At 64.7% G+C, this 57,347-nt stretch carries 49 protein-coding genes (2 of these 49 cut by a window edge); 17 read left to right on the forward strand and 32 right to left on the reverse strand.

From position 1 onward, the window contains the following. The 4 genes from IAE40_RS12715 to IAE40_RS12730 form a co-directional block, all read left to right on the forward strand. Positions 1-1,103: the end of an MdtB/MuxB family multidrug efflux RND transporter permease subunit gene (locus IAE40_RS12715; RefSeq protein ID WP_200603277.1), read on the forward strand. The gene continues 1,996 nt to the left of window position 1, outside the view; 1,103 of the gene's 3,099 nt are visible here — the last part of the coding sequence; its start codon lies off the left edge, out of view; its stop codon occupies positions 1,101-1,103. Next, positions 1,100-4,210, forward strand: coding sequence for a multidrug efflux RND transporter permease subunit (locus IAE40_RS12720; RefSeq protein ID WP_200603278.1), 3,111 nt, complete (start codon positions 1,100-1,102; stop codon positions 4,208-4,210). Before IAE40_RS12715 ends, IAE40_RS12720 begins: the two co-directional genes overlap by 4 nt. After that, on the forward strand, positions 4,207-5,700 hold the full coding sequence (locus IAE40_RS12725) for an efflux transporter outer membrane subunit (RefSeq protein WP_197891101.1): 1,494 nt from the start codon (positions 4,207-4,209) through the stop codon (positions 5,698-5,700). The genes IAE40_RS12720 and IAE40_RS12725 overlap by 4 nt, the downstream gene beginning before the upstream one ends. A 175-nt stretch (positions 5,701-5,875) precedes the next feature. Beyond that, a complete protein-coding gene (locus IAE40_RS12730; RefSeq protein ID WP_200603279.1) occupies positions 5,876-7,948 on the forward strand; it encodes a putative bifunctional diguanylate cyclase/phosphodiesterase in 2,073 nt (690 codons plus the stop codon). Here IAE40_RS12730 and IAE40_RS12735 read toward each other — a convergent pair. After that, positions 7,945-8,205, reverse strand: coding sequence for a DUF1652 domain-containing protein (locus tag IAE40_RS12735; protein WP_054890810.1), 261 nt, complete (start codon positions 8,203-8,205; stop codon positions 7,945-7,947). The two genes, IAE40_RS12730 and IAE40_RS12735, sit on opposite strands and share 4 nt — an antisense overlap. A 233-nt stretch (positions 8,206-8,438) precedes the next feature. Then, positions 8,439-9,086, reverse strand: a complete 648-nt coding sequence (locus tag IAE40_RS12740; protein WP_153773789.1) for a DUF1345 domain-containing protein — start codon at positions 9,084-9,086, stop codon at positions 8,439-8,441. 167 nt (positions 9,087-9,253) lie between these two features. On the opposite strand from IAE40_RS12740, the gene IAE40_RS12745 reads away from it, so the two are divergent. Next, positions 9,254-10,168 (forward strand): site-specific integrase, encoded by a 915-nt coding sequence (locus IAE40_RS12745; protein ID WP_200603280.1) that lies wholly within the window; start codon positions 9,254-9,256, stop codon positions 10,166-10,168. Between the two features lie 70 nt (positions 10,169-10,238). Here the strand turns inward: IAE40_RS12745 and IAE40_RS12750 are convergent, their stop codons facing one another. The 3 genes from IAE40_RS12750 to IAE40_RS12760 all read right to left on the reverse strand — a co-directional run bounded on the left by IAE40_RS12750 (position 10,239) and on the right by IAE40_RS12760 (position 12,272). Next, positions 10,239-10,826: a hypothetical protein gene (locus IAE40_RS12750; protein ID WP_054890807.1), complete on the reverse strand. Its 588-nt coding sequence runs from the start codon at positions 10,824-10,826 to the stop codon at positions 10,239-10,241. An 89-nt stretch (positions 10,827-10,915) separates the two neighbouring features. Then, positions 10,916-11,302 (reverse strand): VOC family protein, encoded by a 387-nt coding sequence (locus IAE40_RS12755; protein ID WP_063545077.1) that lies wholly within the window; start codon positions 11,300-11,302, stop codon positions 10,916-10,918. A gap of 109 nt (positions 11,303-11,411) precedes the next feature. Beyond that, on the reverse strand, positions 11,412-12,272 hold the full coding sequence (locus IAE40_RS12760; protein WP_054890805.1) for a CAP domain-containing protein: 861 nt from the start codon (positions 12,270-12,272) through the stop codon (positions 11,412-11,414). 256 nt (positions 12,273-12,528) lie between these two features. On the opposite strand from IAE40_RS12760, the gene IAE40_RS12765 reads away from it, so the two are divergent. Then, positions 12,529-14,697, forward strand: coding sequence for a TonB-dependent receptor (locus IAE40_RS12765; RefSeq protein WP_200603281.1), 2,169 nt, complete (start codon positions 12,529-12,531; stop codon positions 14,695-14,697). Between the two features lie 15 nt (positions 14,698-14,712). On the opposite strand, the gene IAE40_RS12770 is transcribed toward IAE40_RS12765, so the two are convergent. From IAE40_RS12770 to IAE40_RS12795, 6 genes are all read right to left on the reverse strand, one after another. Next, positions 14,713-15,324, reverse strand: coding sequence for a cell wall hydrolase (locus IAE40_RS12770; RefSeq protein WP_153773786.1), 612 nt, complete (start codon positions 15,322-15,324; stop codon positions 14,713-14,715). Between the two features lie 48 nt (positions 15,325-15,372). Further along, the gene (locus IAE40_RS12775) at positions 15,373-16,329 is read right to left on the reverse strand and encodes an AEC family transporter (RefSeq protein ID WP_200603282.1); all 957 of its coding nucleotides are present in this window, start codon (positions 16,327-16,329) and stop codon (positions 15,373-15,375) included. Between the two features lie 117 nt (positions 16,330-16,446). Beyond that, positions 16,447-17,310: a LysR family transcriptional regulator gene (locus tag IAE40_RS12780; RefSeq protein WP_153773784.1), complete on the reverse strand. Its 864-nt coding sequence runs from the start codon at positions 17,308-17,310 to the stop codon at positions 16,447-16,449. Between the two features lie 73 nt (positions 17,311-17,383). Beyond that, positions 17,384-18,691, reverse strand: a complete 1,308-nt coding sequence (locus IAE40_RS12785; RefSeq protein WP_200603283.1) for a substrate-binding domain-containing protein — start codon at positions 18,689-18,691, stop codon at positions 17,384-17,386. Between the two features lie 84 nt (positions 18,692-18,775). After that, the gene (locus tag IAE40_RS12790; RefSeq protein WP_063545072.1) at positions 18,776-19,378 is read right to left on the reverse strand and encodes a cupin domain-containing protein; all 603 of its coding nucleotides are present in this window, start codon (positions 19,376-19,378) and stop codon (positions 18,776-18,778) included. Positions 19,379-19,419: 41 nt separating this feature from the next. Further along, positions 19,420-21,372, reverse strand: coding sequence for an oxidoreductase (locus tag IAE40_RS12795; protein WP_200603284.1), 1,953 nt, complete (start codon positions 21,370-21,372; stop codon positions 19,420-19,422). Positions 21,373-21,513: 141 nt separating this feature from the next. On the opposite strand from IAE40_RS12795, the gene IAE40_RS12800 reads away from it, so the two are divergent. Continuing rightward, positions 21,514-22,281: a class II aldolase/adducin family protein gene (locus IAE40_RS12800; protein ID WP_267912187.1), complete on the forward strand. Its 768-nt coding sequence runs from the start codon at positions 21,514-21,516 to the stop codon at positions 22,279-22,281. A 60-nt stretch (positions 22,282-22,341) separates the two neighbouring features. On the opposite strand, the gene IAE40_RS12805 is transcribed toward IAE40_RS12800, so the two are convergent. The 6 genes from IAE40_RS12805 to ribBA form a co-directional block, all read right to left on the reverse strand. After that, positions 22,342-23,739 (reverse strand): purine-cytosine permease family protein, encoded by a 1,398-nt coding sequence (locus tag IAE40_RS12805; protein ID WP_151924795.1) that lies wholly within the window; start codon positions 23,737-23,739, stop codon positions 22,342-22,344. A gap of 401 nt (positions 23,740-24,140) precedes the next feature. After that, positions 24,141-25,289 carry an ABC transporter ATP-binding protein gene (locus IAE40_RS12810; RefSeq protein WP_197891109.1) on the reverse strand — a complete coding sequence of 383 codons (1,149 nt, stop codon included), beginning with the start codon at positions 25,287-25,289 and terminating at the stop codon, positions 24,141-24,143. 18 nt (positions 25,290-25,307) lie between these two features. Then, complete coding sequence (locus tag IAE40_RS12815; protein ID WP_153773780.1) at positions 25,308-26,117, reverse strand: ABC transporter permease; 810 nt, start codon at positions 26,115-26,117, stop codon at positions 25,308-25,310. A gap of 6 nt (positions 26,118-26,123) precedes the next feature. Further along, the gene (locus IAE40_RS12820; RefSeq protein WP_054890793.1) at positions 26,124-27,041 is read right to left on the reverse strand and encodes an ABC transporter permease; all 918 of its coding nucleotides are present in this window, start codon (positions 27,039-27,041) and stop codon (positions 26,124-26,126) included. Beyond that, positions 27,038-28,063, reverse strand: coding sequence for an ABC transporter substrate-binding protein (locus IAE40_RS12825; RefSeq protein WP_063545067.1), 1,026 nt, complete (start codon positions 28,061-28,063; stop codon positions 27,038-27,040). The genes IAE40_RS12820 and IAE40_RS12825 overlap by 4 nt, the downstream gene beginning before the upstream one ends. 210 nt (positions 28,064-28,273) lie before the next feature. Then, entirely contained in the window at positions 28,274-29,386 is a 1,113-nt protein-coding gene (gene ribBA / locus IAE40_RS12830; RefSeq protein ID WP_200603286.1) for a bifunctional 3,4-dihydroxy-2-butanone-4-phosphate synthase/GTP cyclohydrolase II, read from the reverse strand. Positions 29,387-29,463: 77 nt separating this feature from the next. Here ribBA and IAE40_RS12835 point away from each other — a divergent pair, with 77 nt between their 5' ends. Next, positions 29,464-29,757, forward strand: coding sequence for a DUF1330 domain-containing protein (locus tag IAE40_RS12835; protein WP_063545065.1), 294 nt, complete (start codon positions 29,464-29,466; stop codon positions 29,755-29,757). A gap of 76 nt (positions 29,758-29,833) precedes the next feature. Here IAE40_RS12835 and IAE40_RS12840 read toward each other — a convergent pair whose 3' ends face one another. The 3 genes from IAE40_RS12840 to IAE40_RS12850 all read right to left on the reverse strand — a co-directional run bounded on the left by IAE40_RS12840 (position 29,834) and on the right by IAE40_RS12850 (position 33,560). Then, complete coding sequence (locus IAE40_RS12840) at positions 29,834-31,246, reverse strand: purine-cytosine permease family protein (protein ID WP_054890789.1); 1,413 nt, start codon at positions 31,244-31,246, stop codon at positions 29,834-29,836. A gap of 342 nt (positions 31,247-31,588) precedes the next feature. Beyond that, positions 31,589-32,755, reverse strand: coding sequence for an MFS transporter (locus IAE40_RS12845; protein WP_153773779.1), 1,167 nt, complete (start codon positions 32,753-32,755; stop codon positions 31,589-31,591). Continuing rightward, positions 32,748-33,560, reverse strand: a complete 813-nt coding sequence (locus IAE40_RS12850; RefSeq protein ID WP_054890787.1) for an alpha/beta fold hydrolase — start codon at positions 33,558-33,560, stop codon at positions 32,748-32,750. Before IAE40_RS12850 ends, IAE40_RS12845 begins: the two co-directional genes overlap by 8 nt. Before the next feature lie 123 nt (positions 33,561-33,683). Between IAE40_RS12850 and IAE40_RS12855 the strand changes: the two genes are divergently transcribed. From IAE40_RS12855 to IAE40_RS12880, 6 genes are all read left to right on the forward strand, one after another. After that, positions 33,684-34,190, forward strand: coding sequence for a MarR family winged helix-turn-helix transcriptional regulator (locus IAE40_RS12855; RefSeq protein WP_063545064.1), 507 nt, complete (start codon positions 33,684-33,686; stop codon positions 34,188-34,190). A gap of 25 nt (positions 34,191-34,215) precedes the next feature. Further along, a complete protein-coding gene (locus IAE40_RS12860) occupies positions 34,216-35,154 on the forward strand; it encodes a LysR family transcriptional regulator (protein WP_200603287.1) in 939 nt (312 codons plus the stop codon). Positions 35,155-35,452: 298 nt separating this feature from the next. Continuing rightward, positions 35,453-36,385 carry a TauD/TfdA family dioxygenase gene (locus tag IAE40_RS12865; protein WP_063545062.1) on the forward strand — a complete coding sequence of 311 codons (933 nt, stop codon included), beginning with the start codon at positions 35,453-35,455 and terminating at the stop codon, positions 36,383-36,385. Beyond that, positions 36,382-37,866, forward strand: a complete 1,485-nt coding sequence (locus tag IAE40_RS12870) for an AMP-binding protein (protein ID WP_200603288.1) — start codon at positions 36,382-36,384, stop codon at positions 37,864-37,866. Before IAE40_RS12865 ends, IAE40_RS12870 begins: the two co-directional genes overlap by 4 nt. 15 nt (positions 37,867-37,881) lie before the next feature. Further along, a complete protein-coding gene (locus IAE40_RS12875) occupies positions 37,882-38,481 on the forward strand; it encodes a thermostable hemolysin (protein WP_200603289.1) in 600 nt (199 codons plus the stop codon). Between the two features lie 135 nt (positions 38,482-38,616). Further along, entirely contained in the window at positions 38,617-39,807 is a 1,191-nt protein-coding gene (locus tag IAE40_RS12880; protein WP_054890781.1) for a multidrug effflux MFS transporter, read from the forward strand. Positions 39,808-39,913: 106 nt separating this feature from the next. On the opposite strand, the gene IAE40_RS12885 is transcribed toward IAE40_RS12880, so the two are convergent. The 9 genes from IAE40_RS12885 to IAE40_RS12925 form a co-directional block, all read right to left on the reverse strand. Continuing rightward, positions 39,914-40,417 carry a GNAT family N-acetyltransferase gene (locus IAE40_RS12885; RefSeq protein WP_141687472.1) on the reverse strand — a complete coding sequence of 168 codons (504 nt, stop codon included), beginning with the start codon at positions 40,415-40,417 and terminating at the stop codon, positions 39,914-39,916. 77 nt (positions 40,418-40,494) lie between these two features. After that, complete coding sequence (locus IAE40_RS12890; RefSeq protein ID WP_200603290.1) at positions 40,495-41,091, reverse strand: nucleotidyltransferase family protein; 597 nt, start codon at positions 41,089-41,091, stop codon at positions 40,495-40,497. A 52-nt stretch (positions 41,092-41,143) separates the two neighbouring features. Further along, on the reverse strand, positions 41,144-42,166 hold the full coding sequence (locus tag IAE40_RS12895; protein ID WP_200603291.1) for an XdhC family protein: 1,023 nt from the start codon (positions 42,164-42,166) through the stop codon (positions 41,144-41,146). Between the two features lie 10 nt (positions 42,167-42,176). Beyond that, complete coding sequence (locus IAE40_RS12900) at positions 42,177-43,520, reverse strand: c-type cytochrome (RefSeq protein WP_200603292.1); 1,344 nt, start codon at positions 43,518-43,520, stop codon at positions 42,177-42,179. Between the two features lie 13 nt (positions 43,521-43,533). Then, complete coding sequence (locus IAE40_RS12905) at positions 43,534-45,783, reverse strand: xanthine dehydrogenase family protein molybdopterin-binding subunit (protein ID WP_200603293.1); 2,250 nt, start codon at positions 45,781-45,783, stop codon at positions 43,534-43,536. Beyond that, positions 45,783-46,250: a (2Fe-2S)-binding protein gene (locus IAE40_RS12910; protein ID WP_153773770.1), complete on the reverse strand. Its 468-nt coding sequence runs from the start codon at positions 46,248-46,250 to the stop codon at positions 45,783-45,785. Before IAE40_RS12910 ends, IAE40_RS12905 begins: the two co-directional genes overlap by 1 nt. A 332-nt stretch (positions 46,251-46,582) precedes the next feature. Further along, positions 46,583-46,912 (reverse strand): hypothetical protein, encoded by a 330-nt coding sequence (locus IAE40_RS12915; protein ID WP_054890776.1) that lies wholly within the window; start codon positions 46,910-46,912, stop codon positions 46,583-46,585. Between the two features lie 74 nt (positions 46,913-46,986). Continuing rightward, on the reverse strand, positions 46,987-47,637 hold the full coding sequence (locus IAE40_RS12920; protein ID WP_200603294.1) for a DUF998 domain-containing protein: 651 nt from the start codon (positions 47,635-47,637) through the stop codon (positions 46,987-46,989). A 92-nt stretch (positions 47,638-47,729) separates the two neighbouring features. Then, positions 47,730-48,545, reverse strand: coding sequence for a sulfite exporter TauE/SafE family protein (locus IAE40_RS12925; protein ID WP_200603295.1), 816 nt, complete (start codon positions 48,543-48,545; stop codon positions 47,730-47,732). Between the two features lie 108 nt (positions 48,546-48,653). Here IAE40_RS12925 and IAE40_RS12930 point away from each other — a divergent pair, with 108 nt between their 5' ends. The 3 genes from IAE40_RS12930 to IAE40_RS12940 all read left to right on the forward strand — a co-directional run bounded on the left by IAE40_RS12930 (position 48,654) and on the right by IAE40_RS12940 (position 52,484). Then, entirely contained in the window at positions 48,654-49,433 is a 780-nt protein-coding gene (locus IAE40_RS12930) for an AraC family transcriptional regulator (RefSeq protein ID WP_200603296.1), read from the forward strand. A gap of 80 nt (positions 49,434-49,513) precedes the next feature. Beyond that, entirely contained in the window at positions 49,514-50,263 is a 750-nt protein-coding gene (locus IAE40_RS12935) for a FadR/GntR family transcriptional regulator (protein WP_054890774.1), read from the forward strand. A gap of 166 nt (positions 50,264-50,429) precedes the next feature. Beyond that, complete coding sequence (locus IAE40_RS12940) at positions 50,430-52,484, forward strand: 2Fe-2S iron-sulfur cluster-binding protein (protein ID WP_200603297.1); 2,055 nt, start codon at positions 50,430-50,432, stop codon at positions 52,482-52,484. Positions 52,485-52,691: 207 nt separating this feature from the next. Here the strand turns inward: IAE40_RS12940 and IAE40_RS12945 are convergent, their stop codons facing one another. From IAE40_RS12945 to IAE40_RS12955, 3 genes are all read right to left on the reverse strand, one after another. Next, positions 52,692-54,272: an aldehyde dehydrogenase (NADP(+)) gene (locus IAE40_RS12945; RefSeq protein WP_200603298.1), complete on the reverse strand. Its 1,581-nt coding sequence runs from the start codon at positions 54,270-54,272 to the stop codon at positions 52,692-52,694. A 156-nt stretch (positions 54,273-54,428) separates the two neighbouring features. After that, on the reverse strand, positions 54,429-55,982 hold the full coding sequence (gene garD / locus IAE40_RS12950; protein ID WP_125930023.1) for a galactarate dehydratase: 1,554 nt from the start codon (positions 55,980-55,982) through the stop codon (positions 54,429-54,431). 79 nt (positions 55,983-56,061) lie between these two features. Continuing rightward, positions 56,062-57,347 carry the 3' portion of an MFS transporter gene (locus tag IAE40_RS12955; RefSeq protein WP_054890770.1) on the reverse strand. 70 nt of this gene lie beyond the right edge of the window, so only the last 1,286 of its 1,356 coding nucleotides appear in the window; its start codon lies off the right edge, out of view; it ends in the stop codon at positions 56,062-56,064.

A 57,347-nucleotide genomic window follows, 5' to 3' on the forward strand; every position in this document is an offset into this window, starting at 1 on the left:
AGTACCAGTTCAGCCTGTCCTCGCCTGACCCGGACATGCTCGCCGAGTGGAGCGGCAAGCTGGTCCATGCCCTGCAACAGCGCCCCGAGCTCACCGACGTTGCCAGCGACCTGCAGGACAAAGGCCTGCAGGTGTACCTGGTGATCGACCGCGACATGGCCAGCCGCCTGGGCATTACCGTCGCGCAGATCACCAACGCCCTGTACGACGCTTTCGGCCAGCGGCAGATCTCGACCATCTACACCCAGGCCAGCCAGTACCGTGTGGTGCTGCAGTCGCAGGCGGCGGCCAGCATTGGTCCGCAGGCGCTGGAGTCCATCCACGTCAAGGCCACCGATGGCGGCCAGGTTCGCCTCTCGGCGCTGGCTCGCATCGAACAGCGCCAGGCACAGTTGGCCATTTCGCACATCGGCCAGTTCCCCGCCGTGATGATGTCCTTCAACCTCGGCCAGGGCGTGTCGTTGGGCGAAGCGGTGCAGGTGATCGAGCAGGTGCAGCAGGACATTGGCATGCCGCTGGGCGTGCAGACCCGCTTCCAGGGCGCCGCCGAAGCCTTCCAGGCCTCGCTGTCGAGCACCTTGCTGCTGATCCTCGCCGCCGTGGTGACCATGTACATCGTGCTCGGCGTGCTCTACGAGAGCTACATCCACCCGGTGACCATCCTGTCGACCCTGCCGTCAGCCGCAGTGGGCGCCTTGCTGGCGTTGCTGCTCAGCGGCAACGATCTGGGGATGATCGCCATCATCGGTATCATCCTGCTGATCGGTATCGTCAAGAAGAACGCGATCATGATGATCGACTTCGCCCTCGAGGCCGAGCGTCACCAGGGCATGACCCCGCATGAGGCGATCTACCAGGCGGCGCTGCTGCGTTTCCGGCCGATCCTGATGACCACCCTGGCGGCGCTGTTCGGTGCCTTGCCGCTGATGCTCGCCACGGGCTCCGGCGCCGAACTGCGCCAGCCGCTGGGCCTGGTGATGGTGGGCGGGCTGCTGGTCAGCCAGGTGCTGACACTGTTCACCACGCCAGTCATCTACCTGTACTTCGACCGCCTGGCACGCCGCTGGCGCCCGGCTGACGACACCGTGCAGGCCGAGGCATGAACCTTTCCGGTCCGTTCATTCGCAGACCAGTAGCGACCATGCTGCTGAGCCTGGCGATCATGCTGCTGGGCGGTGTCAGCTTCGGGTTGCTGCCGGTGTCGCCGCTGCCACAGATGGACTTCCCGGTGATCGTGGTGCAGGCCAGCCTGCCGGGTGCGAGCCCCGAGGTGATGGCCTCGACCGTGGCAACGCCGCTGGAGCGCAAGCTGGGCAGCATCGCTGGGGTCAGCACCCTGACCAGTAGCTCCAGCCAGGGCTCGACGCGGGTGATCATCGGCTTCGACCTGGGGCGCGACATCGACGGTGCCGCGCGCGAGGTGCAGGCTGCGATCAACGCTACCCGCAACCTGTTGCCCAGTGGTATGCGCAGCATGCCGACCTACAAGAAGGTCAACCCGTCGCAGGCGCCGATCATGGTGTTGTCGCTGACCTCGGACGTATTGTCCAAAGGGCAGCTGTACGACCTGGCCGACACCATCCTCTCGCAGAGCCTGTCGCAGGTCGCCGGGGTAGGGGAGGTGCAGATCGGCGGCAGTTCGCTGCCGGCCGTGCGCATCGAACTCGAGCCGCAACTGCTCAACCAGTACGGCCTGGCCCTGGACGATGTACGCACCGCAGTGGCCAACGCCAACCAGCGTCGGCCCATGGGCTTCGTCGAGGACGCCGAACGCAACTGGCAGGTACGCGCCAACGACCAGCTGGAAAAGGCCGATGACTACAAGCCGCTGGTGATCCGCCAGCAGAACGGTGCGATCCTGCGCCTGGCCGATGTGGCCAAGGTCAGCGACGGCGTCGAGAACCGCTACAACAGCGGCTTCTTCAACGACGATGCGGCGGTGCTGCTGGTGGTCAACCGCCAGACCAACGCCAACATCATCCAGACCGTGCAACAGATCAAGGACCAGCTTCCGGCCCTGCAATCGCTGCTGCCGGCCAGCGTCAAGCTCAACATCGCCATGGATCGCTCGCCAGTGATCAAGGCCACGCTCAAGGAAGCCGAGCACACCCTGCTGATCGCCGTGGTGCTGGTAATCCTGGTGGTCTACCTGTTCCTCGGCAACCTGCGCGCCTCGCTGATCCCGAGCCTCGCTGTGCCGGTGTCGCTGGTTGGCACCTTTGCGGTGATGTACCTGTGCGGCTTCTCGCTGAACAACCTGTCGCTGATGGCGCTGATCCTGGCCACGGGCCTGGTGGTGGACGATGCCATCGTGGTGCTCGAGAACATCTCCCGGCATATCGAGAACGGCGCCAAGCCCATGCGCGCGGCGTTCCTGGGCGCCAAGGAAGTGGGTTTCACCCTGCTGTCGATGAACGTCTCGCTGGTGGCCGTGTTCGTTTCCATCCTGTTCATGGGTGGCATCGTGCGCGGGTTGTTCCAGGAGTTCTCGATCACCCTGGCGGCGGCGATCCTGGTGTCGCTGCTGGTGTCCCTGACCCTCACGCCGATGCTCTGCTCGCGCTGGCTCAAGCCCCATGCGCCACAGGGCCAGACGCGCCTGCAGCGGTGGAGCGACCGGGTGCACCAGCGCATGGTCGAGGGGTACGACAAGAGTCTGGGCTGGGCCTTGCGCCACCGGCGCCTGACGCTGATCAGCCTGCTGGCGACCATCGTGCTCAACATTGCCCTGTACGTGATCGTGCCCAAGACCCTGATGCCACAGCAGGACACCGGCCAGCTGCAAGGCTTCGTGCGCGGTGATGACGGCCTGTCGTTCACCGTGATGCAGCCGAAAATGGAAACCTACCGCCGTGCGCTGCTCAAGGACCCTGCGGTACAGAGCGTTGCCGGCTTCATCGGTGGCAACAGCGGCACCAACAATGCCTTCGTGCTGGTGCGCCTCAAGCCTATTGGCGAGCGCAAGGAAAACGCCCAGAAGGTCATCGAGCGGCTGCGCAAGGAGCTGCCCAAGGTGCCGGGCGGGCGCCTTTACCTGATGGCCGACCAGGACCTGCAGCTCGGTGGCGGTGGCCGTGACCAGAGCACCTCGCAATACCTCTACACCCTGCAGAGCGGCGATCTGGCGGCCTTGCGCGAGTGGTTCCCGAAAGTGGCTGCGGCCTTGCGCAAGCTGCCCGAGCTGACCGCCATCGATGCCCGTGACGGTGCTGGCACCCAGCAGGTGACGCTGGTGGTCGATCGCGACCAGGCCAAGCGCCTGGGCATCGACATGGACATGGTCACCGCAGTACTGAACAACGCCTACAGTCAGCGGCAGATCTCGACCATCTACGACAGCCTCAACCAGTACCAGGTGGTGATGGAGATCAACCCCAAGTACGCCTGGGACCCTAGTACGCTCGAGCAGGTTCAGGTGATTACCACCGATGGCGCGCGCGTGCCGCTGTCGACCATCGCCCGCTACGAGAACAGCCTGGCCAACGACCGTGTCAGCCACGAAGGGCAGTTCGCGTCCGAGGATATTTCCTTCGATGTCGCCGAGGGCTACAGCGTCGACCAGGCCTTGGCCGCGCTGGAACGCGAGGTGGCCAAGCTGGGCCTGCCGGAGTCGGTGATCGCCAAGCTCGGCGGCGACGCCGATGCCTTCACCAAGAACGCCGAAGGCCAGCCGTTCATGATTCTCGGTGCCCTGGTGCTGGTGTATCTGGTGCTGGGCATTCTCTACGAAAGCTACATCCACCCGCTGACGATTCTCTCGACCCTGCCTTCGGCCGGCGTCGGTGCGCTGCTCACGCTGTACCTGACCGGCGGGGAGTTCAGCCTGATTTCGTTGCTGGGCCTGTTCCTGCTGATCGGGGTGGTGAAGAAGAACGCCATCCTGATGATCGACCTGGCCCTGCAACTGGAACGCAACGAAGGCCTGTCGCCGGAAGAGTCGATCCGCCGCGCCTGCCTGCTGCGCCTGCGGCCGATCCTGATGACCACCATCGCTGCCATCCTCGGTGCGCTGCCGCTGCTGCTCAGCCAGGCCGAAGGCGCGGAAATGCGTCAGCCGCTGGGCCTGACCATCATCGGTGGCCTGGTCTTCAGCCAGATCCTCACCCTCTATACCACGCCGGTGGTCTACCTGTACCTGGACCGCGCGCGCCACCGTTTCAACCGTTGGCGCGGCGTGCGCACCGACGCCGCCCTGGAAACCCCGCTATGAACTTTGCCCAGACCCCGCTGCACCGTGCCCTGCAACTGCTGACCCGTGGCCGTGGCTCGCGCCTGCTCGGTGCCGGCCTGTGCGTGGCGATGCTCAGCGCCTGTACCCTGAGCCCGGATTATCATCGCCCGGAGGTCAGCAGCCCGGCGCAGTTCAAGCAGGCCGAGGGCTGGACCCAGGCCAATCCGTCGGATGCCATCGCCCGCGGTGCCTGGTGGGAGCTGTACGGCGACAAGGGCTTGAACGCTTTGGTCGAGGAGCTCAACCGCAGCAACCAGACGGTTGCCCAGTACGAAGCGCAGTACCGTCAGGCCCAGGCCCTGGTACGCAGCAGCCGCGCCTCGCTGTTCCCGTCGCTGAACCTCACCACCAGCAAGAACCGTTCAGCCCAGGGCACCGGCAGCTCCAGCTCCAGCCTGTCGAACAACAGCAGCGGCATTCGCGACACCTACAACGCGCAGTTGGGTGTGAGCTGGGAGATCGACCTCTGGGGCAAGTTGCGCGAGACCATGAACGCCAATGAATCCAGCGCCGAGGCCAGCCTGGCCGACATGGCGGCGATCCGTCTGAGCCAACAGTCGGAGCTGGTGCAGAACTACCTGCAACTGCGCGTCATCGACGAGCAGAAGCGCTTGCTCGAAGCCACCGTGGCCGCCTACGAGCGCTCGTTGCGAATGAACCAGAACCAGTACCGTGCAGGCGTCGCCGGTCCCGATGCCGTCGCTCAGGCGCGTACCCAGCTCAAGAGCACCCAGGCCGACCTGATCGACCTGGCCTGGCAGCGTGCTCAGTATGAAAACGCCATCGCCGTACTCATGGGCAAGGCGCCTGCCGAGTTCTCGCTGGCTGCCAGCAATGATATTCCGGCGCTGCCGCCAATCCCGGTAAGCGTGCCGTCGCAGTTGCTGGAGCGTCGCCCGGACATCGCCTCGGCGGAGCGCAAGGTGATGGCGGCCAACTCGAACATTGGTGTGTCGCGCGCAGCCTATTTCCCCGACCTGTCGTTGAGCATGAACGGCGGCTATTCGAGCAGCAGCTTCAACAACTGGATCGAGCTGCCGAACCGCTACTGGTCGGTCGGGCCACAACTGGCGCTGACCCTGTTCGATGCCGGCAAGCGCAGCGCCGAGGTGGACCGCACCGTGGCGGTCTACGACCAGACCGTGGCGCAGTATCGCCAAACCGTGCTCGATGGCTTCAAGGAGGTCGAGAACTACATGGTGCAACTGAAGGTGTATGCCGACGAAGCCGTGGTCCGACAGGAGGCGCTGGATGCTGCCCGCGAGTCGTTGCGCCTGACCGAGAACCAGTACCGCGCCGGGCTGATCGGCTACCTGGACGTGGTGAACGTGCAGACCACGGCGCTGAGTAACGAGCGCAGTGTGCTGAATCTGCTGCAGGGGCGCCTGGTGGCCAGCGTGCAGTTGATCGCGGCATTGGGCGGCGGCTGGGAAGCGGGGCCGGCGTTCGCAGAGGCTGACAAACAGTAAGGTTGCAGTGTCGGCGTGATCGCGGGGCAAGCCCGCGATAGCGTCGGCACCGTGCGTAACCGACCGCTGGATCTTCCACCCTGTAGTTCCCGCAAAATCCCGTGCCTTTGCTCCCTGTTCGCGTAAAATCCTCCGCCTTTTCCGGGCCCTTCCTCGCCCTCTGCCGGAACTTGAAATGCTGACAGGTAGCTACTCCTCTTCGCTGGTGTTGATCTCGCTGTGCGTGGCCATCCTGGCGTCCTACACCGCACTCGACCTCGCAGGCCGCATCGCCACCGCCAAGGGGCGCGCGGTGTATCTGTGGATGGGCGGCGGGGCGCTGGCGATGGGAATCGGCATCTGGTCGATGCACTTCATCGGCATGCTGGCCTTCGAGTTGCCCATCGAGCTGGGCTACGACCTGGGCTTGACCGCGCTGTCACTGCTGATCGCCGTGTTGTCTGCAGGCTTTGCCTTGTGGTTGGTCAGCCAGCCGCGATTGAGTTGCCCGCAGGTGGGCTTGGGTGCGCTGTTCATGGGTACCGGGATCGCCTGCATGCACTACACCGGCATGGCTGCCTTGCAGATGCTGCCCGGTATCGACTACGACCCGACGCTGTTCGGTGCTTCGCTGGCCATCGCCGTGGGCGCCTCGGCGGCAGCCCTGTGGATTGCCTTCCGCCTGCGCAGGCAGACGCCGTACGTTCGGCAGATCCGCGGTGCTGCAGCGGTGCTGATGGGGGTTGCCATCGTCGGCATGCACTACACCGGCATGGCGGCGGCCAACTTCCCCGTGGGCAGCTACTGCGGTGCGCTGGTCGGCGGGTTGTCTGGTGACTGGCTGGACTATGCAGTATTGATCACCACCCTGGCGGTGCTGGCGGTGGCCTTGCTGACGTCGGTGCTGGACGCGCGCCTCGAATCCCGCACCGCGGAACTTGCGCGCTCATTGACCCAGGCCAACCAGGAGCTGACGCAACTGGCCCTGCACGACACCCTGACCGGGCTGCCGAACCGCACCTTGCTGGCCGACCGTATCGAGCAGGCCATGGCCAAGGTGGCAGAGCAAGGCGGTTGCTTTGCGCTGATGTTCATCGATCTGGACGGGTTCAAGCCGGTCAACGATGCCTTTGGCCATCATGTTGGCGATCAGTTGCTCAAGGCCGTGGCTGCGCGGTTGCGCGGGCATCTGCATAGCCAGGACACCCTGGCGCGGATTGGCGGTGACGAGTTTGTCCTGCTGGTCGAGTTGCAGGAGACCGACGATGCCGTGGGCGTGGCGGACAAGCAGGTCAATCTGGTGGCCAGGCCTTTCCGCGTGGCAGACCACGACCTGCAACTGTCGGCAAGCGTGGGTATCGTGCTCTATCCGGGTAATGGCCAGGACCAGCACGAACTGTTGCGCAACGCCGATGCAGCCATGTATCACGCCAAGAGTGCCGGGAAGAACGGCTACAGTTTTTTCGACACCTCGATGAACAGCAATGCCCGTCAGCAACTGCAATTGCTGCAGGACCTGCGCGCGGCGCTCGAGCATGGCCAGTTCCGCCTGTATTACCAACCCAAGTTCGACGCGCACCGATGCACGCCGATCGGCGCCGAGGCCTTGTTGCGTTGGGAGCACCCCCAGCAAGGGATGTTGCTGCCGGACCGTTTCATCGGCCTGGCGGAGAAGACCGGTTTGATCATCCCCATCGGCGAATGGGTGCTGGGCGAGGCCTGTCGGCAGATGCGCCTGTGGCTGGATCAGGGCCATGAACATTGGCGCATCGCGGTGAACCTGTCGGCGATCCAGTTCTGCCATTCAGGATTGGTCGACAGTGTCGCCCGGGCCCTGGCCGATAACGGCCTGCCGGCCAACCGCCTGACCCTGGAGATCACCGAGACCACCGCCATGCGCGATGCCGACGCCAGCCTGACGGTGTTGCAGCGCCTGTCCGACATGGGCGTCGATTTGTCCATCGACGACTTCGGCACGGGCTATTCCAGCTTGATGTACCTCAAGCGTCTGCCGGCGAACGAACTGAAGATCGACCGCGGTTTTGTCCGCGACCTGGAGCATGACAGCGACGATGCCGCGATCGTCTCGGCGATCGTTGCACTGGGACAGGCGTTGGGCTTGCGGATCGTGGCCGAGGGCGTTGAAACCGACCGTCAGCAGGACTTCCTGACCCGCTTGGGCTGCGACTCGTTGCAGGGTTACTTGCTGGGGCAGCCGGTACCGGCCGAGCAGTTCATGCAAGGGCTGAAGCAGGGCGAGGAAGGTTAACCGGCGTCGCGCAGGGTAGGGAAAGGCATGAAGGCGTCCATCTCGGCTTCGACTGCCTCGATGATGCGCTCCACATCTGCCGCGGCCATGATCGCGGCGCAGGGAATACCAGCGATGGCCAGTACGGTTTCGCCGGTGGCCCGGTCGAACAACCGCGCGACCATGCTGCGGGGCGCATCCATGCTGGCCTCGAAGCCCAAGGGGTGGAAATGCCAGCGCATTACCTGGCAGGCGTTGGGGAACGTCATCTTGTTCATGCCAGCCTCCATTTCCGGGTATTCGGGCGCCTGGTCGTTGTACGGCGAAACTTAAACATAGCAGCTACGGCGCCAGTGTCGCGCAGCGAAGATGACAAATTGGCGAATGCTTGACCCAGGTCACATCCATGCGGCTCTGGCAAATCCGCGGCGGTCATGCGTGCAAACGTTTACCTCGTGGCTTGGCGAGGAACGGCTGGGAGCTTGAGCGACCTGCGCTTTCAGACCAGCGGTCAACTGAGCAGCCCGGCAGCGATATTGATGGTGAAGCCCAGGATCGCGGTGTTGAACACGAATCCGACCAGGGAGTGGGCCAGTACCACCCGGCGCATGCCGCGGCTGGCCACGCCGATGTCGGAGGTCTGGACCGCGACACTGAGGGTGAACGCGAAATAGTGGAAGTCCCAATAGTCGGGGTTGCGCTCGCCATCGGCGAAGCGCAGAGGGGGTTCCTTGCGGCTGTCGGTGTAGAACAGCCGCGCATAGTGCAGGCTGAAGATACAACCGATCAACAACCAGGATCCGGCCACGGTCAGGCCGGTATACAGGTAGTGCAGGGCCTGCGCGCTACCGTGCAGGCCGCGGCTGGAGGCCAGTTGCAGGGTCACGGCGACCAGGCTGGCAATGGCAGCGATGCACACGGTAAACAGCACCAGGCCTGCGTTCTCGTCCTCGATGTTGGCCACCTTGCGCACGGTCTGCGATGTGGCGCGCCAGGTCAGCCACAGCACCAGCGCCAGGTACAGCCAGACGCCGAGGTTCCAGCCGGCGAGAAAACGTTGGGTCCAGTCGTCTGCGGGGATCAGCCAGCCGCCGAGCAGGCCGACGAGCGTGGCAAGGGACAGGCGTGGGTGGGTGTGGGTCAGGCGGTAGAAAGCCATGGGCGCTCGGCGGTGGTGAGTTGCCTTCCACTTTAGCCTGCACCAGGTGATGTTGTATCGCCACGTGTTCGATCCGAACTCGATCATCAGGTAGCATCCGCGTTCGCCATCAATAAAAGCCTTGCGTATCAAGGTGATGATTCGCTTCACGCAACAGGATCCACGTTTTGACCGATTCCCTGCACAATCCCTTGCTGCAGTACCTGGCACGCCTGGCGCCCTCCAGCCAGTTGACCATGCGCTACATCCTCCAGGATGCCGCCGACCGGCTGGGGTTCGCCGACTGTGACATCGCCGCGGTGCCCTGGCACCTGATCGAACCTGGCCACGTCATTGCCCTGGTGGCGGCCTTGCGTGCCGATGGTCTTGCACCCAACACCTCCTCGCTGTACGTCAATGCGGTGCGCGGGGTGATGAACGAGGCCTGGCGCCAGGGCCTGATCGACCACGAGCATCTGCTCAGGATTCGCGAGGTCAAGCCTGCGAGTGGCACGCGCCTGCCGCCGGGGCGCAACCTGCGCCGCAGCCTGATCCGTGAGCTGATGGAGGTGTGCGCTGCCGATCCGCGGCCGCAAGGTGTGCGCGATGCGGCGATCATCGCCTTGCTGTACGGTACCGGCATGCGCAAGTCCGAGTCGGTGGACATCGACTTGTGCGATGTCGATTTCCACGAGCGCAGCCTGCAGGTGCTGGGCAAGGGCAATCGGCAACTGGTCAAGTACGCCCCGGCCTGGGCCTTCGACAAGCTGCAGGCCTGGCTCGACCTGCGCCGCGCGCAACTGCCGGAGGGCACGGGGGACGATCCCTTCCTCTTCAACCGGATCCGCCGGGGCAGCCATATCACCCGTGCGCGCATCACCAAGCATGCGATCTACTACATTGCCCGCCAGCGCGGCGCGCAGGTAGGGGCGAGGATCATGCCCCACGATTTTCGCCGGGCGTTCATTACCCGGGTGATCGAAGAGCACGATCTGTCGATTGCCCAGAAACTTGCCCACCACGTGAATATCCAGACCACGGCAGGTTATGACCGGCGTGACGACAACGAGCGGCGGCGGGCGGTGGACCGGTTCGACTATTGAGGTCAGCGTTTCGCCCCGGCCCGCGTCTGTGAGTACCAGTGCCAGCAGGAGCTCCCCGAGGGGGCAAAGGTCAGTGCGGGATGACGGAGGGCACTTCGTCGCCACCCAGCGAAAAGCGATACCCGGTGTCGATCTCGGGGGCGGGCCGCTGGCAGTGTGTGCGGCTGAGCAGGAATTCGAACGCCGGCTCGTACAACCCGTCACGCACAACTGCGCCGGCAAGGACCTCGACCTGGTACCAGCCGTTGTCGAGTTCGATCATCGGCCGGCCTGGTACCTGATAGCGGGCCATGAAGTCGCCAAGGGTCTTGTTGGTGAAGTGCTGCAGCATGCGCCAGGTGAACAGCATCAGCGCACGGTTCTCCACGTGCAGCACGTAGCCTGCGCGGCGGTGTGCCACGCGATTGCCGGCTTCAAGCAAGGCCGGGGTTCGTTCGTCGAGGCTGAAGATGATGCGGTAGGGCAGGTTATCGATGCCCGCCAGAGGCAGTACTACACCTTCGAGCACGGCACGGTCTCCGCTGTCGGTGCTGGTGAATTCGCGGGCAAGGTCGTCGGGTAGCGCGTTTTCATCCTTGAAGCGCGCCAGGCGCTGGATGTCGCCGACGAGGAAATAGTCGACCAGGTCGTTCAGGACTTCGCTGAATTCGTAGCGCATCGGCTTTTCCTTGTTCTATGTGCGCTGGCGGGTAAACAGAATGTAGCGGATGCCGTGGGGGCTGTCGCCTCTACCGCATTGCGCTGTGATCAATGGCGTTGGGCGATCTGGATCAGGTTGCCGCAGGTATCGTCGAACACCGCCACGGTGACGGGCCCCATTGGTGTAGGCGGCTGGGTGAACAGGACGCCGCCCGCGTGCAGGCGCGTGTATTCGGCCTGGATGTCACGCACTGCGAAGGAGGTGGCCGGGATGCCGTCGGCCTTGAGTGCGGCCTTGTAGGTTTTGGCGGCCGGATGGGCGTCGGGCTCGAGCAGCAGCTCGACACCATTGGGGTCGTTGGGGGAGGTGAGGGTGAGCCAGCGGTACCGGCCCATGGCGATGTCTTCTTTGGGCTGGAAGCCCAGAACGTGATGATAGAAAGCCAGGGCCTTGGCCTGGTCGTCGACGAGGATGCTGGTGACTACGATCTTCATAGGCTGCACCGTTCCTGAGGGACGTACCTTGAAGTAAAGACGCTGTACGGCATTTGACCAGTCTGATGGCGTCAGGCGCCGAGGCCGCTGCGCACCCCATGCATCCGCCTCACTGCGGCGACCCGAACATTGCTGTCCAGTAGATCCCCGCATCGCTCTTGGGGTCCACGGCATAGGCGGCGCCCAGTTCGCGGTAATCGGGGTTCATCAGCGTTGCGCAGTGGCCAGGGCTGGCCAGCCAGCCATCGACCACCTTGCGTGGCGTGTCGCGGCCGGCAGCGATGTTTTCGCCGATCTGCTGGTAGAGATACCCGGCAAGCTCGGCCCGGTCACCCGGCGTGCGACCCTCTCGGTCGATATGATCGAAGAAGTTCTGGTTGGCCATCGCCCGCGTGTGGTTGGCGGCGGCACCGGCCAGCGTGGCATTCCAGCTCAGGGCCGGTGCTGCGGCGAAGGGCTGCCCGCCGCATTGGCGCGGGATCTTGCGCGCGGCATTGACCTCCTGCAGCAGTTTCTGACCCTCTGCCTGCCAGTCACCCAGACGCCCGCTGAGCAGCGGGCGCGCCAGTACGATGCGCCAGTCGCGGCCTTCCTGGCTGACACCGATATCCACGAACTGCGGGTCGAGCACCACCTGGCAGAAGCTTTCTTCGATGGCGTGCATCGCCGCCTTGGCATCCCGTGGCCCGGACAGGCTGATGGCCTGGACATTGACCATGGGGTAGGCGGCACGGGTCATGGCCTGCTGCAGGTCGCGGGTGCCTTCCGGCGACAGCGCCAGGCGGGTGTCGCTGTTGAGCGGCGGCAGCTCCAGCGAGCCTGCGGCGCCGCAGCGCTGGGCCTGGCTGCGGTAGGCATTGATCGACTCGATCAGTTGCGCTTCGTCGCCGCTGATCGCCTGGGCACTGGTGGAAATGACCAGGCCGAGTGACAGGGCGCCAAGGCAGGCAACAGATGACAGGACGCGCATCAAGAATCTCCCTATGACTGGCAGCGACCTCGTGTTGGCGCTGCCCATCCTACACAAGCCGTAGGCTGTTGGTCTCGTCTTGTGAGTTGCAGTAAACCACCGGCAACCGATTGTTGCGGCAAAAGAGGCAGTAGACCGGCGAAGGGCGAAAAAGTGCGATTGGTTGGAAATAATTCGCAATATCCATTATAAACACGACTCACTCGCAATCATGCATGCCAGGAAGGCGCTCCATTCACCTCATCGGGAGCCTTTCATGGCACGTTCCTGTCCTTTTCGTCCGACCCTGCTCGCCCTCTGCTGTTCCCTTGGCGTTGCCGCCCATGCTGCTGACGCGCCGCTGGAGCTCGACGCCACCGCCATCAACGCCGATGCCGTCAAGGCGCCTCGCACCCAGTTGCCGGAGGCCTTCGCAGGTGGGCAGGTGGCCCGTGGTGGGCAGATGGGCGTGCTGGGCAACCAGGACATGATGGACGTGCCGTTCACCATGACCAGCTACACCTCGCAGTTGATCGAGGATCAGCAGGCCGAGGATATCGGCGATGTGCTGCTCAATGACCCATCGGTGCGCCAGTCGTTCGGCTTTGGCAACCAGTCCCAGGTCTTCGTGATCCGCGGCCTGCCGTTGAGCGGCGACGATGTGTCGTTCAATGGCTTGTATGGCGTGCTGCCGAGGCAGATGATCTCCACCGACGCGGTAGAGCGGGTCGAGCTGTTCAAGGGCCCCAACGCGTTCCTCAACGGTGCCAGCCCTACCGGCACCGGCCTTGGCGGCAACGTCAACCTGCAACCCAAGCGCGCCGGCGACACGCCGATCCGGCGCTACACCCAGGACATCAGCAGCGATGGCCGGGTGGGTGAGCACCTGGACATCGGTCAGCGTTTCGGTGAGGACAACCGTTTCGGTGCGCGCCTGAACCTGTCCCAGCGTGAAGGCGACACCGCCGTGGACGACCAGGATCAACGCAGCAAGCTGTTCGTCGCCGGGCTGGACTACCGTGGCGACCAACTGCGCCTGTCGGCCGACATCGGTTACCAGAAGCAGCGCGTCAACCATCTGCGCAACTCGGTGCGCCTGGGTTCGGCGGTGACCAGCATCCCGCGCGCGCCGAGCGCCGATCACAACTACGGCCAGGACTGGTCGTGGACCGAAACCGAAGACACCTTCGGCATGCTGCGCGGCGACTACGATTTCAACGAGAACTGGAGCGGGTACATCAGCGGTGGCGTCAAGCACACCCGTGAGAACGGCTTCTACGGCACGCCGGTCCTCACCAACGCTGCCACGGGCGCCGCGACCATCGGCGGTTCGCAGATCCCGCACAACGAAGACAACACCAGCCTGATGGCCGGTATCAACGGCCGCTTCCAGACCGGCCCGGTGAGCCACCAGCTGAATCTCGGTGCGGCGAGCATCTGGACCCAGCAGGAAAACGCCTATGTGTTCTACAGCTCGCAGAACACCAATATCTTCAACACCAGCCCACTGCCCAAGCCGACCACGCCTACGCTGGTCGGCGGCATGCTCGATGACCCAGGCGTGACCGGGAAGACCCGCAACCGCAGCCTGGCGTTGTCCGATACCGTGGGGCTGTTCGACGACACGCTGCTGCTCACCGCAGGCGTGCGTCGCCAGCAACTGCGCGTCGAAGGCTATGCCTACCGCGGCACGGGCGTGGACGCCGGACGCACTGCGTTCTACGACGAAGCGGTCACCACGCCGGTGTATGGCATCGTCTACAAGCTCAACCCGTCGGTCTCGTTGTACGCCAACAGCATCCAGGGCCTGGCCCAGGGCGCCACGGCGTCGGGGCAGGTGGTCAACCTCGGTGAGGTGTTCCCGCCGGCCAAGACCAAGCAGATCGAGGCGGGCATCAAGTTCGACCGCCAGACCTACGGTGCCAACCTGGCGGTGTTCCGTATCGAGCGACCCACCGATGGCTACGTGCAGGGCAATCTTTATGTGCAGGACGGCGAGCAGGTCAACAAGGGCGTCGAACTCAGCGTGTTTGGCGAGCCGGTGCCGGGTCTGCGCCTGATGGCCGGTGGTACGCGCATGGACACGGAACTGAAGAACACCCAGAACGGCACCAACGATGGCAATCACGCGGTGGGTGTCCCGACCTTCCAGCTCAATGCCAGCGTCGACTGGGACGTGCCAGGGCTCGACGGCGTGGCGCTCAATGCACGCATGCTGCGCACCGGCGGGCAGTACGCCAACCCGGCCAACACCCTGAGCCTGCCGACCTGGAACCGTTTCGACGTCGGCGCACGCTATCGCTTCAAGGTGCAGGACAAGGACATCACCCTGCGTGCGAACGTCGAAAACCTGACCGACAAGAACTACTGGGCCTCGGCCAACGGCGGTTACCTGACCCAGGGCGACCCGCGGCTGGTCAAGTTCTCCGGGACCATCGATTTCTGATGGCCCGCCGCCGCGCTATCGGGCCAGTGCCTGGTTGGGCTTGTAGAAGATGAAGTGCGTGGTCTGCGCTGTGCGCCGATAGGCCTTGGCCCAGTCTGGCCGCACAGTGCGATCATGGAAGTACAGCGCTCCGGCGGTGCTGTCTCGCAACTGCTGGTTCAACGCCTTGCGCGCGATTTCCTTGGCGACCCCGTAGCGCTCCTTTTCCTCGACCTGGTCAGGGCGCCCGTCGCACCACCAGGAGAACTGGCAGCTCTTGCTCTCGACGCCTTGCTTGACCACCCCGCAGATGGTGTCGGGGAAGCCGTCCTTGCCCAGGCGGTTGAGCACGACGCTGGCGACCGCCTTCATGTCTGTCTCGTCGGCGCCTTTGGCTTCCCAGTAGAGGGTGCGGGCAAGGCAGGTGATGCTGTCGTCCAGCGGCGCCTGCCCGGCCGGGTCCACGGCCTGCACCTCGGTGGGGGTGATCTTCTCCGGCGCCTTGGGTGGCGGGGCGTCGTTTACCACTTTCTGTTCGAGCGCCTGGGCCTTGTCTTCGGCGACTGCAGCCTTGGCGCTGTCGGCGGCATGCAACGGGCCTGCGGGCAGAGCCAGGAACAGGCTGATGACCATCCACGAGTGGCGCATGATCGGGCTTCCGCGTCAGTGAGCTGACTCCATTCTAGCCAAGCGGCTTCAACTTAGCGTGAGGCTGAGCATCAATGGCAGGGTGGCCGCTGCAGCGACGGTCTGCAACGCGATGATGGTCGCCATCAGCGGCGCGTTGCCCCCCATCTGCCGGGCCATGACGTAGGACGACGAAGCGGTAGGCAGTGCCTGGAACAGCACGGCCACCACGGCGGCCTGGCCGCTGAGACCGAGCAGGCGACACAGGCCGAAGGTGGTCAGTGGCATGACCAGGAACTTGAACGCCGAGGCGGCCACCAGGGGCTTGACCTGCTGGCCCATTCGCGCGCCGCCCAATGCCGCTCCGACGCACAGCAACCCAAGGGGCAGGGCGGCCTGGCCAAGGGCCTTGACCGTGGGTTCCAGGCCCGCCGGCAGGCCAAGGGCCTTGACCGTGGGTTCCAGGCCCGCCGGCAGGCCAAGGCCGGTGACCCGCAGCAGCAGGCCAGCCGCACAGCCCACGATCAACGGGTTGGCGAAAATCGCCCGCAGCACGGTGAGGGGCGAGCTGTGGCGAGCGCTGAATCGGGCGAACACCAGTACGCAAAGCAGATTGACCAGCGGCACGATTGCCGCGTTGGCCACGGCCGCCAGGGCGATGCCGGCGCTGCCGTAGATGCCTGCCGCCAGGGTCGCGCCGATGTAGTTGTTGAAGCGTATGCCGCCCTGGAACACCGAGGTGAAATCAGCGCCATCGTGGCCTGCTGCGCCCTGGTAGAGCACCAGCAGGAGCGCGCCGGCTAAGGTCGAGAGCATCAGCACGCCGACCATGCCGAACACCGGCACACCCTCCAGGTTGGCGGTGGCCAGGCCATGCAGGAACAGCGAGGGCAGCAGCACGTAGTAGCTCAGGCGCTCGGCGCCGGGCCAGAAACCCTCCGCGAGAAAACCGCGCACCCGCAACAGGGTGCCGAGGGCGATCAGCAGGATGATGGGCACCAGGGTGGTGAGGAGCAGGGGCAGCATGGTCGCGGTTCCGTGGTCGGGTACCGGCACAGGTTAGCGGGGTGAGTCAGCAGAAAAAACCGTTGTTTTCTGCATTCACTGTTGAGGAAAACTGCATGGTTGCAGGTGGCTGCGTGATCAGCTGCCCAAGGCGGTCTTGAGCACCGCGCTCAGGTGTCGGCGCTGACTCTTTTCATGTTCCAGCAACACCACGTGGCGACTCAGTTGCGGCTCGCCAAAGGGCAGCACGGTGGCGGGCGGCAGCCGTTGCAGGTCATCGTCGCTCATCGGGATGATCGCCACCCCGAGGCCCATTGCCGCCATGCGTGCCAGGGCTTCCTGGCTGTCCAGCTCCATCTGCTCGCTGACCTGCAAATGCTGGCGGCGCAGTTCCTGTTCGATCTGCCGGCCCGCCCAGGCGCGTTTGTCGAAGCGCAGGAACGGTTGGCTGGCGAGCAGTTGCGCCAGGCTTTGCCCGGCCAGATCGGGGCTGGCCACGGCCCAGAAACGGTCCGAGAACAGCGGGCTGAACTGCAGGCTCTGCGGGTAGGGGCTGACCGGTTCGGTGGTGATGGCGGCGTCCAGTTCTCCGTCTTCGATCCGCCGGGCCAGCTCGGCGGACATGCCCGAGACCACGCTGATGTGCAGTTGCGGATGGTGCGCCTTGATCCACACCAGCGCCTTTGGCAGGCGTCGGGCGAGCACGGTATGGATCGCACCGATACGCAGCCGACCACGCAGGCTCGGGCCGCTGGCCAGGGTGTCGGCCAGCTCGTCGTAGGCAGTGAGAATGCTTTCGGCCCGCGCCACGGCCAATTGCCCGGCTTCGGTGAGTGTCACCTGGCGGCGGCTGCGGTCGAACAGCGGCACTTGCAGTTCGTCCTCGAGCGTCTTGATGTGCAGGCTGACCGCCGAAGGGGTCAGGCTCAGTAGGTCGGCGGCGCGGGCGAAGGTGCCGTGGCGGGCGATGGTGACCAGGGTACGCAGGGCTTTGAGGGACACGCGACGGTTCTCCTGCACGGGAATGCCCGGCACGGTACGCGCATCGCGCCTCTGGGGGCAAGCGCCAGGCGGTTCAGTAGACCCAGACCTCGACCCGGCGATTGCGCAGGCGTCCCTGTTCCAGGTCGTTGTCGGCCACCGGCAGTTCATCACCCATGCCGGTGACATCCCGGATCTCCACGCCATTGCGCGCCAGTTCGCGGCGCACGGCCATGGCGCGCAGGCGCGAGAGCAGGGCGGCGCGGCCGGGTGTTTCCTTGGGGTCGCCAAACCCCACCAGTACCGTTTTGTCATGCAGCTTGCCGACCTGACGCAGGTAGTCGCTGACCCGCTGTACATCGCGCAGGGCCTTGTTGTCGAGGCTGGCGCTGCCTTCCTGGAAACGGAAGTTGACGCTCAGGCGCTGGGCCTCTGCAGCCAGGGCACGGTATTGCGCGGGCATCTGGGCCTGTACCGCGACCGGCACTGCCTTGACCTGCTGCGAGACGAAACCCTGGGCGGCGACAATGGCCTGGCCGGCTGCGCTCTGGGTGAATTCGGCCAAGGCCTTGGCCTGAGCGCTCGGGTGAGTCGGCAGATAGAAGAACAGCCGCCGCGACAGCGGATAGTCTTCGCTGGCCACGGCTGCACGGGTTGGCAACAGGGCTGGAGCATCACCTTCGGCGATGGCCAGCAGCTTGGCGCCATGCACGGTGGTCAGGCTGCTGAAGCCGATGGCAGCGGGATCGGCCTTGACCCGTTCGGCCAAGGCGTCGCCGGACTCGAAGCGTTCGGCCCGTGGCGAGAGCCCCAGTGCCTGCGGTTGCAGAACCAGGGCGCGAAAGGTTTCGAAGGTGCCGGAGCGGTCGTCACGGGCGTACAGGTGAATGGGACCGCCCGCTACGCCGAGTTGCTCCCAGCGTTGGATATGGCCAGAGAAGACCTGTGCCAATTGTGCGGTATTCAACTGCTGCAGGCGGTTGTCGGGGTGCACCATGACCGCAACGCCGTCCAGGCCGATCACCTGCTCGCTGGGCGCGCTGCGCAGGTCGCCCAGACGTTCCAGTCGCTGGGCTTCCTGGTCGGAGATAGGGCGCGAGGCGGCGGCAAGATCGGCTTCGCCGCTGTCCAGTGCACTGAAGCCGGTGCTGGAACCATGCGCGGCGATATTGATCAGCAATGGCTGGCCCTGGGGGGCGCGGGCACGGATGTCAGTCTCGTTGGGCCGTTTCCCACGCTCGCTGCGGATGTCTTGTGCACCTTGGCTTTGCAGCAGCCCGCGCACCAGCGCAGGGCCCAGTGCTGCGCCAATGGTGTTGGAGCCCTGGATACGCAGTGTGGCGGGCTCCGCCTGAGCCAGCAGGGGTAGCAGGCAGAGCAGAACAGCGAGAGGGCGGGGCATGCCGGGATCCTTGAGGCACAGGTATGTCCGGCAGATTACGACAGGGGTGTGAATGAAAAATGACGATCAGGCGCAGGCGATCGTTCAGAAGGTTGGTGGCGTGATCACCCAGATGACCACCGTGTCCACCTCGCCAGGGTTGCCATAGCGGTGTGGCTCCTGGCTAGGGAAACTGAAGCTGTCGCCTTCTTCGAGCAGGAAGTGGCGTTCGCCTACCCACAGCTCGAAACGCCCTGACAACACATAGCCGGCTTCTTCTCCTTCGTGGCTGTAGCTTTCCTGGCTGTAGGCGCCCGGCGGGAAGCGCGAATGCAGCATCTCCAGCTGGCGGTTGGGTTGCGGGGTGAGCAACTGGTCGACCACGCCATCTTCGTAATGCACGCTCAGGCGGCTTTGCCTGCGCACCACGAAGCCTTGGTCCTCGGGCGCGGTGCTGGCTTCGCTGGCGAAGAACCACTGGATGGTCACGCCCAGGCTGCGGGCGATGTTGAACAGCGCCGGGATCGACGGGTATGAAAGGTTGCGTTCCAGCTGGCTGATGTAGCCGGCGGTCAGCTCGCTCAGACGGGCCAGCTCCGCCAGGGTCATGCCGCGGCGCTTGCGCAGGCCGCGGATGCGGGAACCGAGGAACTGCGGGGCGGCAGTGCCGCCTTCGGCGAGTTGCGGGACGAGGGGGCGCTGGCTCATCGAGGGTCGGTCCATCGGCAAAACCGGGAGTATGACCAGCCTCAGAGCGACCAGGCAACCGCCAGGCCGTCATGGATCGCCTCTTCAGCGGTTCGCGGGGCCAGGCAGTCGCCGATGCGCCGTACCTCGACCAACCCGGCCAGCTCCCGGGCCAGGGTGTCGACAGGCTGGTGACCCAGGCACAGCACCAGGGTGTCGATCTGTTCGAAGATCATGGGCTCGCCACTGGCGGTGTGTTGCAGGTACACGGTGTTGTCGTCGGTGCCGTAGAGGCGGGCGTAGGGGGTGATGGGGATCCCGAGGCGGTGCAGTTCCCCGGCCATCTGGTCACGTACGTAGAGTGGCAGGCTCTCGCCGCAGTGAGTGCCGTTGATCGCCAGTTGCACGTGATGGCCTTCACGCACCAGGCGTTCGGCGATGCCCGGGCCGATCCAGTCGCAGCGCCAGTCCAGCACCAGCACCGAGCGCCCCAGGGCGTGCTCGTTGCGCAGCACCTGCCAGGCATCCACCACCTGCAACTCACCGCTGCGCTCGAATGCAGGCCAGTAGGGCTCGGCGCCGGTGGCAGCAATCACCAGGTCTGGCCGTTCGCGCTCGACCAGCGCGCGGTCTACGCGGGTATTGCGTACCACCTGCACGCCGGCCAGTGCCAGTTCGCGCTGCAGGTTGGTGCTGGCGCCGCCGAACTCGCTGCGCCGTGGCAGCAGTTGCGCCAGCAGCACCTGGCCGCCCAACTGCGGGCCCGCTTCATATAGCGTCACCTCATGGCCTCGGGCGGCGGCGACAATGGCCGCCTTCATGCCGGCCGGGCCACCACCGGCCACCAGGATGCGCTTGCGCAGGGGGGCGGGTGTGACGGCGCCGTACTGCAGTTCGCGACCGGTTTCCGGGTGCTGGATGCAGGAGATCGGCAGGCCACGGTGGAAGTGGCCGATGCAAGCTTGGTTGCAGGCGATGCAGGCGCGCACGTCCTCGACACGGCCTTGTTCGGTCTTGGCCGGCATCTGCGGGTCGCAGATCAGCGCGCGGGTCATGCCGCACACATCGGCCAGGCCGCGGGCGAGCATTTGTTCGGCTTCCTGTGGCTGGTTGATACGGCCAGTGACGAACAGCGGGATGTCCAGGCGCGCCTTGAAACTGCCGGCTTCGCGGGCCAGGTAGGCCGGCTCGATGGCCATCGGCGGGACGATATGCACCGCGCCACCCAGGGTGGCCGAGGTGCCGGCGACGATGTGCAGGTAATCGACCTGGTTCTGCACCGCGATGGCGGCTGCCAGTGATTCGTCTTCGCTCAGCCCTTCGCTGTCGCGTTCATCGGCGCTGATGCGCAGGCCGACGATGAACTGTTCGTCAGTGGCTGCACGCACCGCCGCCAGCACTTCGCGCAGAAAGCGCAGGCGGGCTTCGAGGTTGCCGTTGTAGCCATCGGTGCGGCGGTTGACGCGTGGGTTGAGAAACTGCGCGGGCAGGTAACCATGGCTGGCCACCACCTCGACGCCATCCAGCCCGGCCTGGTGCAGGCGCCGGGCTGCACTGGCGTAGCCCTGGACGATTTCGTCGATCATCGGCTGTTCCAGCGCGCGCGGCATCACGCGAAAGCGCTCATTGGGCACCGCCGACGCCGAGTAGGCCACCGCCAGCAAGCCATCGGCCGATTCCATGATCTCCCGGCCGGGATGGAACAACTGCGACAACACCACGGTGTCGTGTGCATGACAGGCCTGGGCGATGCGCCGGTAGCCGTCGATGCAGGCATCGTCGGTGGCCATCAGCACGTGGGAGGTGTAGCGCGCACTGTCGTGCACCCCGGCGACCTGCAGCACGATCAGGCCAGCGCCGCCCTCGGCGCGGGCGCGTTGATAGGCGACGAGCTTGTCGTTGACCAGGTTGTCGGTGGGCAGACAGGTGTCATGGCCACTGGACATGATGCGGTTCTTCAGGCGTTTGCCACGGATCTGCAAGGGTTCGAACAGGTGAGCGAAGGCAGTCGACATGCGTACGGGCTCCAACGTGCGTTCTTGTTTTTTTCATGGAAGTGTACCTTCAGTAAAAAATCAACTTGTTTTTTTACTTTGGCAGGACTAGCTTCGGCTCATCCCCTCGTACCGGGGTAAGCTCGTCCCACAAGAACAACCCTGGATGACACCATGCACCCCAGCGAACGTACCCTGCGTGAGGAACTGGCCGCCTGCTATCGGCTGATTGCCCATTTCCGCATGACGGACCTGATCTTCACGCACATCTCGGTGCGCATACCCGGCCCCGAGCATCATTTTCTGATCAATCCCTACGGCCTGCTGTTCGAGGAAATCACTGCGTCCAACCTGGTGAAGATCGACCTGCAAGGGCGCGCCGTGGAGGCGTCGCCGTACCCGGTCAACCCGGCGGGCTTCGTCATCCACAGCGCCATCCACGGCGCACGCGAGGATGCCCAGTGCGTGTTGCACACCCACACCCGCGCCGGGTGCGCGGTGGCGGCGCTCGAATGCGGGCTGCTACCGGTCAACCAGATCTCCATGGAGTTCTACGGCAAGGTCGCTTACCACGACTATGAAGGCGTCGCCCTGGACATGGACGAGCAGCAGCGCCTGGTCGCCGACCTCGGCGACAAGCCGGTGATGATCCTGCGCAATCATGGGTTGCTGACGGTGGGGCGCACGGCGGGCGAGGCGTTTCTGCGCATGTTCTATCTGGAGAAGGCCTGCGAGATTCAGTTGGCGGCGCAGAGTGCCGGGAAGGTGGTGCTGCCATCGCCCGAGGTCTGCGCGCATACCGAGCGGCAGTTCAATGCTCCGGCACGGCCGCTCAAGCCCGGTGAGCTGGCGGACCCGGATGCCATGGGGCTGGCCTGGGGGGCGCTGTTGCGGTTGCTGGAGAAAGTGGCGCCGGATTATCGGGACTGACAGCAGGAGCGGCCTTGTGTCGCGAAAGGCCGCTCCTGCAAAAGTCCGCGCTGGCGTCGGTCAACGTGCCTGGGGTTCGATCAGCTGCGCCGGTGCGTGCTTGGCCTTGCCCCGGGCAACCCAGTAATACAGCACGCTAGGCACCACCAACCCGATCAGCCACGACACATCGACACCGCCCAGGTGCGCAACCATGGGCCCGGTGTACAGCTTGGTGTCGATGAAGGGCATCTGGATCAGCACTCCGATGCTGTAGACGATGATGCCGGGCCAGTTCCAGCGGCCATAGCGCCCGTCGGGATCGGCCAGGGCAGGGATGTCGTAGCGCTCGCGGGTGATGAAGTAGTAATCAACCAGGTTGACCGCGCTCCAGGGCACGAAGAAGGTCAGCAGGAACAGGATGAACGACTTGAATGCACTCAGGAACGAATGCTGGCCGAGCAGGGCCACCAGCGTCGCTGCACCCACGATGCCCAGCACGAACAGCAAGCGCTGCAGGCGGCTGATCTGCAGGCTGCCGCGAAAACCGCTGATGATCGTGGCGATGCACATGAAGCTGCCGTAGCTGTTGAGGGTGGAGATGGTCACCTTGCCGAAGGCGATGGCGAAGTACAGCAGCGCTGCGGTGGTACCGGCGCCGCCCAGGCCGACGATATAGGCCACTTCACGCCCCGAGAACTGGCCGCCGGCAATGGCGGCGGCGAACACGCCGAGGATCATCGAAGCCTGGGCGCCGATCACCGAGCCCAGGCCGGCGGCGAGAAAGGTCTTCAGCGCGGAGGTGTTGCTGGGCAGGTAGCGTGAATAGTCGGCGACGTAGGGGCCGAAAGCGATCTGCCAGGAGGCGGCCAGCGATACCGCCAGCAGGAACGAGGCCCAGCTGAAGTGGCGGTTGTCCAGCAGTTGGCCGATATCGGCGAGCAGCAGGATACGGCTGAACAGATAGACGAACGCAATGATCCCCAGCACGCTGGCCACGCGGCCGATCCAATGGATCACGCGGTAGCCGGCGAGGGTGGCCAGCACGATCACGCCGGCGAAGATCAGGATGCCGGCGCTGTCGCTGACGCTGAGCAACTGGCCGATGGCCTGGCCCGACAGTACCGTGCCGGTGGCGGTGAACCCCAGGTACATCAGGCACACCAGCACCATCGGGATGGCCGCGCCATAGACGCCGAACTGCACGCGGCTGGAGATCATCTGCGGCAGCCCCAACCGCGGCCCTTGGGCTGCGTGCAAGGCCATGACCGCTCCGCCGATCACCTGGCCCAGCAGCAGGCCGATCAATGACCAGAACACATCACCGCCGAGCACGACGGCGAGGGCGCCGGTCACGATGGCGGTGATCTGCAGATTGGCTCCCAGCCACAGGGTGAACTGGCTGTACACGCGTCCATGGCGTTCAGCTTCGGGAATGTAGTCGATCGAGCGCCGCTCGATCACGGGCTTGCTGGACATGTGGGGCTCCGCTTGTTTGTTGTTGTAGGGCGGCAAGGGCAACCAGAGGAATGACTTCTCTCTTATATCATCATGTATATACAAGACGGTCAATGCATAGAAATCGACTTCTGTAGGAGTGGCCTCGTGTCGCGAAAGGGCCGTGCAGCAGCCCCCGACATGCTGAATCTGCATCGAGCGTCAGTAGCGCAATGGAAGGCAGAACAGGTGGCGAAGAGGCCGAAACGAGCGAAGCGGGTCATTAACCCGCGAAAAAGACACCGCGCTGCCTGGCACGGGCTACGCCCGTGTGCGCGGAACAAGTCGCGGCGGCGAACCGCCGCTCTCACAGGGATTGGGTTAGACCTTTAGATTTTGAGCAAGACAGAATTTCCAACAGCGGCGTGCTGCGAAGAGGCCCCTCAGTGTGCGCCGGCAGCCTTGCTCAGGTCGCTCTCGGCCCACTCGGTGTACACGCAGGCATCGGCCACCGCCCAGCGTACCTTGACCGTATCGCCTGGCTGCATCGGCATGCCTGCCGCCGATAGCGCCTTGACCGTCATTTCGGTACCGCCCGCCGTCACCACGTGACAGGTCTGGCTTTCGCCGAGGAACAAGACCTCGCCGACCTTGGCGCTCACTTCATTCCACCCTGCCGGCAGCGGTTCACGGGTCGCCTGCTCGGCGATCAGCGCCAGGGCCTTTTCCGGGCGGACCATGATCAGCGCATCCTGACCTGCGGCCAACCCCGAGGTCAGGCGAATGGCCAGCGACTGGCCCTCGAACGCCGCCGCGCCATGGCTGCTGGCGGTGATCCGGAGGAAGTTGGAGTTGCCCAGGAACGAGGCGACGAACGCGTTTGGCGGGTTCTGATAGAGGTCGTAACCGCTGCCCAGACCGACGATCTTGCCGTGGCTGAAGATGGCGATGCGCTGGGACAGGCGCATCGCTTCTTCCTGGTCGTGGGTGACGTAGACGATGGTGATACCCAGGCGCCGATGCAGCTGACGCAACTCGTCCTGCAGGTCTTCGCGCAGTTTCTTGTCCAGGGCACCGAGGGGCTCGTCCATCAGCAGGATGCGTGGCTCGTACACCAGCGCTCGGGCGATCGCCACGCGCTGTTGCTGGCCGCCGGAGAGCTGGGCCGGGCGCCGGTGTGCGAAGGTTTCCAACTGCACCAGCTTGAGCATGGCGTCGACGCGCTTGGCGATCTCGGCGCTGCCCAGCTTGCGGATGGCCAGTGGGAAGGCGATGTTGTCGCGCACGCTCAGGTGCGGGAACAGCGAGTAGCGTTGGAACACCATGCCGATATCACGCTTGTGCGGCGGCACGTTCACCAGCGAGCGGCCTTCGACCAGGATCTCGCCGCTGCTGGGGGTCTCGAAGCCGGCCAGCATCGACAGGGTGGTGGACTTGCCCGAGCCGCTTGAGCCGAGGAAGGTGAGGAATTCGCCGTCCTGGATATCCAGGCTGATGTTGTCGACCGCGGCGAAGTCGCCGTAGTGCTTGTTCAGGTTGCGCAGGGAGACCAGGGTCTTGCCGTGCGCGGCTTCTTTGATGACTGCACTCATTATTGTTGTCTCCGGCACTCAGGCGTTGTTTTCGTTGCGGCGGCGCAGGGCGCTGGCGATGAACATGACCAGCAGCGACAGGCCGATCAGCAGTGTCGAGGCGACGGCGATCACCGGGCTCAGGTCCTGGCGCAGGGTGGTCCACATCTTCACTGGCAAGGTCTGCAGGTCGGGGCTGGCCATCATCACGCTGAGCACGACCTCATCCCACGACACCAGGAAGGCGAACAGGCCGCCGGCGATCATGCCCGGGCGGATGGCCGGGAAGGTGACCTTGACGATCGCCTGCAGCCGCGAGGCGCCGCAGATCACCGCGGCATCCTCGATCGACTGGTCGAACAGCTTCAGCGAGTTGATGATCGAGATGATGGTGAAGGGCAGGGCGACGATCACGTGGCTGACCACGAAGGCGAACAGCGTGCCGGTATAGCCCAGCTTCAGGAACAGCGCGTAGACCGCGACCGCGATGATCACCAGCGGCACGATCATCGGCATGGTGAACAGGCCGTAGAGCAGTTCGCGCCCAGGAAAGCGCCCGCGCACCAGAGCGAAGGCGGTCGGCAGGCCCAGGGCCACGGCGGCGAAGGTGGTCAGCACAGCCACCTTGAGGCTGGCCAGCGCGGCGTCCATCCACTCGGGGTTGGAGAAGAACTGGTCGTACCATTTGAAGGTCCAGCCGGGGGGCGGGAATACCAGCCACTGGGAGGAGCCGAACGACAGCAGGACGATGAACACCACCGGCAGCAGCAGGAAGGCAGCGATGATCCCGGTGGTCAGGTACAGGCCGGTGCGCAGCGGGCGACCCATGGCGTTGGGGGACAGGAGCATGAAGGATTACCTCGCATTGCCGACCGGGGATTCCGGCTGCAGCTTCAGGTACAGGTAGAAGAGCACCAGGGTGATCACCACCAGCAGTGCCGCGGCGGCGCTGGCCAGCCCCCAGTTCAGGAACGACTGCACCTGCTGGATGATGAACTCGGGCAGCATCATGTTCTGCGCACCGCCCAGCAATGCCGGGGTGACGTAGTAACCGAGCGACATCACGAACACCATCAGCGCACCTGAGAACAAGCCTGAACGGCACAACGGGATGAACACTTTCCAGAAATTGGTCCAGGGGCTTGCACCGCAGATCGAGCCTGCCTGCAGCACCATCGGGTCGATGGCCTGCATGGTCGCCTGCAATGGCAGCACGATGAACGGGATCATGATGTAGCTCATGCCGATCACTACACCGGTGAGGTTGTGCACCATTTCCAGCGGCGCATCGATGATGCCCAGCGCCATCAGCAGCTTGTTGATCACTCCCGAGCCTTGCAGCAGCACCAACCAGGAATAGGTGCGGGCCAGCAGGCTGGTCCACATGGACAGCAGCACGATGTTCAGCAGCCAACGCCCCCAGCCACGAGGCACCAAGGTGATCGCCCAGGCCAGCGGAAAGCCCAGCAATACGCTGATCACCGTCACCAGACCCGCCACCGAGAAGGTGTTGAACAGCACCCGCGCGTAGGCTGAGTTGGCGAACAGCTGCTCGTAGTTGCCCAGCCCAGGCACCGGCTCCAGCACCCCACGCAGCAGCAGGCCGATCAGTGGCGCGAAGAAAAACAGGCCGAGGAACAACAGGGCCGGCAGCAGGTTGCGACTGCCACGCCAGCGCTGGCTCAGTGGCGGGCGGCGCACGGCCGCTCGCGGGGCGCCGGTGCCGGGGTCGGCACCTTGGGCATTGTGCAGGGCGTTGATGGCGACTTTCATTTGACCAGCCACTCATTCCAGCGCGCAGCGATTGCCTGGCCGTTCTTGGCCCAGTAGGCGAAGTCGAGGGTGACCTGGTCCTGGGCATAGGCGGTTGGCAGGTTGGGCGCGAGTTTCTTGTCGAGTTCGGCGACGCTGTCGAGGTTCACCGGGGCGTAGGCGGTAAGGTTGGCGAAGTCGGCCTGGCCTTTGGCGCTGCTGGCGTTGGCCAGGAACTTCATGGCCGCGTCCTTGTTCTTGGCACCCTTGGGGATGACCAGGAAGTCGGCCATGACCAGGTTCTGCTTCCAGCTCACGCCCACCGGGGCACCATCCTGCTGCAGGGCGTAGACGCGGCCGTTCCAGAACTGCCCGAGCGCGGCTTCACCGGAGGCCAGCAATTGCTGGGACTGGGCACCGCCGCCCCACCAGACGATGTCTTTCTTGATGGTGTCGAGTTTCTTGAAGGCGCGGTCCAGGTCCAGCGGGTAGAGCTTGTCGGCAGGTACGCCGTCGGCGAGCAGGGCCAGCTCCAGCACGCCGGGGCTCGGCCACTTGTACAGCGCACGCTTGCCGGGGTAGGTCTTGGTGTCGAACAGCGCGCTCCAGTCGACCGGCTTGTTGGCCCCAAGCTTGCCCTCGTTGTAGCCGAGCACGAAGGAGAAGAAGAACGAGCCGACGCCATGGTCGGAGACGAAGCGCGGGTCGATGCGATCACGCTGGATGGTGGAGAAGTCGAGGGGTTCGAGCAGGCCTTCGCTGGCGGCACGCAGGGCGAAGTCGGCTTCGACGTCGACCACATCCCATTGCACGTTGCCGCTTTCGACCATGGCCTTGAGCTTGCCGTAGTCGGTCGGGCCGTCCTGTACGACCTTGATGTTGCTGCCCTTGCTGAAAGGGTCGGCCCATGCCTGTTTCTGGGCGTCCTGGGTAGTGCCGCCCCAACTGACGAAGTTGAGGCTGTCGGCGGCCTGGGTGGCCTGGCAGGCCAGTGCCAGCAGGCTTGCGGACAGCACAGCGGTGACTCGTTTGCTCAACAGCATGGTTACGCCCTCGTTGCTTTTGTTATTCGAGGCGGGCTTTTGTCGCGCCCGCCAACTGTGTTCGGGAGCAGCTATCTCAGGTAATTCGTGGCCGTTGTGTGATTGTAGGTGCGGCCGGCAGATTCAAGGTCTACGGGATATCATATTATGGTATTCCAAACTTTTGGCAAGCGTTCGGTGTTACCAGTCATCCTGTCGGTGACGCAAGATTCAGTGAGATTCGAATGGAATGCTCTGCACCACTTCCAGCTCATACCCCGCCAGCCCTGCGTACTTGAGCGGTGGGCCCAGGTGGCGCAGCTTGCCCACGCCCAGGTCCTGCAGGATCTGCGCGCCGGTACCCACCTCCGAGTACACCTTCGACTGCCCGCGCTGGTAGGGGCGCTGTGGCTGGGTGAGTTGCGGCACGCGTTCGAGCAGGGCCTGAGAGGATTCATGGTTGGCGAGGATCACTACCACGCCGGCACCCTCTGCTGCGACCCGCTCCAGCGCCGCCCACAGTGTCCAGTTGGCAGGGCCTGCATATTCAGCGCCGACCAGGTCGCGCAGCGGATCGATGACATGCACGCGTACCAGCGTCGGCTGCTCGCGGCGAATGTCGCCCATCACCATGGCCATGTGCACGCCACCTTCGATACGGTCCTCGAAGGTCACCAGGCGAAACGTGCCGTGGACCGTTGGCAGCTCGCGCTCGCCGATGCGCTTGACCGTTTGTTCGGTGCTCAGGCGATAGTGGATGAGGTCGGCGATGGTGCCGATCTTGATGCCGTGGCGCTCGGCGAACAGCTCCAGGTCCGGGCGGCGGGCCATGGTGCCGTCGTCGTTGAGCACTTCGACGATCACCGAGGCCGGTGCGAAGCCTGCCAGGCGCGCCAGGTCGCAACCGGCTTCGGTGTGTCCGGCACGGGTCAGCACGCCACCTTCACGGGCGCGCAGGGGGAAGATGTGGCCAGGCTGGACCAGGTGCTCGGGGCGGGCGTCCGCGGCCATGGCGGCGGCCACGGTCCGCGCGCGGTCGGCGGCAGAGATGCCTGTGGTGACACCGCTGGCGGCCTCGATCGATACCGTGAACGCCGTGCTGAATACGCTGCCGTTGGTCGGTACCATCTGCTCAAGGCCCAGGCGTTGGCAGTGTTCGTCGGTCAGCGTCAGGCAGATCAGGCCGCGTGCTTCGCGGGCCATGAAATTGATTGCTTGCGCGTCACAGCGCTCGGCGGCGATCAGCAGGTCGCCTTCGTTCTCCCGGTCTTCGTCGTCCACCAGCAGCACCATCTTGCCCTGGCGGTAGTCTTCGAGAAGGTCTTCGATGCTGTTGAAAGCCATGCTGCACGCTCACTGTGGTCAGGTGATTTTTGTGGTATACCATAATACACAAATAACCCTGTACAGGAGAGCGACGGATGAAGGCTTACTGGATCGCCCATGTGGACGTTACCGACCCGGAGCAGTACCAGCAGTACACCCAGCGTGCGCCGGCGGCGTTCGTGGCATTTGGCGGGCGCTTTCTGGCCCGGGGTGGCAAGAGCGAGGCGATGGAGGGGAGGGTGACACCGCAGCGCAGCGTGGTGATCGAATTCGACTCGTACGAGCAGGCGCTGGCCTGCTACCGGTCTGATCTGTATCAGGAGGCGTGCCGACATCGGCAGGGAGTGGCCAAGGCCGAGGTGATCATCGTCGAAGGGTTCGAGCCGTAGAGTCGCCCGATTCAGCCGAGAAAGGGCAGCACAAAAACCAGCTAGCCCTGCACAAATGCAGGGCTAGCGCTATGCATCAATGTCCGGCAGCGAGCTTGGCACCCACCTGGCGACGACGGTAGGCGCTGTCACGGCTGGCCAGCCACCAGTACAGCGGCGTGGTCACCGCCAACCCGACCAGCCACGACAGGTCGGCACCATTGATGTGTTCCGATACCGGCCCTACGTACAGCGGCGTGTTCATGAACGGAATCTGCACCACGATCCCGACGGCGTAGGCGATCAGCGCCTGCGGGTTGTAACGACCGTAGATTCCGCCGTCGACCTTGAAGATCGACTGGATGTCGTACTCGCCCTTGTGGATGGCATAGAAGTCGATCAGGTTGATCGCGGTCCACGGCACCAGCACGACCAGCAGCACCAAGACCATGTCGACGAAGTGCCCAATGAAGTCGGACGAGGCGAAGACGGCCACCACACTGCACGCGGCCAGCACGATCAGCGAGAGCACGGCGCGGGTCTTGGCGGTCGGGATCCAGCGATAGGCGAAGGTCTGCACCAGGGTGATGATCGACAGCACCGCACCATACAGGTTGAGCGCGTTGTGACTGATCACGCTGAGCAGGAACAGCACCAGCATCAGCGGGCCGATGGCGCCGGTGGCCAGCTTCACGGCGTCCATGGTGTCCATCCCGGCGGGGATCGCCAGCACCGCGACTGCGCCGAAGATGAACGACAGGCTCGAACCCAGGGCTGAGCCCAGGTAGGTGGTCCAGAAGGTCGACGACACTTTCACGTCGGCTGGCAGGTAGCGCGAGTAGTCCGACACGTAAGGGGCGAAGGCGATCTGCCACAGCGCCGCCAGCGACACGGTGGCCAGCCAGCCGGAGATGTTGAAGCTGCCGCGGGTCAGGAAGTCATCGCTCTGCACATGGGTGAAGATGTAGCCGAAGCCGACCACGATGCCGATGCCCAGCACCCAGGTGCCGATGCGGTTGAGCACATGGATGAAGCGGTAGCCGATGATGCCGATGATCCCCGAGCCCAGGGCGCCGATGACGATGCCTACCGGCACCGGCACGCTTTCGACCACGCCGTGCAGCGATTTGCCAGCCAGCACGATATTGGAGGCGAAGAAGCCGATGTACATCACCCCCGCGATCACCACCACCAGCAAGGCGCCGAGGGTGCCGAACTGGGCGCGGCTCTGGATCATCTGTGGGATGCCCATCTGCGGGCCCTGGGCCGAGTGCAGGGCCATCAGCACACCGCCGACCAGATGGCCGACCAGGATAGCGACGATGCCCCAGATCAGGTTGAGGTGGAACAGCTGCACGCCCAGGGCGCCAGTGACGATGGGCAGCGGCGCGATGTTGCCGCCGAACCACAGGGTGAACAAGTCCTTTACCTTTCCATGGCGGTCTTCGGGGGGCACGTATCCGATCGTGTGTTTTTCTATGAGAGGTGCCGATGTGGCTGCGCTGGTCATGACGGACTCCAAGGCAAGGATGGGCACTTCACAGGTGCCCGGATGCGCGTCGGCAAAAGGCGACGCTTTCTTGTTGGAAGCGATCATGGGGCGTGGGCGCAGATGGATAAATTAGTAAATATGTGCTCATGAACGTTAAAAAAACTAAGTTCGCGAATGGGGCACGGTAGACCGTCGCAAAGGCTGTGCCACCAGGCTGCAGCGCGCATGGGACGGGGTAGGTGGGAGGCGGTTGCGGCACCTTTGCACTAAAAGAGTGCCTTGCGCGCGCAGGTGGGGCGGGTCAGGAAAAATCGGCGAGGACGTTCGGGGCGCTGGAACGCGCCCCGGAGGGGAGGAGAGTCAAGCCTGGGCGACCACCGTTCGCTGGCTGAGCGGCCGGAGCAGGGCGCTCAAGGCAAGCAACAACACAGCACCGCCACTCATGACTGCCCAGGCCCAGTGCAACGAGCTGAACTCATCGCGCACCAGCCCGGCCACTACCGGCATCGAGGCTGCAATCAGGTAGCCACCCCCTTGCACGAAGGCCAGCAGCGACCCGGCTTCGGCCGGTGAGCGTGCATGATCGAGGGTGACGATCAGCGACAGCGGGAACAAGGCACCGATGCCCAAACCCAGGCACAGGATGGCCAGGGCGGTCAGTTGCAGCGGCGCCGTCATCAGGCAGGCCAGCCCGCCGATCAGCAGCAGGATCACCAGCGCCAAGGGTTGGCGGCGATCCGGGAAACGGTGAATCAGCGCCGACACCAGCAAACCGGCGATGACCTCGGTAATGGTCAGCGCACCGAGCAGGTAGCCGGCACTTTTCGCTGTCCAGCCCAGCTCGATGTAGAACGGGGGTAGCCAGGCGAGCACCAAGGTGTATGCCCCGGTTCCAATCCCGAAGAACACCAGCAGCAACCAGGCCCGGCCGCTGCGCCAGGGCAGGCCGGCTGCCGTGGGATAGGCATGGACGTTGCCTGCGGCGAGCAGCCAGGCGATCAGCGCGATCATGGCCGGAATGGCGGCATAGCCGAGGGTGAGGTTCCAGCCCAGCTTGCCCGCGCTGGGCGCAGCAATGGCGGCGGCGATGGCTGCACCGCCCATGATCCCCGTAGTGAACAGCCCCATGAGCATCCCTGCGCTTTGCGGGTGGTTGCGCTTGATGAATGCAGGCATCAGCGACTGGATCACGGCAATGCCGACGCCCCCTACGGCAGCGCTGGCGATCAGCGCGGTGGACGACTCGACATAGGTACGTACCGCGCAGGCCGCAGCAATCAGGGTCATGCCGATGGCCACGCCCTTGACCTCGCCGAGCAGGCGCAGCAGCCAAGGGCCGGCGAGGGCGAACAGGCCCATCATCATCACCGGCAGTGTGGTCAGCAAACCGCCCTGGAAGTTGCTCAGGCCCAGGTCGCGCTGTAGCAGATCGAGCAGCGGGCCGACCGAGGCCATGATCGGCCGCAGGTTGATGCCGACCAGAATCGCCAGCAGCACTACGCTGGCCTTGGAGGGTGTATCACCCATGTCGCTGTTGCTCCTGCAGGAAACCACTGAGTGCCCGGTTGAAGGCCGGGGCATGGGAAACGTTGAAGACATGGCCGTCGCCTGGAAGAGTGATGAGCTGGGCGTGAGCAATACGGCTGGCAATGGCCTCGGCCTCGCCAGGTGGACTGATGCGGTCGCCGTCGGTGCCAAGTACCAGGGTGGGCGCCTGGATGTGTGACAGTCGATCGTTCAGGTCGTAGGTTTTCATACCCTCGCACCAGTGGATCTGGCAGCGCGCCCGCTGCATGGCGGCCTGGGCATGCCAGGCCTGGTAAAGGCTCTGCCCCTGGCTGGAGGCGGCGAAGGAACTGCCGACCAGTTGTGGCCATGTTGTCTTGAAGCGCTTCAGGCAACCGTCCGGCTGGCGAAGGTTTTCGGCCCACTCATCGAGCTGTTGATGGCGCGCGGTGCTGCTCATGCTGGCGAAGGACGCGGCCACCACCAGTTTGTCCACGGCATCGGGGTAGGCGCAGGCCAGTTCCAGGGCAATCATGCCGCCCAGCGAAAGCCCGATGAGCTGAGTGCTGGCCAGTCCGAGGTGATCCAGCAGTGCAATCAGCTCCTGGGCTTGCAGATGAGGCGTGATGTGTTCCGGCGCATTGCTGGACGCGCCATGGCCGAGCAGGTCCGGTACGATGACGCGATGGCCCAGGCGCAGCAGGGCCCCGACCTGGTCTGTCCAGGCGCGGCCACTGTTGCCCAGCCCGTGCAGGAGCAGGGTGGGGGTGCCGGCCCCGGCGTCAAAGTAGTAATAGCGATTTCGGTTGTGTTCGAAGAACGCCATGTTCCCTCCCGATTCATACCTCGTGCATATCAAGATAACTTAACGTTAAGATACTTGGAAGGTGCCGGGGTGCGGCAGGGATGTGGCCCTTGGGGAGTTCAGGGTGAACGGACGGTTATGCCAATGAAAGATCATGTCGATTTCGTCGTCGCGCAATGGGCGCAGGCGATGCCCTCCGTGGATGCTTCGTCCATGGAGGTCTTCGGGCGCATGGCGCGCCTGCAGAAACACCTCGAGCGCCGCCGTTGCGCGGTGCTCGAGCAGTACGGTTTCAAGGAGGGGGAGTTCGATGTCATGGCGACCCTGCGCCGCTCCGGTGCACCGTACCAGCTGACCCCGACCGAGTTGTACAACTCGTTGTTGATCACCTCCGGGGCGATGACCAATCGTCTGAGCCGCCTCAAGGAGGCGGGTATGGTCGAGCAGATCCACGACCCTGCCGACAAGCGCAGCTACAAGGTGGCGCTGACCGCAGCAGGGCTTGCGGCTATCGAGAAAGCGGTTTTCAGCCACACCGATCTGCAGAACCAGTTCCTCGCTCCGCTGCGGATCGAGGAACGCGAAGCTCTCGCGCAGATGCTCAAGTTGATGCTGGCCAAGCTTCCCGAAGACGTCGATCCCATTCCATGAACATGATGACCCAGGAGGGGCCTGCATGCTTCACAGCAATTATCTGAAGCAGCTGGACCTGCAAGACATCGTGGTGTTTCTCAACTTGCTGGAATATCGCAGTGCCAAGCGCACCGCCGAACTGATGAACGTCAGCCAGCCCACGGTGAGCTACTGCCTCAAACGCCTGCGCGGTTGTTTCGACGACACCCTGTTCGCCTCCTCGCAGGGTTTGTTGCAGCCAACCGCCAAGGCGGAAAAGATCGCACCCTACCTGCGCGTGGTGATCGAGTCGGTCAACCGCTGCGCCGAGGATGCCCCCTCCGGCGATGGCGTCGCTGCCCCGAGGACCTGGCGCCTGTGCGCGCCGGAATACTTCGAGCTGGCCTTTCTGCCCCAGGCACTGGCGACCTTGTCGAGCAATCACCCCAATACCTCCCTGCACCTCGATCGGTTAAGCCGCGACTTGCCGGTGGACCGGTTGATTTCCGGCGATATCGACCTGGCCATCGGCTTCGGCCCGAGTTACCACCAATTGCACCCCGAGCTGCAATGGCAGCCGGTGCTCAGCGATGGTTTCGTCTGCCTGACCAGCCAGCGTGGGCTTGCGCTGGACGGGGCGATGAGCCTGGATGAGTTCTGTGCTTCGGCGCATGTCTTTCCTACGCCGTGGATCTCGGAGAAGAACATGGTCGATAGCTGGCTGGAGAAAATAGGCCGCACGCGCAATGTGCTGGTGCGGGCGAACGGCTACCAGGCCTGCGTCAACATCCTGGCCGCCGTTCCCTCGACCTTGGCCTTGCCGGCGCGCTTGCTGCCACACCTGCGTATCCCCGAGGGGGTGAGGGTGTGTCAGCCACCGATGGGGTTTCCGGTGTTCACGGTGGATATGATCTGGTCGCGTGATCGAGGGCTGAGTACGGATGTCTCCAGTTTGCGCAGGTTGATCCAGGATGTGGCGGGGGACCTGCTCCGCGCAGGGTGACACAGGTTATTGACACGGATTGCAGGCGCTCAGGATGAGTGAACATTCAGTGGTTACAGGGCCTTTTGCGGCCTCTTCGCGTAAGGCCATGCCTATCGACAGCGCTTGCTCGGGTGCGATGTTTCGTGCCCCGACAAACGCTCCCCCCTGTGCGTTCCGTCGCACGGCCGCACTTTTAATTTTTCATCACGGCTTTAGGTTTCTTAAAACCAGCACCCACGACATTTCCCCTAACGTGTTTTCGTCAGGCGGCGGACGGCCTGCCTGTCTGTAATCCATTTCCCAAGGAAGATGTCAGATGTTGGCCCACACTCAAGCTAAAGCTTTACCTTTCTATCGTCATCCCACGCCGTGCTACGGCTTCGAATGTGTCTATGCCGTCGAACCGGGACTGCGCGTCTTCGACTCGATGGACACTGCGGCACTCTATGAAGACCTGGCTCATAGCGGCGCGGTGATCTACCGCGACTTCAGCGACTCGCTCGAAGACTTCAACGATTTCGTCAGCGCGCATTCCTCCCGGGTCACCTTCGATCCCGCGCGCAAGGCCGCCACGGCCAATACCGCCGAGATCGAAGCAGGCGTTCACGAGATGGGGCTGCACCGGGAGAACGGCAATTTGCCGTTCAACCCGGACCTGCAGTGGTTCTACTGCCTGGAAGCGGCGTCGGTCGGCTCCGAGACCACGTTGTGCGATGGCGAGCGAGTGCTGTTCGACCTCTCCCCGAAAACCCGTAAGAGCTTCGAATCCCGTGCCATCCGCTATGCGCGGCGCATTCCCTGGCACAACGTGCGGCGCTTCCTGAGCATCGAGCTGCAATTGCCGATCGACAGCGTCACCGACGAGCACTTGCAGCAGGTCAACGACCAGGTGGCCGGCCAGACCTACCGCCGCATCGATCAGAACCTGATTGCCTCCGAGTTGGTGATCAGCGCGGTGGAGACCAGCTGCTTCAGCGGTCGCAAGGCCTTCTGCAATTCGATGCTCGGCCCTAGCGTCAACTACGAGCCGCCACGCATCACCTGGGCAGACGGCGAGGAGATCGCCCTTGAAATCTGGGACGAGATCAAGGAAGTCACCGCCCGTAATACCTACAGCCACTTCTGGAAGAAGGGCGACATTGTGGTCATCGACAACACCCGCGTGATGCACGGTCGCCGTCGCCTCGACGATATCAGCCGGCGCATCTTCGGTGCCCAGAGCTACCGCATCGGGGGTAACGGCCAATGATCAGCCAGAAAATGCAGCACTACCTGACCACCAGCACTGACCGCGTGGTGATCTGCGAAATGCACGGGCGCGACTACACCCTGCATGGCCTGCGCGATGACGTCGAGCGCCTGGCCCAGGCACTGCAGGCTCGGGTCGGCAACTGCGAGCGCAAGGTGTTCGGTATCGCGATGCGCTCATGCTACGAGTGGGTGTACACGCTGCTGGCGATCCAGAAGGTCGGTGGTGTGTTGCTGCCGGTGCCCATCGAGTTTTCCGACGATCAGATCGGCAGCCTGCTCGGCAAGGCCGCCGCCGTGTTCGTCAGCGATGAGCCGACCGCCCGGCGCCTGCACCGCATCCTGCCGGACAAGCCGAGCTTCATCCCCCGGCAATTGATGACCCAGTCCACTGACACGCCTTGGGCCCAGGACGACGAACTGATCCCCGCCGGTATCGTCTCGGTGATCCACACCTCGGGCACCACCTCCAAGCCCAAGGGCGTGATGATTCGCGACGCGGCCGTGGGGCTGCTGGTCGACAACGTGATGAAGTGCTTGCCGCAGCAGCCGCTGCACTACTTCTCGATCGTGCCGATGAGCCTGCTGATCGAGCAGGTGCTGGGTGTGTTCATTCCGATCCTGTCCGGTGGCACCCTGACCCTGATGCCCGAGGGCGTCACCGAGTACGGCGCGGCCAGTGGCAATGCCCGTCATTACCTGGAGTTGATCGCACCCAATCACCCCAACTTCCTCTACCTGCCGCCCAAGCTGCTGGAAGAGGCCAACCTGCTGCTTGAGCAGGGTGCGAGTGTCGAGGACCTGTTCGGCCCCGCCAATCCGCACATCATCACCGGCGGCGCGAAGATTCCAGCCACGGTGCTCCAGGCCCTGGATGCCCGCGGTGTGCAAGTGTTCGAGGCCTATGGGCTGAGCGAGAACTCCTCGATCATCTCGCTGAACTCGCCTGCAGAGCGGCGCATCGGCTCGGCCGGCAAGCTGCTCGACGGCATCGAGCCCAAGCTGGTCGACGGCGAGTTGCTGGTGAAGACGCCGACCCTCTGCGCGGGTTACTACAACGCCGACGACACGGCCTGCGACCTGTCCGACGGCTACCTGCACACCGGCGATATCGCCGAGTTCCGTGACGGTTTCCTGTACATCACCGGGCGCAAGAAGCACGTGATCATCCTCTCGACGGCGCGCAACATTTCGCCTGAGTGGGTGGAGAACGTCTACAAGGAGAGCCCGCTGGTCGACGACATGATCGTCATGGGCGAAGGACGCGACGAGCCGTGCGCCATCATCCTCAGCACTGCGAGCCCGGCCAGCGTGCAGGACGAGATGGCGCGCCTTGAGCACCGCCTTGCGGACTTCGCACGGGTGCGACGCATCCAGGTCGTCGGCGACATCGCAGGGTTTCGTGACCAGTTCTACACGGTCACCGGACGACCGCGGCGCGCCGAGATCGAAGCGCGGTTCATCGATCAACTGTACGCCTAGGACGGGACGTCGCCCATGTACATCGTGCGCAATTTCTACAAGGGTCGCCCCGGCTACCGCTGCCTGCAGGAGGCGGTACGGGGTCATTACCTCAAGCACTACGAGGCAACGCCCGTGCCGCAGCCTGACCTGTTCGTCTGCCTGACCGGCTCCACCGGCGGGGCGCCGGGCTACGCCTGTGCCGGCATCAGCTACGGCGACTCCGGCAAACTGTTCAGTGAGTACTACCTGGACCAAACGCTGGATGAACGCTACGCCATCGACCGCGCGCGTATCGCGGAGATCGGCGCTTTCGCCTCGTTCCAGAGCGGCAGCGGTGCTGGCAAGTATCTGCTCGACAACGTCATCCGCACCCTGGCCCTGCGCAACTTCGGCCTGGTGGTGCTGACCGCGACGCCGCAGGTCCGGCAACTGCTGGCAGCGATTGTCGACAACCTCGACGACCTGGGCCAGGCCGATTCACGCCGGGTCAAGGACCCCAGTGTCAACTGGGGGAGCTACTACGACCAGGCACCGCGCGTACTGGTTTCGCGCCTGTCCTCGCCCAGTGCCTGGCTCAAGGCGCCGACACCTTCCATCCCGCCACCGCAGTTCGCCCACCAGGCGTCTGTCTGACCCATGTGCGTGGGGGGGGGGGGGGGGGGCCGCCCCCCCCGGGGGGGGGGGGGCCCCCCCCGGGACACCCCCCGCGGTCCCCGCGCCGGGGCCGGCCGCCCCCCCCCCCCCCCCCCCCCCCCCGCCGGAGATCCTATGCACGCCAACACGCGTTATGAAAATTTCATCGTCTTCCTGGCCCCTCTGGTCAACAGCCTGGGGGGCATCGCCATCGACCTGTATGCGCCGAGCCTGCCGTCCATTGGGCGCGAACTCGGGGCGGGGCCTGCGCTGATGCAGAACACCATCACCATCACGCTGCTGTTCTATGCCCTGGGGCAGTTGTTCTTCGGCGTGATGGCCGACGCGCGCGGGCGGCGACCTGCCGTACTGCTGGGCCTGGGTGTGTTCGTGGTCGGCAGCCTGCTGGCCACCGCCGCGACGTCCATCGAGATGCTCCTGCTGGCGCGTGCGCTGCAGGGCTTTGCCATTGGCGCCTGCCAGGTCGTTGCCCGCGCTGTGCTGGTCGACGTCGTCAAAGGCCCGCGCTTCTACGTTGCGATCATCTACCTCAGCCTGGCGTTCGGCCTGGGGCCCGTCATCGCGCCCTATATCGGTGGGCTGATCGAGGTGCATTTCGGCTGGCGCTACAACTTCGTGCTGTATGCCGCCTATGCCGTCATGGTCCTGGCTTTCGTCGTTGCCGGGCTCAAGGAGTCGCTGCCCGCCAGTGCCCGCCGCGGCGCCTTGCAGACAGTGGTCGGCTATCGGTTCATTCTGGCCGACAGACGCTTCCGTGCTTCGGTGGTGGTACTCGGCGCGAGCTTTTCCGCATTCTTGCTGTGGAACGTGTTCGGGCCGCATATCGTCCAGGATGTGCTCGGCCATGACGCGCATTACTTCGGCACCACGGCGCTGGGGGTGGGGTGCTGCTATCTGGTCGGCACGCTGACCAACCGTGCGCTGGTGCGCATCGTCTCACCCGATACCCTGATGTGGAGTGGGTTGGCGCTGTTTCTGCTCGGGGTGCTGTGCATCGCGGCGGCTGCCGACACCTTGAGCCTGGTGAACATTCTTGCTGGCATCATGCTGATCGCCTTCGGCCAGGGCTTTATCTTCTCCAATGCCATGGCCCGCTCGATGGCACTGTTTCCCGACCGCGCCGGGGTGGCTGCGAGCTTGCAGGGCTGCTTGATGCTGGTGTTCGGTTCGATTGCCTCGGCGACGGTCAGCGGCTTCGGGTTGGAGTCGAACCTGCCGATCGCCGGGGTGTTCGCGGTACTGATGCTGGTATCTTTTTCCGGGATGCTGGGGGCACGGGTGGCGCGCCAGGCGTCCTTGGCCTAGGGGCTTGCACGAGTCGTATAGCGCGCCCGATCAATCCAGTGGCCGGGCCAGCAGACGGTCCAGCCACTGGGCATAGGCCGCAAGCGTTGCCAGCCTCGCGCAACCGTCACCCCAGTGCTTCGTGCTCTTGCTTGTACAGTTGCAGGCCACGGGCTTGATAGTTGGCCAGAGCGGCGGGGTGGTCGAGGCTGCAGGTGTGTACCCAGACCCGCTGCGTGCCGGGCCACTCCCAGGCGCTGCGGATGGCCTGGCTGAGCAGCGGGCCGCCGAAGCCCTTGTCAAGAAACTGCGGGGCGAGGCCGAAGTAGCGGATCTCGGCGTTCTCGCCGTCGGGGCGGTGCAGTTCGTAGTAACCGGCGATGGCGCCACGGTAGTAGGCGACCCAGGTGCGGTGGCAGTCCTGGCCGACAACCGCCAGCCACTGCTCGTCGCTCCAGCTGTTCAGGTCGTTCCAGCCCCAGGCCTTGCCCACCAGTTGGTAGAGGAAACGGTTGAGCTGCGGTTGGACGACTTCGCACTCGACGATCGTCAGGCCATCGGGGACAGGCTTGCTGCGCAGGGCGTGCGCAGAGGTCATTTCCAGGTAGTAGGTGGTCAGCGTGGTGGTCACCGGCGGGGCTCCAGGTCGGGGGCAAGCCCGCTAGCGTACCTGCCAGGACGTGAGGATCAAAGCCTGTCGGCCCTTACTCAAGCCGATGTAGGCGGGATATCGGCGGGTGTATCGACATCGCGCAGGATGCCAGGGTCGTCGAGATCCAGCACAAGACAGGCGTGAGGGTTGGCTTCGATGACCGGTCGCCCACCCTGGCCACCTTGCAGGCGGGTGAGGGCCGCCCAGAAATGGCGCCCGAAGATGACCGGATGGCCACGTCGGCCTTGGTAGCACGGCAGGAGGATACGGTCGGCAGCGAGGTGACCGAGCAGGTGTTCGAAGGTGCGTGGTGCGATCCACGGCATATCGCCAAGCAGCACGGCCACGGCCGGGGCATCGATGCTGGCCAGGGCCGTGATGCCGGCCGCGAGGCTCGCTCCCATGCCATCAGCTGCCTGTGCGGCGCGTACGATGTGGACTTGCGCATCGATGCCCAGAGTTTGCGGATCATCGTCGCAGCGCACCACCACATACACCGGGTCGAAACAGGCTTGTACCTGTTTCAAGGTGCTGGCCAGTAGTCCCTGTCCATCCGCGAGCACGGCCTTGCGCTTGTCGCTGCCAAAGCGCGTGCCGCGTCCGGCGGCGAGCACCAACGCGGCGCAGCGAGCTCTGGCTTGGGGTTCGGTCATGGTGGGTTGTCCGAGTGTGACGGCATGGAAAGCTCGCAAGCATACCGCAGGGTCAGGTGGCAGCCAGTGTCTGTTCCCGCGCCTGCTTGGCCTTGGTGACGTTCACTGCACCAGGCAGTTCGACGCCGTTCTTGGCGGCGAGGATCTCGGCCATCACACTCACGGCAATTTCGGCTGGGGTCTTGCTGCCGATGTAGATGCCGATGGGGCCGTGCAGGCGCGCAAGGCTGGCATCGGACTCACCGAAGTGCTCGATCAGCCGCGCGCGACGCTGCTGGCTGTTGCGCCGCGAGCCGATGGCACCGATATAGAAAGCCGGGCCATGCAGCGCTTCGAGCAGGGCCAGGTCGTCGAGCTTGGGGTCGTGGCTGACCGCGACGATGCAGGTGCGCACGTCCGGGGCGAAGTCGCGCACGACATCGTCGGGCATGCCGACCAGGCACTCGACACCGGCCACGTTCCAGCCGTCGATATACTCGGGCCGAGGGTCGCAGACCGAAACACGAAAACCATTGAACAGGGCCATGGTCGCCAGGTATTCGGCCAGGGCACCCGCGCCGATCAGCAGCAGTCGATAACCTGGACCCAGGGTGCTCGCCATGTGCTTGCCATCAACGCTGAACTGCTCCGGGGCCGCACTGGGGAGGAGGGTGGCCACGCCGCTGTGCAGGTCGAGCTGACGGCGCACCAGTTGGCCGCTGTCGAGCTGCTCAAGCAGTTGGGCCAGCGACTGCCACGATGGCGAAAACTCCAGAATCAGCTCAAGCGTGCCGCCACAGGGCAGCCCGAAGCGATGGGCCTCGTCGGCGGTAACGCCGTAGCGCACCCGCTGCGGGGTGCTGTCAGGCAGGCCGGGGCCACCGTAGGCGGTGGTGTAGCGGTAGATCAGGTCGTCTTCGATGCAGCCGCCGGAGACGCTGCCGACCACACGCCCGTCGCTGCGCAAGGCCATCATCGAGCCGACCGGGCGTGGCGATGAGCCCCAGGTACGGGCGACGGTGGCCAGTAGCACGCGGTGGCCGGCTTGCAGCCAGTCCCGAGCGGTACGCAGGACCAGCAGGTCGATACTTTCCATGGGCGCTCCTTCAACGCATATGCAGCACGATCGGGCTGCTGCTGGCAGGGTCGGTATGTTCACGCAGCTTGGCCACCGCCTGTGCATCGACCGCACCACCGGTATTACCCCAGGTCGTACGGACGAAGCTCAGCACTTCGGCGATCTCCTGGTCCGACATCTGCTCACGCAGCGCGGGCATCCGGTAGGCATCCGGCACCCCGGCGGCGACGATACGCTGCGAGCCGTTGAGGGTGATATTGATTGCCGAGGCGTTTTCCTTGGCCAGCATCGAGGTCGCGCCGGCCAGTGGCGGAATCCACTCGGCCTGGCCCTGGCCGTCAAGGCCATGGCACGACGCGCAGCGGGTCACGTAGCTGTGTGCGCCCGGGGCATCGAGGCGGGTAGCCGCCGATACGGCCTGATACTGCCAGGGGGCGCCGTCGCGCTGGGGGTCGCCCGGCAGCGACTTCAGGTAGCGGGCAATCGCGCCCAGGTCTTCGTCGCTCATGAACTGCGTGGAGTTGTTGAACGCCTCGGTCATCGAACCGTACACCACCGCATGCTTGTTACGACCGGTCTTGAGGAACTGCACGATCTCGGGTTCGCTCCAGCGCCCAAGCCCGGTGTTGTGGTCCTGACGCAGGCTCGGCGCGTACCAGCCGTCGAGCAGGGCTCCGGCGAGAAACGCCTTGCCGGAGTCGTCCAGCGCCTTCTCGTTGAAGGCAAGGCCACGTGGCGTATGGCAACTGCCGCAGTGGCCCGGGCCCTGGACGATATAGGCGCCGCGGTTCCACAGGGGGTCTTCGGTGGGCTTTTCAGCGTAGGGCTTGTCGGCGGCGAACAGGCCGTTCCACAAGGCGATCGGCCAGCGCAGGTTCAGCGGCCAGGGAATATCGCTGGGGATATTGGCCTGGTCTGACGGCTGCACGCCCTTCATGAAGAAGGCATAGAGCGCCCTCATGTCGTCATCGCTGAGCTTGGCGTAAGACGGGTAGGGCATGGCCGGGTACAGACGGCGCCCGCCCGGCGCAACGCCGTGGCGCACGGCGCGGTCGAAGTCGGCGAGGCTGTAGCTGCCGATACCGTTGTTGCGGTCCGGGGTGATGTTGGTGGCATGGATCGCGCCCAAGGGCGTTGCCATTTCCAGGCCGCCGGCGAACGGCGCCTTGCCCGGCAGGCTGTGGCACGCCACGCAGTCGCTCAGGCGCGCGACGTATTCGCCGCGGGCGATCAGCGCCTGGTCGGGGCTTGGAGTTTCCTGCTCGAAGGGCGAGGTGACCTCGCGGGTGACATACCAGGCCAGCAGGCCTGCCGCGACAAGGCACGGCAGCGCGAGCCAGCGGGTGGTGGTTACCAGTCGGCTGTTTTTCATGAGGGCTTCCGTGTCAGGCAAAGGTATGGCGGCTCAGGGGCAGGCTGCGCGCGCGTTGGCCGGTCAGCCGCGCCACGGCGTTGGCCACCGCTGGCGCTACTGCCGGCAGCGGTGGCTCGCCGATACCACCCATCTTCGCCCCGCTCTCGACGATGCGCACATGCACCCGGGCCATGCGCGATGGCGGCAGGATCGGGTACAGGTCGTAGTTGCGCGCACGCGGCATGCCGTTGACCCACACCGCTTCCTCCACCAGCGTCTGCGACAGGCCGAGCGCCACGGCGCCGTTGACCTGATGCTCGACAATCGCCGGGTTGACGATGCTGCCCGGGTCGATCGCCTGCCAGATGTCGTGCACCTTGACCTGGCCGTTCTCGATCGACACTTCGGCAATCACCGCCGCCTCCGAACCGAACGGCGAAGCCATGGCCACGCCGCGGGCGCGCTTGGTGCCATCCTCGGCGGTAAATGGCCCGCGTTTCCATCCGCCGGACAATTCGCCGACTGCCTGCAGCAGGGTGGTCAGGCGTTGATTGTCGCGCAACAGGTGCAGGCGCAGCTCGAACGGGTCGTGCCCGCCTTTGTCGGCCAGTTCATCAAGGAACGACTCATAGAAGAAGTCGTTCAGCGAATTACCGACCGAACGCCAGTAGCCCAGCATGGCGGGGCCCTTGACATAGATTTGCGCGATGCGTTTGTTGGCAATGGCATAGGACTTGCCCGCCAAACCTTCCACGGCAGTGGGGTCGATCTTCTCGCCCTGTTTGCCGGCGATTGCCTCGGTCGGGCCCTCTGTTGCGCTGACCGCTTCGATGGCAACGGGCAGGCCCTTCTCGTCGAGCCCGGCGCGGAACTTGACCACTGCCACCGGCCGCAGCACGTCACGTACGAACTCTTCCTCGCGGGTCCAGATCAGCTTGACCGGGCGCCCGACCGCCTTGGCCAGGGCAATGGCCTGTGGGTAGGGGTTGGCCGAGTCGTACAGGAAGTGGCGCCCGAAGAAGCCGCCCAGAAGCGGCGAATGCAGGATGATCTGTTCCTTGGCAAGGCCAGTGCGCTTGGCGATGTCATCGCGGAACATGTCCGGGGCCTGGTTGGGCAGCCAGACTTCGAGCGATCCATCGGGATTGAAACGCGCGAGCGCCGACGGTGGTTCGAGCTGACCGTGGTTGAGGTACTGGTTGTGGTAGGTGGCTTCCACCTGGGTCTTGGCCCCCTTGAGCGCAGCCGCCACATCGCCTTCGTTCTCGTCATCGCGCGCCGGGCCGGTTTGTGCGGCGAGGTAATCGCGATAGGCATCGCTGGAGAAATCGGCTGGCATCGTGCGCACCTTCGAATCGGCGCCCGGCTCCTGCCAGTCGACCTGTACCGCCTCCACGGCACGCTTGGCATGCCACCAGCGTTCGGCGACCACCGCCACGGCACCCGGCAGTACGTGCACCGAATGCACGCCCTTCATCGCCTTGACCTGCGCCTCGTTGCGCAGGCCGCCCACGGTCATGCCCAGCCGTGGCGCGTGCTGCACCGCTGCGTGGAGCATGTCGTCGACCTTGAGGTCGATACTGTACAGGGCCTTGCCGGTGGACTTGTCATAGGCATCGACACGGCGTACCGGCTTGCCGATCCAACGGAACTGGCTGGGATCGCGCAGCTTGATGCTGGCCGGATCCGGGACTGGCAGGTCCATGGCGCGCTCGGCCAGGTCGCCATAAGCGACCGAGCGGCCGGAGGCAGCATGCACCACCTTGCCCGGCTCGGTGCTCAGCTCACTGACCGGCACCTTCAGGGTGTCGGCACCGGCCTGCAGCAGCATCGCCCTGGCCAGCGCGCCAAGGCGGCGCATGGTCGGGTAGCTCATGCGCACCGACATGCTGCCGCCGGTGATGCGCAGGCCATTTTCCATCACCACGTAGGCTTCGCCGGGCGGTGCAGCATCGATCAGGAAGCTGGCCGGGTCCATATCCAGTTCTTCGCCGACGATCTGCGCCATGGCGGTGAATGTGCCCTGGCCACCTTCCATGAAGGGGCAGAGCAGGCGCACGGTGCCGTCAGGGCGGATTTCCAGGAATGCCGGCACCTGCGTGCCGCGTTCTGCGGCCACCGCGGTGGCGGCCTGCACCCGGGCCGAGCCGAGCGGCAAGCCAAAGCCGATCACCAGCGCACCGATGGCGCTACCCGCGAGAAAGCGGCGGCGCGAAAGATTGACCGGCTGATCCAGTTTCAGGTCGCGCAGTTCGGACGGGATGTCGATGGGCGAGTTCATCAGACGCTCTCCTTGGCGGCAGGCTGGGCGGCGAGCTCATGCACCGCGGCGTGGATCGCGTTGTAGGTGCCGCAGCGGCACAGGTTGACCATTGCGGCACTGATCTGCTCGTCGCTCGGCGCCGGCGTGTGCTTGAGCAGCGCAGTCGCGGCCATCACTTGGCCAGACTGGCAGTAGCCGCACTGGGCGACCTGATGCTCGACCCAGGCTGAGACCACTCGCTTGCCCACCGGGTCGGCCTCGATCGCTTCGATGGTGGTCACTTCACGGCCAACCACACCGGCCACCGGCGTGACACAGGCACGCACCACGTTGCCGTCCACCAGCACCGAGCAGGCGCCACATTGGGCCAGGCCGCAGCCATATTTCGTGCCGGTCATGCCCAGGTCATCGCGGATCACCCACAGCAGTGGGGTATCGGCGTCGGCGTCGACCTGATAGGTCTTCTGGTTGATGCGTAGTTCCATGGCGTTCACCCGCTGATCATCGGTTGGTGTTTCGTCGTTATAGGCAGGGCGGTGCGTCGAGGCAGTGCCCTGAGAGGAACGCCGCGCGCGCGCAGGGGCGGGTTTCCGATCTGAAAACTCTAGACCCTGGCGGGCAGGTTTCCTATCCATCGGGCAGCATGTTCAGAGAATCAGGCAAGAAATCAGGTGGATTGCGCTAGTGGCAGGATCGGGCGGGGACGTCGCAGCGGGAGCTGTCGCGCCCACGCTGTAGGGAAAATGCCGGCATCGATATCGGATGTCGGCATCCAGGCCAGTTGAACCAGGGGTTGTTGATGAACCGCCCGCGTTGGTTATCGGCGCGCGACGGCGTGCTGGACGCACTGTTCGTAGTAGGTCTGCTTGATGGCCTTTGGCGGCAGGCGTGAGCTGCTGTTGTAGGTTTGCTCGGTGATGCCGAACGCTGTCATGCGCATCCAGGGTTTGGCGAAGCGCCGCACTTGCAGCTTCTTGCGCGCTGCATAAAGCGTCACCCCGGAGAGCTTGGCGTGCTGCGCCTCCGAGGCGATCTGCGCGCCCCAGCCGCACACGCTGCGATCGTTCTGGCTCAGCGGCCTGGCCTGGGCGCCGAATGCGGTGGCCGCCAACACGCAGCTGGCCAGGGTTGCTAGAAATACCCGCATGTTGCTGTCCTAAGCGTCTGAAGGAAAAGGGAGTTTGCCTTCGCTTTCAGCGCCTGGGGGCCAGCAATTTGCCGTCAGGCGACGGGCAGCTTCGCCTGGCCCGAGACAGGCTGACGCAAGGAGTACCACGCCAGCCCGGCTATCCAGAGCACCGCCACGCCGTAGTTGATTCGTTGATAGAGGCCGAAGAGCTGGCCTGTTTCGGCTGCCCTTGCCATCAACGCCACCGTGCCGATGGAGACCACCGCACAGAGCAGGGAGCCGCTGGCCAGCAGCCGTGAATCAGCCATGCGCAATGCCAGCCAGACCCACAGCAGGCTGGCCAGGGTCAGCGAGAGGAACATCAGCAGGCCGCTGAGGTTATGCATGTGCTGGGAGAACGACGGCTCGGAGGGGGTGCAACCCGGATCGCAGGCGAATGCCCCAGTCCCAAGGCTCGCAACGCCGTGCAACAACACCAGCAGCGCACTCGCCAGGGCGACGTTCGAACGACGCCAACGGCGGGCCAGCCCCCAGGCGAACAAGGCAAACAGCAGTGCCAAAGGGAAGTTGTTGACCCAGGGCGAAAATGCCGCGGTCGGTGCGCCTGTCGCCCCGAGTTGGCTCATGGCCTGCTGCAGGTGCTGGTAACCGGGGTAAGCCTGGGCGGTAAACCAAACCCCCAGTAGCAACCAGGGTGGGATGAACAGGCCGGTGGTGAGCAGGGCTCGGTCGAGTGTCGTCATAGAATGCCTTCCTTGGGCCGTGCCGCGTCATCTGGCGGCACGTAAACCCGCACACTACAGACCTCGACGGACGATTCGCCAGTCGTTTCGCATCATAGGCCGGTCACCAGCATCACCACCAGCACGCAGGCCAGCAGTGCCAGATAGGCCCGCGCATGCAGGGTATCGCTCAGGCGGCCCAGCAGCGGCGCAGCCAGGTGCATGCCGAGCCAGGCGCCTGCAGCCATTGCCAGTGCCGCACGCAGGTCGATATAGCCCAGCAGCCCGGCACCCAGGTTCGCTTCTGGCGCCGGCACCAGGGCATACACCAGGGTGGCGACCAGCGCCATGGGCAATGACAGCGGGTTGGCCATGGCGGTGGCGGTGCCCATGCTGGCGCCGCGCCTGCGCATCAGCGGCACGGTCATCACGCTGCCGCCGACCCCCAGCAGCGCTGCCAGTGCGCCGATCGGCAGGCCGACCAAGGCAGCCGCAGCCTTGCCCAGCGGCACCGGACCGTGGTTGCCAACGCGCATGAAGCCTGGGCGCAGCCACGCATCGAGCAGGCTCAGCAGCAAGTAGCCGATAAACAGCCAACGCAGCCAGGTGCTGTCCAGGTACAGGGCGGCCCAGGCGCCAGCCATTGCCCCGAGGGCGATGGCCGGAGCCAGTGGGCGCACCAGGTCCCAGCGCAACGTGCCGGCGCGCTGGTGCCGCCAGGTGGCCAGGGCGCTGCTGAAGATCATCAGCATGGCCGAGGTGGCCACGGCGATCTGCATGGCGTGCAGCGCCACCGGGGAGCCCGCCGCATGGCTGGTGAGCAGCAACGCATAGAGCAAGGGCACGGCGAAGAAACCGCCGCCGAAGCCGAACAGCAGCGTGGTGACGCCAGCACACAGGCCGAAGACACCGAGCAAGGGGTACAGCATGATCGCCAGCCTTTGTCAGGGGAGTGGAGATGCAGGGTAGGGAGACGAGGGCTGGCCAGCATTCGAGCATTGGCCAATAATCCGTGCGTTTCAGCCACGGAGATCCCCATGCGCAATGTGCCGCTGTGCCAGGTCGATGCCACGCCACGTCCGGTGTTGGCGATCGCTACCGATTATCCGCCTGACACGCTATTGCCACGCCACGTGCACCGGCGTGCGCAGTTCCTTTATGGCATGAGCGGTTTGATGGAAGTACTGACTGACGATGGCGCCTGGGTCGTTCCACCCTACAGCGGTGTGTGGATTCCGTCGGGCAAGCCCCATCAGGTGCTGATGCGAGGGGTGAGCACGCGCAGCTTGTACATCGAGGCCGTTGCGGCGCCGAGACTGGGACAGGCCTGCGAGGCGCTGCTGGTCACGCCGCTGCTGCATCAGTTGCTGCTGGCCAGTGCCGAACTGCCCGCGTTGTATGACCCTCAAGGGCGCGACGGCCAACTGGTTGGCCTGATCCTGCATGAGCTGCGCAGCGCCGAGCGCCTGCCGCTGTTCGCGCCGATGCCAGGGGAGCCGCGCCTGGCGCTCTTGTGCCAGGCGTTTCTCGCGGCGCCTTCGATCAGCACGACGGCGGAGGCCTGGGCGATGCACCTGAATTGGAGCCCGCGGACATTCAGCCGGCGCTTTCGCGAACAGACCGGGTTGTCGTTCGGACAATGGCGCCAGCAAGCCTGCCTGATGGCAGCTGTCACGCGATTGGCAGCGGGTGAGGCGGTCATCCGGGTTTCCCTCGACCTTGGGTATGACAGCCCCAGTGCGTTTTCCAGCATGTACCGCAGGGTCATGGGCGAGGCGCCCTCGGCAGTTCGGCAAAAGGCATTGGCGGCGAGATGAAAACCCTGGCGGATGTATGTGATCGTACAACTGCATGAGCTATGATGACGGCTGTCTTTTCACGATGAAACGTACAGGGCATGACAGAGCAGCAGCTACAGGCACGGACCCGACGCAAACCGCGCAGTCTGGCGCAGGAACTGGTCACGGTGCTGACCGAACGTATTCGCAGCGGCCAACTCAAGCGTGGCGACAAACTGCCGACCGAATCGCAGATCATGGTCGAGGAGGGCGTCAGCCGCACGGTGGTGCGCGAGGCGATCTCGCGGCTGCAGGCCGCCGGCCAGGTGGAGACGCGCCACGGCATCGGCACCTTCGTGCTCGACGCGCCGAGCACCGGTGGTTTCCGTATCGACCCGGCGACCATCGTCACCCTGCGCGAGGTGCTGGCCGTCCTGGAGTTGCGCATCGCCCTGGAGATCGAGTCGGCCGGGCTCGCCGCCCAGCGCCGTAGCGACGAACAACTGACCGGCATGCGTGCTGCGCTCGACGAAATCAACGAAGGCGCCGCGCATGCCTCCGATGCGGTCTCGGCGGATTTCCAGTTCCACCTGCGCATCGCCCAGGCCAGCGGCAATCATTATTTCGCTGACATCATCAATCACCTGGGTACCAGCATCATTCCCCGCACCCGGCTCAATTCGGCGCGCCTGGCCCATGATGACCAGGCCCATTACATGAGCCGCCTGAGCCATGAGCACGAGGCCATCTATGAAGCCATTGCCCGACGCGACAGCGAAGGAGCGAAAATGGCCATGCGCCTGCACCTGAGCAACAGCCGCGAGCGGCTGCGCCAGGCGCATGAGGCGGCAGAAGCACAGGGCGTCTGACAGGCTTCAATACGCTAAACCCGCCCTCATCGGTGCGTTTTTGAGCGGGGAAAGGCTCGCGACTGTTTCTTGAAGAGAAATAATCAATTGCCACCTGCAGTGATTCTAAGTGTCGGGCGAATGAGTAAGGATTGATACACCCTCACTCAACCGTTCAGGTGCCACCATGAACCAGCCTCCGTCGGACCTCAAGCCCTCTCCTTGGCACGACGGCGAGCTTACGCTGCAACGCAGCGTCGGTGCGGTCGAGCGCATGGTGGGGATTGGCAAGGTGCAGATGTCGCGCGACTTCATGCCCGACCAGCACCGCGAGTTCTATGCCCAACTGCCTTTCGTGGTGCTCGGCAGCGTCGACCCGCACGGCGATGCGTGGGCAACGCTGCGCACCGGCCAGCCCGGTTTCATGCAATCCCCCGATCCGCGTCGGCTGCTCCTGGACCTTCCCCGTGAGCCAGCCGATCCTGCGGATGCCGGGCTGGAGGACGGTGACGGCGTCGGCATGCTCGGCATCGAGTTGCACACCCGCCGACGCAATCGCCTGAACGGCTTCGTGCGCCGGTCAGACGACAGCGGTTTTACCATCGAGCCGACCCAGTCCTATGGCAACTGCCCGCGCTATATCAATCTGCGCCGCTATGTCTTCGATGACAGCGCGCCCGGCGAGCCCAGCGAGTCGACCGAGCTGAACGCAGCGGACCGCGCCATGGTGGCCGCCGCCGACTCCTTCTACGTTGCCTCGTACGTGGTGCGCGATGGCGTGCGCCAGGTGGACGTCTCGCACCGTGGCGGCAAGCCTGGCTTCGTCCACATCGACGTCGAAGGCACGCTGAGCGTGCCTGATTTCAATGGCAACCTGTTCTTCAATACCCTGGGCAATATGCTGCTCAACCCCCGTGCCGGGCTGGTGTTCGTCGACATGCGCAGCGGCGACCTGCTGCAGATGACCGGGCGCACCGAAGTGATCGTCGACGATCCACAGACACTCGCCTTCATCGGCGCCGAGCGCATGTGGCGGTTCTACCCCGAGCGGATCGTGCGCCGACCGGGAGGATTGGCGCTGCGCTGGGTCGACATGGATGACGGCGTCTCGCCCAATGTGTTGATGACCGGCAGCTGGGAAGACATGCAGGCGCGCCTGAAGGCCGCGGCGTTGCAGCAAAGTTGGCGTCCGTACCGGGTAACGCAGATCGTCGACGAGAGCGAGCACATCCGTTCGTTCCACCTGGCACCCGACGATGGTTTGGGCTTGCCGGTGCGCCAGGCGGGGCAGCACCTGCCGATCCGGGTACGGTTGCCTGGAGAGGAGGCGCCGTTGGTGCGCACCTACACCCTGTCTGGCGCGCCGGCCGATAATGCACTGCGCATCAGCGTCAAGCGCGAGGGTGTGGTCTCTCGGCACCTGCATGAGCAGGTCAGGATCGGCGACCTGATCGAGGCGCGTGCGCCGGCCGGAGCCTTCACCCTCGATGCTACGGTGCGCCGTCCTGTAGTGCTGCTTGCTGCGGGCGTGGGGGTGACGCCCGTCTTGGCCATGGCCAGGCACCTGGTCAATGAGGGGCGGCGTACACGCTACGCCCGACCGGCCTGGGTGTTCCAATCGGCGTCGAACCGGGCGCAACTGGCCTTTGCCAGTGAATTTGCAGCGCTGGTGACTGCCTCCGAAGGCAAGCTCAGGCATGTGCGCCTGCTCAGCGACGCCAGCGGTGCGGTAGCAGGCGTGGATTATGAGCGCGAAGGGCGTCTGGGCGTCGACCTGTTGCGCGAGCTGCTGCCGTTCGACGACTACGACTTCTACCTGTGCGGGCCGCAGGGGTTCATGCAGCAGATGTACGACGGCCTGCGCGCACTGGATATCAACGATGCACGGATCCACGCCGAGGCCTTCGGCCCATCGAGCCTGCGCCGCACGCGCAACGAACAGCAGGCTGCGCCGGCCTTGCCGGCGGTGGCCACTGAGTCGGTTGCGGTGATGTTCATGGACTCGGCGAAAGAGGCGCGCTGGAACCCGGGGGATGGCTCGCTGCTGGAACTGGCCGAGCAGCGTGGCCTCGAGCCGCCTTTTGGCTGCCGTGGCGGGTCGTGCGGAAGTTGTCGGACCCGTGTGCTCAAGGGGGCGGTCACCTATGCCGAGGCACCGGAGTTCGCCGTGGCGCAGGACGAGGCGTTGATCTGCTGCGCCAGGCCGGCTGACGGATCCGGGCCCTTGCATCTGGCGTTGTGATAACAAACTGTCTCTTCGGTTGTAGGAGCAACTGTCTTGTTCAAAATCTAAAGACCAGCCCAATCCCTGTGAGGGCAACTGTCTTGTTCAAAATCCAGAAGCCAGCCCAATCCCTGTGGGAGCGGGCTTGCCCGCGAACACGGGCGTAGCCCGTGCCAGGCAGCGCGCTATCTTTTTCGCGGGCAAGCCCGCTCCTACAAGCGCGCGTCAGAGCGCGCGGTCGCTCAACTGACCATTGACCAGGCGTCGCAGCCCCAGTGGGTTGCCGTCCTGCAGGGCCTTCGGCAGCAAGGCCTGCGGATAGTTCTGGTAGCACACCGGACGCAGGAAGCGATCGATGGCCAGGGTGCCGACCGAAGTACCGCGGGCGTCGGAGGTGGCCGGGTAGGGGCCGCCGTGCACCATGGCATCGCTCACTTCCACACCGGTCGGGTAGCCGTTGACCAGAATCCGTCCGACTTTTTCTTCCAGCAGCGGCACCAGCCAGGCATAGGCCTCGAAGTCTTCGGGTTCGCCGATCAGGGTGGCCGTGAGCTGGCCGCGCAGGCCCAGCAGCGCGGCGCGCAATTGAGCATCGTCACTGACTTCGACGGCCACGGTGGTGGGGCCGAACACTTCTTCCTGCAGCAGCGGGTCGGCGTCCACCAGCAGGCGCGCGTCGGCCTTGAACAGCTGGGCACGGGCCTGGCTGCCTGCCTGCGCCTGGCCGGCCAGGTGCTCGATGCCGGCGTGCGCTTGCAGGTGTTCCAGCCCGCTCACATAACTGCGCAGGCCGCCGGCATTGAGCAGGGTCTGCCCAGCCTGCTGCGCCAGGTGCTGGCCGAGGTCGGCGAGCAACTGGCTGAACGGCGCCGACTGCAGGCCGATCACCAGCCCTGGGTTGGTACAGAACTGACCGGCGCCCAGGCACACGGAGCCTGCCAGTTCACGGGCGATGGTCTCGCCGCGTTTGGCCAACGCGCCAGGCAGCACGATCACCGGGTTGATGCTCGACATCTCGGCGAATACCGGGATCGGCTGTGGACGTTCGGCGGCCATGCGGCACAGGGCGTCGCCGCCCTTGAGCGAGCCGGTGAAACCGACCGCCTGGATGGCCGGGTGCTTGACCAGCCACTCGCCCACACCGCCGCCGAAGACCATGTTGAACACGCCCTTGGGCATGCCGGTGCGTTCGGCCGCACGGACGATGGCGCAACCCACCAGGTCGGCGGTGGCCATGTGGCCGCTGTGCGCCTTGAACACCACCGGGCAGCCGGCGGCCAGGGCAGCTGCGGTGTCGCCGCCTGCGGTGGAAAAGGCCAGCGGGAAGTTGCTGGCACCGAACACCGCCACCGGGCCTACGCCGATGCGCATCTGGCGCAGGTCGACCCGTGGCAGGGGTTGACGGTCCGGCAGCGCGAGGTCGATACGGGCACCGAGGAAATCACCCCGGCGCAGCACTTGGGCGAACAGGCGCATTTGCCCGCTGGTACGGCCGCGCTCGCCCTGAATGCGGGCAGCGGGCAAGGCGGTTTCGCGGCAAACGATAGCGACGAAGCTGTCGTCCAGCTCATCCAGCTCGGCGGCAATGGCGTCGAGGAACTCGGCGCGACGGGCTGGCGGCAACTGGCGGAACTCGGCGAAGGCAGCGGCAGCGGCTTTGGCGGCTTGATCGACTTCGTCTTCGGTGGCTTGCATGAAGCTGTAGGGCAGGGCCTCGCCCGTGGTGGCGTCCAGGCTCTGCAGGCGCTGCTGGCCGGCGGCACTGCGCTGGCCGGCGATGAAGTTGTGGCCGAGGATCTCAGGCATGGGGTGCTCCTGTAGTCGCTGAAGGAATAATGTTGTCTGGGCGGGTTCGCTTGCCCCCCAGTGGGAGCGGGTTCACCCGCGGAGCAGACGACTCGGTGTATGGCACCGGCGGCGCCGGTGTTCGCGAGTAAACCCGCTCCCACAGAGAGAACGCTGTCAGGTAATCGGTGCCGGGTTGAACAGTGTGATGTCGTTGTGCAGCTTGTGCCGCTCGGCCCAGGTCTGCTTGCGGCCGCTGGCAACGTCGAGGTAGTAGTGGAACAGCTCCCAGCCCAGCTCCTCGATGCTTGCTCGACCGCTGGCGATGCGCCCGGCATCGATGTCGATCAGGTCGGGCCAGCGCTGGGCCAGTTCGCTGCGGGTGCAGACCTTGACCACGGGGGCCATGGCCAGCCCGTAAGGTGTGCCGCGACCCGTGGTGAACACATGCAGGTTCATGCCTGCTGCCAGTTGCAGGGTGCCGCAGACGAAGTCGCTGGCCGGCGTCGCGCAGAAGATCAGGCCTTTGCGTGCGACGCGCTCGCCTGGGCCGACCACGCCCTGGATCGCAGCGCTGCCGGACTTGACGATCGAGCCCAGGGACTTTTCGACGATGTTCGAGAGCCCGCCTTTCTTGTTGCCCGGCGTGGTGTTGGCGCTGCGGTCGGCTGCACCCTGTTGCAGGTAGCGGTCGTACCAGTCCATTTCGCGTACCAGCGCTTCGGCCACTTCCGGGGTTTCGGCGCGGGAGGTGAGCATGTAGATGGCATCGCGGACCTCGGTGACCTCCGAGAACATCACCGTGGCACCGGCGCGCACCAGCAGGTCGGCGGCATAGCCCAGCGCCGGGTTGGCGGTGATGCCGGAGAAAGCGTCGCTGCCGCCGCACTGCATGCCCAGGATCAGCTCACTGGCCGGCACCGTTTCGCGACGGCGCTGGTCGAGCTTCTTCAGGCGGGTTTCAGCCAGCTGCATGATCTGTTCGATCATCTCGACGAAACCCAGCGAAGCGTCCTGCAGGCGATACAGCCAGGGCTCGCTGAGGTCCACGGACGGGTCGTCTTCGTGCATCACCTGGCCGGCCTGCAGCTTTTCGCAACCCAGGCTGATGACCAGGGCTTCGCCGCCCAGGTTGGGGTTGCGCGCCAGGTTGCGCACGGTGCGGATGGGGATATAGGCGTCACGCGCATTGATCGCCACGCCACAGCCGTAGCTGTGGGTGAGGGCGACCACGTCGTCGACGTTGGGATACTTGGGCAGCAGCTCGTCGCGGATGCGTTTGACCGCGTGGTCGAGCACGCCGGTCACGCATTGCACGGTGGTGGTGATGCCGAGGATGTTGCGGGTACCGACGGTGCCGTCGGCGTTGCGATAGCCTTCGAAGGTAAAGCCTTCAAGAGGTGGCAGGGCCGCGGGCACTGCGTCGCAGCGCGGCAGGCTGTCGAGTTCGGGGGCGGCGGGCATCGATAACTGGGTTTCCTGAACCCAACTGCCCTGACGCAGGTCTTGCAGGGCATAACCGATGATCTGTCCATAGCGGCGTACAGGCTCGCCCTGGTGGATATCCACGGTGGCGACCTTGTGGCTTTGCGGCACGCCCTCGACCAGGGTCAGGCCATCGGCGAAGCGCGCACCTTCGCCCAGGCCACCGTCATTGACCACCACCACGACATTGTCGTCATCGTGCAGGCGGACGTAGCGGGGCGACTCGGAATGTTCGATCAACTGCATGGTCAGGCCCTTCTTGTCATTTCTTTCAGGCTTTTATCCGGTTACCGACGCCCGTTGCGGGGCGTCGGTGTGCTTCAGGTCACTGGCGCGAGCCGGCCAGTTCGGCGTTCGGCGCCGCTTGCGGCCCGGCTTCTTCCTTGAGCTCGATGCGCTTGATCGGGCCGACGATCACCAGGTAGCTGAATACCGCTACCAGCGCATTGGCGCCCACGTACACCAGCGCCCATTTGAACGAGCCGGTGGCGCTGATGATGTAGCCGATGACGATCGGCGTGGTGATCGACGCGATGTTGCCGAAGGTGTTGAACAGGCCACCCGAGAGCCCCGCGATCTGTTTGGGCGAGGTGTCGGCGACCACGGCCCAGCCCAGGGCGCCGATGCCTTTGCCGAAGAAGGCCAGGGTCATGAAGCCGACCACCATCCACTCGGCGTCGACGTAGTTGCAGAAGACCATGGTGGTCGACAGCAACAGGCCGCAGACGATTGGCAGCTTGCGCGAGAAGGTCAGCGAGTTGCCGCGGCGCAGCAGCCAGTCCGACAGCACTCCGCCCAGCACCCCACCGATGAAGCCGCAGATGGCCGGCAAGGAGGCGATGAAGCCGGCCTTGAGGATGGTCATGCCGCGCTCCTGCACCAGGTACACCGGGAACCAGGTCAGGAAGAAGTAGGTGATGGCGTTGATGCAGTACTGGCCCAGGTACACGCCCAGCAGCATGCGGCTGGTCAGCAGTTGCTTGATGTAGCCCCATTTCGGGCCGTCGTTGCTGCGTTTCTGGTCCATGTCCACCAGGCCGCCGTTTTGCTCGATGTGCTCGAGTTCGGCCTGGCTGATGCGTGGGTGCTGGCGAGGGTTGTAGATGGTCTTCATCCATACCATGGAGAACAGGATGCCAAGGGCGCCCATGACCACGAACACATGCTCCCAGCCGAAGGTGAACACGATCCAGCCCATCAGCGGTGCGAACAGCGCGGTGGCGAAGTACTGCGCCGAGTTGAAGATCGCCGAAGCCGTGCCGCGTTCGGCGGTGGGGAACCAGGCCGCAACGATCCGGGCATTGCCCGGGAACGACGGGGCTTCGGCGAAACCGACCAGAAAGCGCAGGGTGAACAGGGTGACGACCGCCCAGGCCACCGGCAGGCCGCCGACGAAACCTTGCAGCAAGGTGAACAGCGACCAGGTGAAGATGCTGAATGCGTAGACGTTCTTCGAACCGAAGCGGTCTAGCAACCAGCCGCCGGGAATCTGCCCGGCCACGTAGGCCCAGCCGAAGGCGGAGAAGATGTAACCGAGGGTGACCGCGTCGATGCCCAGATCCTTCTGCAGGCTTGAACCGGCGATGGCGATGGTGGCGCGGTCGGCGTAGT

Source organism: Pseudomonas sp. S44 (assembly GCF_016624805.1).
GTDB lineage: Bacteria > Pseudomonadota > Gammaproteobacteria > Pseudomonadales > Pseudomonadaceae > Aquipseudomonas > Aquipseudomonas machongensis.

Excerpts from the sequence above, each read along its gene's own strand:
- IAE40_RS12720 (WP_200603278.1), top strand. The coding sequence starts at position 1,100 with ATGAACCTTTCCGGTCCGTTCATTCGCAGACCAGTAGCGACCATGCTG.
- IAE40_RS12725 (WP_197891101.1), top strand. The coding sequence starts at position 4,207 with ATGAACTTTGCCCAGACCCCGCTGCACCGTGCCCTGCAACTGCTGACC.
- IAE40_RS12730 (WP_200603279.1), top strand. The coding sequence starts at position 5,876 with ATGCTGACAGGTAGCTACTCCTCTTCGCTGGTGTTGATCTCGCTGTGC.
- IAE40_RS12735 (WP_054890810.1), bottom strand. The coding sequence starts at position 8,205 with ATGAACAAGATGACGTTCCCCAACGCCTGCCAGGTAATGCGCTGGCAT.
- IAE40_RS12740 (WP_153773789.1), bottom strand. The coding sequence starts at position 9,086 with ATGGCTTTCTACCGCCTGACCCACACCCACCCACGCCTGTCCCTTGCC.
- IAE40_RS12750 (WP_054890807.1), bottom strand. The coding sequence starts at position 10,826 with ATGCGCTACGAATTCAGCGAAGTCCTGAACGACCTGGTCGACTATTTC.
- IAE40_RS12755 (WP_063545077.1), bottom strand. The coding sequence starts at position 11,302 with ATGAAGATCGTAGTCACCAGCATCCTCGTCGACGACCAGGCCAAGGCC.
- IAE40_RS12760 (WP_054890805.1), bottom strand. The coding sequence starts at position 12,272 with ATGCGCGTCCTGTCATCTGTTGCCTGCCTTGGCGCCCTGTCACTCGGC.
- IAE40_RS12765 (WP_200603281.1), top strand. The coding sequence starts at position 12,529 with ATGGCACGTTCCTGTCCTTTTCGTCCGACCCTGCTCGCCCTCTGCTGT.
- IAE40_RS12770 (WP_153773786.1), bottom strand. The coding sequence starts at position 15,324 with ATGCGCCACTCGTGGATGGTCATCAGCCTGTTCCTGGCTCTGCCCGCA.
- IAE40_RS12775 (WP_200603282.1), bottom strand. The coding sequence starts at position 16,329 with ATGCTGCCCCTGCTCCTCACCACCCTGGTGCCCATCATCCTGCTGATC.
- IAE40_RS12785 (WP_200603283.1), bottom strand. The coding sequence starts at position 18,691 with ATGCCCCGCCCTCTCGCTGTTCTGCTCTGCCTGCTACCCCTGCTGGCT.
- IAE40_RS12790 (WP_063545072.1), bottom strand. The coding sequence starts at position 19,378 with ATGAGCCAGCGCCCCCTCGTCCCGCAACTCGCCGAAGGCGGCACTGCC.
- IAE40_RS12795 (WP_200603284.1), bottom strand. The coding sequence starts at position 21,372 with ATGTCGACTGCCTTCGCTCACCTGTTCGAACCCTTGCAGATCCGTGGC.
- IAE40_RS12805 (WP_151924795.1), bottom strand. The coding sequence starts at position 23,739 with ATGTCCAGCAAGCCCGTGATCGAGCGGCGCTCGATCGACTACATTCCC.
- IAE40_RS12810 (WP_197891109.1), bottom strand. The coding sequence starts at position 25,289 with ATGAGTGCAGTCATCAAAGAAGCCGCGCACGGCAAGACCCTGGTCTCC.
- IAE40_RS12815 (WP_153773780.1), bottom strand. The coding sequence starts at position 26,117 with ATGCTCCTGTCCCCCAACGCCATGGGTCGCCCGCTGCGCACCGGCCTG.
- IAE40_RS12820 (WP_054890793.1), bottom strand. The coding sequence starts at position 27,041 with ATGAAAGTCGCCATCAACGCCCTGCACAATGCCCAAGGTGCCGACCCC.
- IAE40_RS12825 (WP_063545067.1), bottom strand. The coding sequence starts at position 28,063 with ATGCTGTTGAGCAAACGAGTCACCGCTGTGCTGTCCGCAAGCCTGCTG.
- ribBA (WP_200603286.1), bottom strand. The coding sequence starts at position 29,386 with ATGGCTTTCAACAGCATCGAAGACCTTCTCGAAGACTACCGCCAGGGC.
- IAE40_RS12835 (WP_063545065.1), top strand. The coding sequence starts at position 29,464 with ATGAAGGCTTACTGGATCGCCCATGTGGACGTTACCGACCCGGAGCAG.
- IAE40_RS12840 (WP_054890789.1), bottom strand. The coding sequence starts at position 31,246 with ATGACCAGCGCAGCCACATCGGCACCTCTCATAGAAAAACACACGATC.
- IAE40_RS12845 (WP_153773779.1), bottom strand. The coding sequence starts at position 32,755 with ATGGGTGATACACCCTCCAAGGCCAGCGTAGTGCTGCTGGCGATTCTG.
- IAE40_RS12850 (WP_054890787.1), bottom strand. The coding sequence starts at position 33,560 with ATGGCGTTCTTCGAACACAACCGAAATCGCTATTACTACTTTGACGCC.
- IAE40_RS12855 (WP_063545064.1), top strand. The coding sequence starts at position 33,684 with ATGAAAGATCATGTCGATTTCGTCGTCGCGCAATGGGCGCAGGCGATG.
- IAE40_RS12860 (WP_200603287.1), top strand. The coding sequence starts at position 34,216 with ATGCTTCACAGCAATTATCTGAAGCAGCTGGACCTGCAAGACATCGTG.
- IAE40_RS12865 (WP_063545062.1), top strand. The coding sequence starts at position 35,453 with ATGTTGGCCCACACTCAAGCTAAAGCTTTACCTTTCTATCGTCATCCC.
- IAE40_RS12870 (WP_200603288.1), top strand. The coding sequence starts at position 36,382 with ATGATCAGCCAGAAAATGCAGCACTACCTGACCACCAGCACTGACCGC.
- IAE40_RS12875 (WP_200603289.1), top strand. The coding sequence starts at position 37,882 with ATGTACATCGTGCGCAATTTCTACAAGGGTCGCCCCGGCTACCGCTGC.
- IAE40_RS12880 (WP_054890781.1), top strand. The coding sequence starts at position 38,617 with ATGCACGCCAACACGCGTTATGAAAATTTCATCGTCTTCCTGGCCCCT.
- IAE40_RS12890 (WP_200603290.1), bottom strand. The coding sequence starts at position 41,091 with ATGACCGAACCCCAAGCCAGAGCTCGCTGCGCCGCGTTGGTGCTCGCC.
- IAE40_RS12895 (WP_200603291.1), bottom strand. The coding sequence starts at position 42,166 with ATGGAAAGTATCGACCTGCTGGTCCTGCGTACCGCTCGGGACTGGCTG.
- IAE40_RS12900 (WP_200603292.1), bottom strand. The coding sequence starts at position 43,520 with ATGAAAAACAGCCGACTGGTAACCACCACCCGCTGGCTCGCGCTGCCG.
- IAE40_RS12905 (WP_200603293.1), bottom strand. The coding sequence starts at position 45,783 with ATGAACTCGCCCATCGACATCCCGTCCGAACTGCGCGACCTGAAACTG.
- IAE40_RS12910 (WP_153773770.1), bottom strand. The coding sequence starts at position 46,250 with ATGGAACTACGCATCAACCAGAAGACCTATCAGGTCGACGCCGACGCC.
- IAE40_RS12915 (WP_054890776.1), bottom strand. The coding sequence starts at position 46,912 with ATGCGGGTATTTCTAGCAACCCTGGCCAGCTGCGTGTTGGCGGCCACC.
- IAE40_RS12920 (WP_200603294.1), bottom strand. The coding sequence starts at position 47,637 with ATGACGACACTCGACCGAGCCCTGCTCACCACCGGCCTGTTCATCCCA.
- IAE40_RS12925 (WP_200603295.1), bottom strand. The coding sequence starts at position 48,545 with ATGCTGTACCCCTTGCTCGGTGTCTTCGGCCTGTGTGCTGGCGTCACC.
- IAE40_RS12930 (WP_200603296.1), top strand. The coding sequence starts at position 48,654 with ATGCGCAATGTGCCGCTGTGCCAGGTCGATGCCACGCCACGTCCGGTG.
- IAE40_RS12935 (WP_054890774.1), top strand. The coding sequence starts at position 49,514 with ATGACAGAGCAGCAGCTACAGGCACGGACCCGACGCAAACCGCGCAGT.
- IAE40_RS12940 (WP_200603297.1), top strand. The coding sequence starts at position 50,430 with ATGAACCAGCCTCCGTCGGACCTCAAGCCCTCTCCTTGGCACGACGGC.
- IAE40_RS12945 (WP_200603298.1), bottom strand. The coding sequence starts at position 54,272 with ATGCCTGAGATCCTCGGCCACAACTTCATCGCCGGCCAGCGCAGTGCC.
- garD (WP_125930023.1), bottom strand. The coding sequence starts at position 55,982 with ATGCAGTTGATCGAACATTCCGAGTCGCCCCGCTACGTCCGCCTGCAC.